This is a genomic window from Ruegeria sp. YTSA064 (genome assembly GCF_059610325.1).
Window position 1 is genome coordinate 1 of sequence record NZ_JBXWNK010000012.1, and the last position, 57,310, is coordinate 57,310.

Genomic DNA, 57,310 nt, shown 5'->3' on the forward strand with positions numbered 1-57,310 from the left:
GAACTCGACCGCATTTCCCCAAAATCACCACAAGATTCTGCTTGCGTTCCCGGAGGCGTCCACACATGCACGCTCGGTCCAGTTGGGCCGTATTGGGTAACCAAAGCCTTTCAGCATCTTGTTTATGGCTTTGATGCCGGCAGTGTTGGCCCCGCTTTTGTCGATGACGATTTTACGCGGCAGCCCGTTGGCTTCGAGCGCGCGGGCAAAAAACTTCGTTGCCGCAGCTTTGTTTCTGCGCTTGGAAAGCATGAAATCAAGCGTTTTGCCGAACTTGTCGATCGCGCGATAGAGATACACCCATTCGCCCTTCACTTTCACATAAGTCTCATCCATGCGCCAAGAATGATCCGCAGCACGCTTTCGATATCGCGCGGCTTCAGCCACAAGCACGGCATATTTACCTACCCAGCGGTTCAGCGTCGCATGGTCTAGGTCAACACCACGTTCGGCCATGATTTCTTCCAGATCCCGGTAAGACACGCCGTAGCGCAAGTAGAAGAAGACCGCGTTTAAGATCACGTCCTTTGGAAAATGCGCGCCTTTGAATGAAATCGTCACGGTTTGCCCCTGTCTTATCCGAGCGCGCGTTATCAAAACCGCAGTCGGAATGACAGTTGGGAGCAAAATTTGCGACAGAACCGGGTGACATTGTATTAGAAGCCATCTCGTAGTCCTTTCCGAGATACTTGCGCTGTCGCAACAAGAGTAACTCTTCACCCGTTCTTCTGGTATCCGGCACAAAATTGTGCTGTTCTGCAAAAATGAAGAACGGGTTCCGAAACTGGTCGGATATTCGTGTGTTCCTCTCGGTCTTCAGAGAAGGATCGACGCTTGCGGCCTCCAGAAAACTGCAGGTCTCCCAACCAACGGTTGCCCGACGCATTGCCATACCGGCTTTATCCCCTTTCGATTGCACACATGATGGCAGGTGATCAGCAACTCGCGCTTGAAGCAATTTCGGACGCGACTGAAATGCGCCCCTACTGTCGACACTTCTGGTTGGTGAAGGCGTGGATACTCAGAAAGTCGCGAATGCACTCCAAAGCGGAGGCTGCTGCAGAACGCGCGGAAACGCTGTCAGAAAAAGCGGATATCCTTGCACAAAACCTTCATCTGCCTGACCCCATCAGAGAGGATATAGCGTTGCCAGGTGATCCGATCCAAGCATAGAGGCCTAGATGGGTTATGAGAGCGTGGGCTGATAGCCGAACGGCAGACATGTAATACGTTCTTGCCTTTCGATATTCTATCAAGACCCAACCTAAAGTGCGTTATCTTCATTCACCGCGGGCGATGGGCAGCGTCATTTTTCATGGTCGATTTGTGCTCACAGCAGACATTCGAAAGTCAACAATAGGGAGCCAACGGCGGCTCTGCGGACAATTCCGCCGTTAGCTACAACAAATTCCGATGACCGCTTTCGGCGTACATTAACACTACCAAGATATGTTCTCTTGTGTTGGCGGTAAAACACACATTACGCAAATGTGCCTGTTTCCAGCCATGGCTCGAAAAGGAATATCTTAAAACCGCCATCCCGCATCTGTTAAGGCTGAAATCACTTCGTCCGATAGATTTGGACTGGAATAAAATGCTGCTAGAACAAGATCTGGCCTGAACTCTGGCCACGACTGTTTCAGTTGATTCAAGGTTGCATGTGCGTCTTTGGCTTCGCCCAACCTTTGATAGGAAGCCGCCAAAAATACCAAAGACAGTGCACTGACGGGGTCACCATTGTCACTCGCAAATTTCAAGGACGCGATTGCTTCCCTAAACTCACCGATGTGAAAACTGGCAACCGCGTGAATGTTCCTGTGGGCAAACCGATGACTTCCCATCTCTCTGGGGTGGCTTGGGTCGCTGACGTCATACGCTTCTTCAAAGCGACCCATAACCAGTAGTATCACGCCGCGAAAGTCCAGAACGTTTCCGTCATTGGGTCGAAGCGACTGGGCGAGTGCTGAATAGTCCAATGCGCTGTCATAGTCGCCAGAAACGTAAGACACCCATGCCATTGCCGATTGGCTCCAGCCGTTTGAGGGCGCAATATCCACAGCTTTCTGTGCCATTTTTCCTGAATTCAGTATCAGCGCGTCACGCTCTTCCTCGCCTCGCGTTAGTAGAGCCTGGGTTCCCAGACTATGGGCCAATCCGGCATATCCACAGTAAAAATCGGGAGCCTCATTTATTGCCATTCTAAAAATGTCGCTGGCCAGGATCTGGTTATCGATAGTTGCGATTGGAAAGAGCAGGCCCCGAGCTTGATCGCAGTAATTTGACGCCTGTACTGCAGCGGGTGATTTAGCGGATAGAGCCTTTCGCTCAAGTGAGCGCGCAGATGTCTTTGGGTTGAGATCAACAACCTGTTCCATGCGCCCGCCCAAGACGTAAGCAAGAGCAATGATCGCTATGGTGACAGCAGGGATGCCAATCCGCCAGGGTAATCCTGGCCTGAATGGCGTATGATCGACATTGCTCTGAATTGTACCAGAGCGGTCCTCGAACCAAGGTGCGTAGCCGCCGCTATCAATGTGAATGCGCAGATCGTCTCCAGCACCTGCCGTTTCATAGTACTGCTGAAGTTTCCGCCGTAACCGCCCCGCATCCACACGAACAACGTTGATGTGGCCGTCATCACTGGCAAAACTCTTGAAGTAAACATCCTGAGCGATTGTTTTGCCAAGAATAGCCTCGGATCTACCCGCAATGGCTTCTTCGACAACGTAGCTCAGAAAATTCCGAAGGCGTTCCGCCTTGCCAAATATGTCACTCGCCAATACCTGGTCCAGCGCGTACTTCACACGGGTCGCGTGACGTTCCGGATCAAGGGTCAATTCTCTGTCGGGCATCTGAAACTTCAAGTTTCTCTGTATTTTCAACTCTATACTGTCAAATGAATATTTGAATGTCACCCTAATTTCACGGTGTAACCCTTCCGCGTCGCGCGATGTGCCCTCAGCCTAGTGCCCAGAGATGGACTAGGCGCCAGGGCAATGACGGACATCAACTTACTAGAGCTCGCTTTTCCGGACCAAATCAGCCGCATCCGCGTCATGCGAAAGAACCATCGTGGATTCGAGGCACTTTGCGGTGACTTCGAGTTGCTCTCAACCGAGTTGGAGAGGGTCCGGAAGGTCAATGAGCAGACGTCACCATGTCTGATCGATCCTGTCACCGAAAGCCTAAACGGGCTGGCCGAGGAAATCGCCGAGCATCTCTCTCGATTCACTAATTCAGAGATTGTCCCGAAAGCCATTTCAGAAGTGGCTCCCATATTCACCCAGGCTCGAACAAAGGACTGAAAATATGCTGCAAGACAGACAGAGGAAGTCAATTAAGTCACTCAGCGCACTCGCCGTCGCAGCGACATTGTTCGCCACAAATGCGTTCGGTCAGGCTCCTCCGGTACAGGAGCCCTCATCCCAAGAAGATATTGAGGCTGCACTGACTGGCGGCGTCCCAATGGGACGTTGGAAAGAGGGTCTGACCTTTGAGGGCATCTCTCCTCAACCGTGGTTGAAAAGTGCGGCGAACTGGTTCCCACGCACAGAAGATGTACAGCCCAACGAGATGAGAATTATCTTCATGGGATCTGCCCCGTTCATTCGCCCTGGGCAAATGAACACAGCGATTCTTGTTGAGCTGGGTAACGGTAAGATTTTCATGTTTGACATTGGTGAGGGCTCACCAGCGAACATCATTGCCAGTGGATATGCACTGAATGAAATTACCGATGTATTCATCACGCACCTGCACGTGGACCACTTTGGTGGGCTGCCGTACCTGTGGATGTTCGGAACCTGGGCAGGTGGATGGCACGAGCAGTTGACGGTCCACGGCCCATCCGGCCGCACCAAGGAGTACGGCACCGCAACGATGGTAGAAGGCATGAAAATGATGACCGGCTGGCACCGGGATGCGTTCAGCGTCTTTCCCGTTGGCAAAGGTTGGGACATCGAAGTCAACGAATTTGATTTCCGTGACAATGGTGGCGTGATCTATGATGAAGACGGGGTCAAAGTCACACACTGGCAAAGAAGCCATGCCAAGGACGGTGCGTCCGGATACCGGATGGACTGGAATGGCATGTGCTTCATCTGGACAGGTGACGGTCGACCCAACATGATCGACATTCCTTTCGCCAAAGGCTGCGATGTCTTCGTAACGGAACAGCAACAGGAAATCATCGAAATCTCATCCGGAGTTCAAGGCGTGCCGCCTTTCCTCGGGCGGTATACCGTCGACACCCATCACACGCCCAGCTATGCGGCCGGCTACATTGCCAATCTGGTGCAACCCAGGCTTCTGATGAACACTCACATGAGCTATGACCCCTATCAGATCGAGGAAACCGTAGCGGAGATCCGAGAGCACTGGAAAGGCCCCTATCACTTTGGAGCGCCTGACGGGATCGTTGTGAACGTCACCAAAGATCAGATATGGGTTCGCGAAGGCATATTGCCCGAGTTTCCAAACTCACGAGCGCCGCAGTTTGACTTTAGCAATGGTCAGTTGATCGTGCCGAAGCCGCCCCACCGGCGCGAAGACATTCAAGAACCCTACGTGCGGGATATGGAGATCGATCCTAAGCTGTACTATCCCGAGGGATATCATCCTGAGCTGCTGACAGAGTGGCCAGTTGATGACGACCTTGTTGTTCCTCTGGAAGCGCTTCCCGAAAATCTGAAAGAGAGTATGGGCGCGGCATGGCGCCATCGTGAAGCCAACCGCAAAGTGTTGGAAGAGCAAGGTGACAACTAAGTCATCATGACAAACAGGGCGATCACTCGTAAGTTTGGGTGGTCGTTCGAACTTTCCGGAAACATCACGAAGGAATGAAGTCTTGTTAATCGTACTTGGCCTCTACTTTGGAATAGTCTGGCTGGTCTTTTCCAAGTTTCACCTTCTCCCCTGGAATGGATTCTGGAAAACTCTGGTTTACTGTGTAGCCGGTGTTATCGCTCTGGTGGTCATCGGTGCGCTGAACCACACAACTCCGACTGGCCCGGTATCCATTCAGGGTGTTTCGACGAATATTGCTCCGAACGTGGCGGGCACGGTTACAGAAGTCGTTGTGGAGCCAAACCAGGAAGTTGCAATTGGCGAGACCCTATTCCGGATAGATAATGAGGTTTTCAAAGCCGAGGTTTCCCGGCTCGAAGCTGTCTTGGAAACTGCAAAGTCATCTGCCGATCAACTGTTATCAGATTTATCAGCTGCCGAGGCCGAGATTGAATCCCTGACTGCTCAGCTGATTTTCGGAATTCAGCGTCGTGATGACATCATCCGTTTGGAAGAACGCGGGGCATCAACCACGTTCCAACTGCAAGAGGCTGTCTCAACCATCGACCAGTTGACCGCGAATATCCGCGCAGCAGAAGCCCGGAAGACAAGCCTTGAGCGGCGTATCGCCGCGAAGATCGACGGGCGTGACGCAGGTGTTGTGGAGGCCGAACAGACACTTGCGCAAGCTCTTTGGGATTTAGAGCAAACAGTTGTAAAAGCGCCGGGAAACGGCGTTGTCACGGCTGTATCACTACGACCAGGTAACCGCGCCACTCCGCTACAAGGGGCAATAACTTTTGTCGAACCCGGAGACTTTGCAGTAATTGCTACTCTGCCCCAATCCAGTCGTGCCAATGTTTCGGTCGGTGACGAAATCCGGCTTGCATTTAGAACGGAACCCGGCGGAGAAATTACCGGCCGTATTTCCGATTTTCCGGTCGGAACTGTCGAAGGTACTGTTGATCTAAGGTCAGGCCTTCCCTCATTGCGCGAACTAACCGGGATATCCAGCTACATCGTATTGGTTGAACTACCTGCAGATGCAGACATAAATTACTTGCAATTTGGAACGTCAGGAACAGCTTTGGTCAAGACAGACGAGGCCGGAGCCATTGGTGTTTTGGCAGAGATCCTTTTCTGGGTCACCAAGAAGCTCAATTATCTTTGAAAAACCAAGCCAAAGCATCTGTGTCATCAATGAAAACTGTAGAGCTCAAATCCTTGGTGTTTCGGTGGCCCGGTCAACCTGACCCGGTTCTCTCAGTCGCTAGCTTCGATCTTGAGGCCGGGGAAAGTGTGTTTATGAAAGGCCCCAGTGGCAGCGGAAAGACCACATTGCTTTCGGCAATTGCTGGCGTGATCGATGTACCGCAAAGCGCGGTTCGCGTTGCAGGCACGGATGTCGGGGCTTTGGCCGGAGGTGATCGTGACCGTTTTCGTGTGGATCATTTGGGGATTGTTTTCCAGGTCTTCAATCTCTTGCCTTGGCTCAGTGCGCTTGAAAACACGTTGCTGCCCTGCCGGTTTTCAGCGCGACGTCGCAATCGGTCGGGGCCAGACCCCAAGGCTACCGCCACACGGTTGCTAAGTGAGCTGGGTCTTGAGGATACTGAGCTCATCAATCGACCTGCCAGCGCACTGAGTGTTGGGCAGCAACAACGCGTTGCGGCGGCGCGTGCTCTGATAGGGGCGCCTGAAGTAGTTTTGGCGGATGAACCCACCTCGGCTTTGGATGAGGAAGCGAAAGACACGTTTGTCCAGTTGTTGTTGAAGGAATGCAAAGCATCAGGGGCAAGTTTGTTATTTGTCAGCCATGATCGCAGCCTGGAAAAACACTTCGATCGGAGCGTTGACTTGCCGATGCTGAACGCGGGCAAAACGTGATGTTCAATCTTTGTTATAAAAGCCTTCTCAATCGCCGCTTTATCGCTGCGTTGACTGTTCTTAGCATTGCCTTGAGCGTGGCTTTGATTGTTGGGGTTGAACGACTGCGAACAGAGGCACGAGCGGGTTTTGCCAATTCTGCATCAGGGATCGACCTGATCATTGCGGCACGCGGAAACGATGTGCAGATCCTGATGGCAACGGTTTTTGGTGTCGGCACAACTGGCGCTGGTATCAGCTGGGACAGCTACGAGATGATCGAAGATCTGCCCCAGATAAGCTGGACAGTGCCAATCATGATGGGTGACAACCACCGAGGATATCCCGTGATAGGAACGTCCGAGCAATATTTTGACCACTTTCGTCATAGTGGCGGCCGGCAACTGATATTTGCTGAAGGTGTTCCGTTTAAATCTCCAGATGGCGCAGTGATTGGAGCAAAAGTTGCTCAGGCTTTCGGGTACACGTCAGGTACTGAAATCGTGAATGCCCATGGCTCAGGGGAAGTCGCCTTTGATGTGCACGACGAAGCGCCATTCACAGTGACCGGCGTGCTGGGGCATACCGGGACGGCCGTCGACAGAATGGTTTTTGTCTCACTCGAGGGTTTTGACGCCTTGCACGAAGAACCTGCATCAGAGGTTGCGGACCCATTCGTTTTGATCGAAGCACCAGAAGTCGCCGGAGAACACGAAGACCATGACCATGTGGAGTTAGACGAGCCTGACGAGCACGAAGAAGGGCATCAGGAACATGACGACCGTCATGCTCACGGAAGCGGCCATGAAGACGAGGGGCAAACTGTCACGACCTCTGACGGGCACGATCACGATGGCCATGATCATGAACCGGGGACCATCAACGCGATTTTTGCCGGGCTGGAGGAAAAAACGGCGGTGCTTTCAGTTCAACGGCAACTGGCAGACCATCGCGACGAGGCACTGACCGCTGTTCTTCCTAATGTTGCGCTGTTGCAGCTTTGGTCGATTACCAGTACGGCCGAGACTGCGCTGCGTCTGATGGCAGGCGCTGTGGCAGTGGCTGGAATGATCGGCATGGTGGTCATGTTGTCTGCTTCACTCGACAACCGGCGGCGTGAATTTGCGATCCTTCGATCCGTGGGCGCAACACCTGCCGGCGTCTTTTCCCTGATCTTGCTTGAAGCCGTTTTATTGTTGTCGGCCGGTATCGTGCTTGGAGTAATCGCGCTCAGCGCTCTCACGCGCGTGATAGATCCGATTCTTGCCGCAAATTTTGGGCTTCGCATCGGTGTTGGCCTGCCGAGTTTTCGCGAGGTTCTTCTCATAGCCATCGTTTTCTGCTCTGGTCTTCTTGCCAGTATTATACCTGCGTTAAGGGTGTACCGTATGACGCTATCAGACGGACTGTTGGTGCGGCTTTGAATAAGAGGATCCGCTGAAATGAAAACCATTGCGCATTTTCTGAATATCTTATTCGCCCTTGCGATTGCGGGGCCTCTTCTAGCAGCGGATCCGCGCAACATAAGTTGGCAGGATCTCCTTCCTGAAGAGCGGCCCTACCACGATCCTTTTGCCACCCTAGAATATTCTCAGGTCAATGCGTTGGCCATGCTTTATCGGATTGAGGTTCTGCATGCGGACACTGCGGATGACGAGAAGCGCGCAGAAGCGTTTCAGATCCGCGAAGGACTCGTATCTCAAGGCCTTGACCCAGATTGGTTGTTTGAACAACGCGAAATTGTGATGAACCAACGGTTGATTGCCGCGCGCGAACCGAACCTTGACCTTTTGGGAGAGAACGTGCGCCTTCCCGGCTATCTCCTTCCCCTGGATATTGTCGACCAGAAGGCGGTCGAATTCCTTCTGGTTCCGACAGTTGGAGCCTGCATTCACACACCAGCACCTCCAGCCAATCAGATGGTTTACGTGCGATACGAACAAGGCTTCGAAATCGATGAGTTATATAAGCCGGTTTGGATAAGCGGGGAAATGCGGGCACTGAGCAGGTCCCAGTCACTCAATTACGTGGACGGCCAGGCAAATATCGAAACCTCATATGCGATGGATGCGCTGTCGGTAGAAATCTATGACTGATCAGTCAGACTAGAGGTCTGTTCTATGGCTTCACCGGGATAAATCTTTGCACCGCACCCCTGTATCAGGATCTTTGGTTCGTGCAGATGTGACGCTGCAAATCTCCTCTGAAGCTCCTTGATGATCAATAGAGCGATTTTTTTTCACGATCCGCCATTTCGTGACCACACCATTCCACGCGTACGGGTTTTACAAGTACACCCGGCAACCCTCGCTGGTTAATCAGCTTATTATAAGTAGCAAGAACTCTTTTTCATTGCTCTTGATCGATCATGTTGTCTCTTTGACCTATTGATCAGTGTTCTTAATCGCATCGCATACCGCGCTTGTAAGCCGCCTTTCGTGCGTGTCGCAGCATCCGTTAGTTTGGGCTCAGTGTTGCCGTTCTCCGTAGTCACCATTATTGGCGGTTCCAGCCCACAGCCGACATTGGTAGTCATCCCGGCGAAGGGCTGGTCCAAAGCCACTACAGACAGAATACCCCAAAGCGTCCGGGACAAACCCCTTGATCTGTGAGAAACTCAGTCGCAGCATGATATTAGAGGTGTTCTAATCTGGAGGGTACAGTTGGAAATACTGAAATTCGTGCTGCTGAACCAATGGTGGGACCAGCCGAGATGATCCTTCCGTCCCCAGAGCTTCTCGCAGTTTCAAGACGCTGGTATCAGGGTATTTTTAACGGAAATACTAAGATTTTGCGGGACTACCTTTCGACCGTAGAAGAGTTGCGGTTCATAGGAACGGGTGAAGGTGAATACTGGAGGGGCTCCGCGGTGCGCGACGGCGTCGGTGATTTTTTTGAAGAAATACCGGTTTTCGACGAAGTCGAGGAATTGGAGGCGGAAGCGTACGAAAACGGAGAAACCGGCTGGTCGTCCTTTGTCCATAGAATACGATTCGTCGGTGTTGCCAGTGAAAGCGTTCATCGCACAACACTGATATTCGCTCTAGATGGCGCCGCGTGGAAAATCGTGCATCGCCATGCCTCGGTTCCGACACCCAACATCGACATCGTGGGCGCAGAACAGATGGCAATCCAAAGACTGGTAGACGCCGCGCGGGACGAAGGACCAGAGTTGAACCAGACCGAGGGGCTAGCCTCGGTGCTGTTTACCGATCTGGAGGGCAGCACGACGTTAGCGGCGACACTGGGCGACAAACGTTGGTCAACATTGATAGATCAACATTTTCAGACTGTTGAAGGGATTGTTACGGCGCACCGTGGACAGTTCGTAAAGTCGCTCGGAGATGGAACGCTATCCAGTTTTCAATCCGCAAACGAGGCGCTTCTCGCAGCGATCAATATGCAGGAAGCCGTAAATTTGACCGATTTGGAACCGCGGTTGGGTTTGCGGGTTGGTATTCACACAGGCGACGTCGTGTTGGCGCGAGGCGACTTCTTCGGAACTGTGGTTAACAAGGCAGCTCGCATCATGTCATCAGCCAATGCGGGTGAAATTCTAGTCTCAGACGAAACACGAGTCATGGTTAGTGGAAACCACGAGTTCAACTTTGTGGACGCTAAATCAGTGACCCTCAAAGGGTTGCCAGAAGATCATACCATTTATCGTTTGGAATGGACGCGATAACTGTTTCGCTGGGCGACACCTTGAAAGTCAACTCTGCAACCGGTGTGTCTGTTCAGCCACTTGGTTTTCTATTCGGTATCCCCTTGCAGAGCGGACATACCCACTCAGCCGTTCCATCAATTGGGCGTCCCTTGCTCTTTAAATCCCGCTGAGAAACAACCTGCTGATCGCGACAAAATGGACATGTTGCAAGCGCAAAGAAATCTGGAATATGCGTAACTTTCTTAGGAACAGGATTGCAAACCATCACTAACTCCGTTTGAGAAAAGATGTGTTATCTAAAATCTTGACGACAAGGTTACGGATGTCTTCACAATCTTAGCATAGATCGACGACTCAAGTATTTCCGTCACAAATGTTCTGCTTTGGGCTCAAAGCAGTCATCTGACGACCTCTAGAAATCACAAGGCGGTTCAGCCGTGCCGAGCGTCCGGTGTGCGGGACAAAACTGCCATTGCCACGTTGGATCAGATTAAAAAGTTTACAGTGCCGATCTCTAATCAGAACAGATGCCCATACGTGCGAATTGCATGCTGCCTGTTCTGCAGTTCAAGTTTGGCGTAGATTTTACTTGTGTGGTTTCGAACGGTTTTTTCACTCATTTGGAGACTGTTAGCAATTTCTTTACTGCTCATTGCCTGACAGATAAGTCTCAGCACGTCCTGCTCGCGCTTTGTCAAATCGTTAAAGTCCGTCGTTTGACCGGAAGATGTAAATTCAAGCAAGCTCTTGGAAAAAGCGCGCCAGGCAGGTTCATCGCGTTGGATAATGTGATTTTTTCCCTCTAAAGCAGACATTGTCGCTCCGGGAATTTTCTGAGCGAGACGTTGTCCTTCTTCAAACGGAATAACCTGATCGTTCCTTGAATGGATCACCAGTGTTGGAACTGAAACCTTTGGCAGAAGGCTCTCAACATTTACGTCAGCGCGCGCCATAAGCAGGTCGGCCCCTGTCTCAGGCAAAACGGTCTTTTGGCAAAGATCTGTGAACCATGAGCGCTGTTCGACTGCCGCGCCAGGAAGAAATCTTGATGTGAATACATCTTGGAATGCTGGGTTGTCATTCTCCCAACCCAAGCGAAATATATCGATTACAGTCTTGTAGTTCTTGGCGGCAACCGGTCCACGGTGGTTACTGCCCCTTGCATAGCCGCCAACAAGTATCATCCCAGCGACCCTGTCGGGATACATGAGCGAATACGCGATAGAAGTCGCCGCACCCTGAGAAACACCCAGAAGATAGAATGGTTCATTTATTTCAGCGGCGTCGATTACAGCTTCGAGATCATCAACCCAGTAATCAATACCTAGATTCTCAACTCGCTTGTCAGATAATCCGCAGCCTCGCTCATCATAGCGAACAAGGGTGAATTGACTTTCTAACATTTCGATCCAGTGAGACCAAATTGGACTGTCGAGATCATAACTGAGATGCGTAAGCCAATTAGCCGCCTTTACCATGGGCAGGCCGTTTCCGGATTTGCTCCACGCCAGCGACGTACCATCGCTTGAGGAAGTGTATCTAACGGTTCGCATGTCCTTTTTTAGTCAATTTGGGGCAAATGTCCCAACAATTTCCCGTCGTTTTGAGTCTAGCCGGGACATGTGTCCGATAGGTTGAAGGACAGATGAGTGACACCATTGTGAAATTCAGATTGGAGGTCATCACATGAATAAACAATTTGACGCATCACTACACGCTTCGCCGTCCCGGTCCCAATTTTCGCCCGCTCCCTGCGTGGGGCTACATTGTTCCGGTGCTGACGGAAGCCAGTGGCGCACTCTGTTTGCCCGGATGAGCGATGAAACCAAAACAATAGCGCCCGACCTAATTGGAACCCTGTCTCGGGGTCATAAAATCCCCGACGGGCCGTTCACATTGGAACACGAAGCTGCTTCGATTATAACTGAGATAGAGAAGTTTGGCAGGCCCGCTCATTTGATTGGACACTCCTATGGAGGAGCGCTGGCTTTGCATATCGCCAGAGCTCGACCCGACCTTGTTCGATCACTTTGTCTCTATGAACCAACTTTGTTCAGCCTACTGAAAGCCGGAGAGTTGACTGATGGTTTATTGTATTCCGAGATTGTTAGCCTCACAAACGCAATACGAACGGGCATAGAAGAGGGATGCGAAGAGTTTAGCGCACAGGTTTTCACTGATTTTTGGGGAGGACTTGGCTCTTGGCAAGCCCTGAGTCGTGAACGCAGGTGCGCTATGATTGATTGGGTTCACAAAGCCCCAAGCGATTTCGATGCGCTTCTGAAAGAACCTGACCCAGAATACATTCTTTCTGAGGGTGTTCCCTCTACGATCATTCGCGGATCGCAGACGCATGTGCACACAAAGCGCATCGCAGAAATTCTGGCAACCCAAGGTAAGCTTGTTGAGCTAAAGGTTCTGAAAGGTGCCGGCCATTTGGGGCCCTTTACCTTCAAGGAAAGTTTCGAGATGGAGGTGCTGTCACATATTGGAACTGTGGACCGTCGCTACATGGCTTCAATGGAAATCTAGCCGATCAGAAGATCGTGAGCCGGGGACACTGGGACTCTAGGACAAACGACCGACCGCTAAGGGCTCGGTGCGGCCGTTCATAACAACATGTCTGTATGTAAGCTTTGCGGATAAAACTGACGCCCTCCAACTGAGGAACACACATTTGCTTACGATCCATCTTATGGTTCGTGTCACACTCAGGATCTACGGTCTAATCCGAATTTGGCTTCTGCTTCAATCAAGCCGACTTGCGGAGAATCCGTTGCCAAGATCGAGCTAAGCGCCGGAATTTGCTTTTTAGTTTCGACATGTGTTTGTCTTTCCACAGGACGCAAACGATCGTAAATCATGTGGAAAAAATATGTGTAAATCGAATAGGTTAACGTCAAGCCCAGATTGAATGCTAATGCGGCTGACAGTGTATGCCCGCCGATCCACATGAGTAGCGGACAAGTTATCAAAATCGCTGTAACTTCATGCAGTGTGGCGTGTAAAACTCTAAGTCTGTGTGGGCGTTTGCAGGCCAGTCGGTTGGTGAAATGTCTATCAATCACGTCAAAGAAGGTATTAAAGATCGGCGACCAGACCATTACTGCTATAGATAATACGGCAATTGTTGCAAACCCATGTACCATTGATGACCCGGCCAGTTGGGCATAAATGGGGGCAACAAAAAAAATACCTACTAACTCAAAACTTGAAGTCTGAATGACGCGTTCTTTAAATGACCTAAGTGTAATTTTTCTGCTCCAATACAGTAGTTCTTGCCACATCAAAAAAGGCATCTGCTCACTCAGGAAAATGACCCATCCGGATGCAGAGTACGTTTCCCGAGCAGCCTGCTTTCGCCGCTTCAATGATTATAATTGGCCAGTGAAGATGATTTAGCTGTGAAGTTAGTCACACTGGACAAGTTTAACGAAAAACTGGACATCTGCTCTCAACAATACGGTTTGCTGTAGTGCGGTTTTGTTTGACCATCAATTCGCGAACTTCCTAAACAAGTTCGCTTTTAACGTCTGCTTTGGGCTGATATTGTTGAAAAACTCACAATTGGTGTAAACTCGAGTCAGAATTTGGCCCGACAAGGCCGACGGGAATTTTCAGCTGAGGGGTCGGCCAAAAACTGACACTGGCCACCAGTGGGCACCGAAACGCCCGTCATCGGTATCAGAAGTGGACTTTTCGGATTGACTGCCAGTTCGCAGACTATCAGGGCCTCCCAGATTTATAAGTTTTTCAACACAATCGGCTCAATATTGCAGTTCTCTGCGGTTTGCATGGTTGGCGGTTCGCAGCCCAAAGCATGCGTAATTGGGCTGACCGTGAACTGAGGTCGAGCTCCCGATAGGCTCACAGGGAAACTGTGAACATGGGAGATTTCGAATGGAGTATTTTGCAGGTTTGGACGTGTCGCTGCGTTCGTGCGCGATTTGTGTCGTTGATGGCAAAGGCGCGGTTCTGCACGAGCGAGACCTGCCTTGCGAAATCGAGGAGATCGCGGGCTATCTGGCCGCGCTTCCTGTTTCGGTCGAGCGCATCGGGTTTGAGTCTGGCACTTTGAGCCAGCACTTGTTCTACGGATTGAAGGCAGAAGGTTTCGACGTCGTTTGCATGGAGGCGCGCTAGGTAAGTGCGGCGTTGTCAGCGATGCGTAACTAGACGGATCGCAACGAAGCACGTGGCATTGCCCAAATCTTGCGGACAGGGCGGTTCAGTCCTGTTCACATGAAGAGCCGGGAGGCACATGGGATCCGGGCCCTCCTGAGCACGCGCAAGGCATTGTTGAGTAAGACCAATGATCTGGCCAACGAAGTGCGGGGATTGCTGAAGATCTTCGGCATCCGTCTGCCCAAGACGGTTTAGCATGGCAGCTTCGACGACGTCGTCCGACCGATGATCGAAATGGACGAGGTGTTGGCTCATGCCATGCTCCCGCTGCTCGACGCCCGGCTGGTGCTGTATCAACACTTCCTTGAATTGGATCGGAGGGTAAAACGCGCCGCCAGTCGGGATGCGGTCTGCATCGTATGATGACGGTTCCTGGTGTCGGCCCCATAGCGGCCTTAACCTTCAAGGCCGCTGTTGACGATCCTACGCGGTTCAAACGGTTTCGTACCGTAGCCGCCCACTTTGGCTTGACGCCTCGAAGATATCAGTCAGGTGAGCAAGACAATCCCGGTCGAATATCCAAAGCCGGGGATCGCGATGTGAGGGCGACACTCTATGCTGCCGCCAACGCTTTGCTGATGCGAACCATGGCAGGATCGCAGATCTAGTCATGGGGGATGAGATTGATGCGCACGAAGGGGCGCCGCCGCGCGGTCGTTGCCGTTGCACGCAAACTGGCCGTTCAAGTTTTCACCCGCCGTCTGTTCTACGGGCAACGCAGCCATTCGCAAATAATTGTCGTCGATGCGGCGCGAGCATGATCCGAGACCAATAAATTCCAATTTGATTATACATAATGTTGAAGTATCCTCCGACGAAGAAACGACATATAGATTGAAGGTGACGGAGCGGATGGTAAAAGGTCTTAAATCAGTAGTTGCAACTGCACTAACTGCAACGTTGATGACATGCCCCAATTTAGGCGCAGCAGACCAAGTCTCGGAACAGATAGAAGCGCTTCTAAGGTCAAATACGAATGCGAGTAGTACACTTTCAAACAGCAAGAGTTTGGACGCAGAAATCCTTGTACCTCGTTTCTATACGGCTAGAGAATTTACGCCAGCTTGGACCAGTATTGAATTGGTTGACGAGCTTTTTGAGGAGTTGGGTGGAGCAATTGATCAGGGCTTTACGCCGAGTGACTTCAAACTAGAGGAGCTTCGATCCGCGTTCAAAGCTTCACAGGGTGGCGATGCCTCCAGTCGAGCATTATTCGATATTCTGGCGACTGACGCGGCCGTGATACTCGTACACCATTTGGTGTTTGGAAAAGTCGATCCAAATGCGCTAGACGACGATTGGAATTTCTCAAAGCCAGTAATTCAACAAGACCCTTCCGTTGTATTGAGCCAATTTCTTCAAGGTGAAGGCTTCAGCGCTTTGATTGAACGCATCGATATCGACAATGCGCAATATACGATGCTCGTTGATGCATTGCGTAAATATAGAGCTATTGCATCAAAGGGAGGCTGGAACAAAGTTCCCGAAGAAACGGTTCTGAAGCCGGAAATGGTGGACCCTGCCGTCGCCGAACTGCGCAAAAGGCTAGCGACAGAAGGCTACGAGGGAACAAATGAATTTCAAGAAATCAGCCAAAACGGCATAAACCCAACTTGGGTTTATGACGATTACTTGGTGCAACTGGTAAAAACCTTTCAAAATCGTCATGGCTTGGAAGCAGATGGCGTCGTTGGTGGTAAGACTTTCGCGTCTCTCAACAAACCTGTCGAAGATCGCATAAATAAGTTGCGCCTCAGCCTGGAGCGAGGCCGCTGGCTCATGCGGGAAATCGACGAAGAATTCGTGCTAGTAAACATTGCAGGAGCCCGTACTTACTTAGTCAAGTCCGATGGGACGGTTTGGACCACCCGGTCGATCACAGGATCAGCCTACCGAAAAACCCCAGTGTTCCGAGATGAAATTGAATACATGGAATTCAATCCGACTTGGACCGTTCCCGCCTCGATTTTTCGGAAAGACAAGCTTTCGCGGATCCGCAAGGATCCAGCCTATCTGGCGCGCAACAATTACGTAGTTCGGAACAAAGACGGGCAGACAATTCCTGCCAACGCTGTCAACTGGGGGGCAAAGAACCCCGCCGTGACTTTGGTTCAGCAGCCGGGCCCAGACAATGCGTTAGGTTTAGTCAAGTTCATGTTTCCCAATAAATATGCAGTGTACTTGCATGATACCAACGACCGCAGTCTTTTCGACCGAAATGAGCGGAACCTAAGTTCCGGCTGCGTTCGTCTTGAGTATCCGTTCGAATTTGCCAGCCTTTTGATGGAGGGAGAGCCCGACTGGAGTCGGCAAAAGATGCAATCCATATTGGATAGCGGGAAGACAACGCGCGTTAACCTACCCGAGCCCATGCCGGTCCTTTTGACCTATTGGACTGCTTGGGTCGAAGATGGGGCCGTTCATTTCCGTGAGGATCCATACGAACGAGATGCTCGAATCCTCGCAGCTTTGGATCGATGAACACGTCATCCTCAAAGAGATGCGCAGTTCCATGTTCAAACTGCAATAGTTGTCGTCACCAAAATGAACCAGCGCAGCTGCGTTCAGGACTCACAAGCGCTCGACGCGCGGTGCAGCGCCGAGTGGCCGCTCTGGGCGGTCTAATAGTCTTTGCAATGTCCGGTTTCTGCGGATTGTGTTGAAAAACTTATAAATCTGGGAGGCCCTGATAGTTTGCGAACTGGCAGTCAATCCGAAAAGTCCACTTCTGATACCGATGACGGGCGTTTCGGTGCCCACTGGTGGCCAGTGTCAGTTTTTGGCCGACCCCTCAGCTGAAAATTCCCGTCGGCCTTGTCGGGCCAAATTCTGACTCGAGTTTACACCAATTGTGAGTTTTTCAACAATATCTGCGCATTGCTGTCATTGGGGAATCGCGCAGCATCGGTCAAAGTGGACTCCGAAGTAGACAGTCGCCGCACTCGGTGTGAGCGACTGCTATACGGGACGAAACAGCCGTTCGCTGCGTTTGCACCAATGTCCGTTCATCATGGCTCAACGGCTCAAAGTAGCATGGACATCTCGTGCCAAGTCATTCCTCCATGATCAGAGGTTGATGGATGAAGATAGCTGTAGCCAAATCTCTGATAAAGCGGGACGTGATGCTCTTTGCACATGAGGTAGATCGCGGATTTGTCCATATTCCTCATGCAGTCGACGAATTCAGTCATCAATGCCCGCGACAGGCCTGTTCCCTGATGCTCAGGATCAACAACGACGGACATAATAACAACATTTGGCGCGTCGGGGTCATGCCCCACAAGCTCCTTGAACTCCTCGTCTGACATTTCGACTTCATGGGCACATCCGCAATTGATAAAGCCAGCGATCTCGCCTCGTTCCTCAAGAATCAGGAAACCATCGGGATAGACCTCGATCCTCTTGGATATCTTTTCGAGGGTTGCTGCTTCGTCGCCTTCATAGGCAGCAGTTTCGATCTCAAAGCAACGCTGTGCGTCGGATTGTCGGGCATTTCGGAACTTGCTCATGCATTTACAATATGCGCGTTGGGTCAAGTTGCATAGCCGCCCTTGGTTGCGCTGACAGCATCCGGCAATTTGGGCTCTCACCGGCCCAATGCTTACGCGGCGATGCCGTTGCGGCGGGCTGACCGAGACCAGTCATCTGTGATTTTCGCCAGCCACATGAATTTTCTATGGCAAAACAGAGTAGCGAACCTTGGACAGCATTGAGCCGACCTTTGTGCGGCTGGCGGCGAATCTTGAAGGTGATCCCAAAGCGGAACTGGAAGTTTTCAGTGTCAACTTGAAGGGAGTGATCCTCCCCCTCTGAAGTGGTCCGCCGTTATGGTTAAGAAAACGGAGGAACCACATGGCGCGCAAGCGACCGAAGCCGGAAGAGATTGTCTCGAAGTTGCGGCAGGTTGAGATATTGATGGGGCAAGGCATGTCCCGTCTGGATGCGATCCGGCAGATTGGTGTTGTTGAACAGACCTATTATCGCTGGAGGAAGAAGTACGGCGGAATGGGTGCGGATCAATTGAAGGAACTTAAGCGCCTTCAAAAAGAGAATGAGCGTCTTCGAAAGGCCGTCTCGGATCTTACCCTGGACAAACTGATCCTGACGGAGGCGGCCAAGGGAAACTACTGAGCCCCGCCCGTCGCCGTGCCTGCATCAACCATGTGCGCCACAAACTGCGTGTCTCAGAACGCCGGGCGTGTCGCGTCCTGAAACAGCACCGATCCACACAGCGAAAGCTGCCGAAAGGTCGAGCTGACGAGAAGCGCCTGGTGGCGGACATGATAGAATTGGCCCGCCAGTATGGCCGCTACGGTTATCGCCGGATCGCGGCTTTGCTGAGAGATGCGGGCTGGCAGGTGAATGACAAGCGCGTCGAGAGGCTTTGGCGTCGGGAGGGGCTGAAAGTGCCAATGAAACAACCAAAGAAGGGGCGGCTCTGGTTAAATGATGGATCGTGTGTTCGGCTGCGGCCGGAGCATCGAAACCACGTCTGGAGCTATGACTTCGTGCATTGTCGAACGGATGACGGAAAGGCATTCCGCACGCTCAACGTCATTGATGAGTACAGCCGGGAGTGCTTGGCGATCCGTGTGGACCGCAAGCTGAACTCCAGCGATGTCATCGACGTGCTGAGTGACCTGTTCATCATGCGCGGTGTGCCAAGCTACATTCGCTCCGACAATGGCCCTGAGTTCATTGCCGTGGCGGTGCAAGACTGGATCAATGCAGTTGGAGCAAAGACCGCATACATCGAGCCAGGCAGCCCATGGGAGAACGGTTACTGTGAGAGTTTCTATGCGCGGTTCAGAGATGAGTTCCTGAATGGAGAAGTCTTCTACAGCCTAAAAGAAGCGCAGATATTGATCGAAGAATGGAGGAAACACTACAACACTAAACGCCCGCACAGTGCTCTGGGATATAAACCACCGGCCCCGGAAACCATCGTTCAGATGGACCAAAGGCCAATCATGCACTAACAATCAAATTGGACCACACAAGTGGGGCTGATCAATCAATTCACCAAGATCTAAGCGATTGTCAGCGTTGCTTTTTTGTGTTCGGCCGATACAAAAAAGCCAAGTTTTTCTCAAAGCAATATGGGGTTATGCCGAAGAAATGTTGCTTTTTCACAATGGCTTGATGATTTGAAGCTACCTTGAAAAACAAAGCCTCTGTGCCGACGGCAACGACAATCCAGACGAAATATCCCTTATCCGGTGTGCTTTCTCCCGCCCTGTACGTCATCTGAATAGAACCATTCGTCGGGATATGGATACCACCAGCCCGCCTCCTTCGCCTTCGGGTCAATCACGACCATCTTGGGCCGTCTGAAAGCCTCGAGGCCTTGAAGGCCTAGCGTGCGCCCAAGTCCGGAATTCTTGACGCCGCCAAAAGGCAAGGCATCGTTGTCCACTAGCGGGTTGTTGACCCAGACCATCCCCACCTGTAGTTCGTTCACCCCCTGAAATGCCTCGTCCAGGTCGCCGGTAAACAGGCATCCGCCAAGACCGAACTGTGACGCGTTGGCCAATTCAAGCGCTTGGTCAAAGTCGCTCACCCGAATGACCGAGGCGACTGGCCCAAAGACCTCTTCCTGAGTTAGCGCCATGTCCGTCGTCACGCCGGTTAGGATCGTTGGTGCGAAGAACCAACCCGGCCCGGCGTCATCCGGAATACCGCCTCCTACCTCGACCACCGCGCCTTTCTCAGTTGCATCGCGCACCAGACGCTCGACCTTGTTGCGCGCCTCCTTGGAGGCCAAAGGTCCGATTTCCGCCACCCCCATGCCGTCGCCGATGCGTAGTTTCCGGGTTCGGGCCACGAATTCATCGACAAAATCGTCGTACACGTCATCCACCACAAAAATCCGTTCAGACGATGTACAAACCTGGCCCGACTGCAAAAAAGCAGCGGTAACTGCCCCGGCAGCAGCGACCGCGATATCGGCATGTTTACTGACGATCAGTGGATCGCTTCCCCCAGCCTCGATCACTGCGGGTTTCAAGTTCTCTGCTGCGGCCACTGCGACTGCACGACCTGTCGGCACGGACCCTGTAAAGGCGACCACATGGGTTTTGGGGCTGGCAATCAGCTGTTTGCCCACGTCTGCCCCACCCGGCAGGCAAGCAATCAGGTCTTGGGGCAACGCCCGAAAAAACTCCATGAACGCCATCGTGCACAAAGTTCCTGCGGGTGAGGCTTTCAACACTACACCGTTACCTGCCGCAAGTGATGCGGCCATCGACCAGCTGCCAAGAATGAGGGGGAAATTGTACGGAACCACATGCACGGACACCCCGTAGGGCTCGTATGTCTGATACTGAAAAGATCCGGTTTGCATCGTGCCGGCGATCTTGCCCGCGTCATTGCGCGCCATCTCGGCATAGTAGCGGAAAACCGGCGGGATGTTCGCAATCTCGCCAATCGATTCAGGGTAAGGTTTGCCCGTTTCCAATGTCATCAAGCGGGCGATCTCAGTCATATCGCCGCTTTCGATGTCGTTGGCGATCTGGTGCAATACCCGCGCGCGAGATTTGCAGTCCATCGCAGACCACCTCCTTTGCGCCGCATTGACCCGGTCCAGAACCTGGTTCACGATCTGCGGCGACGGCTCACCAAAAACCCCGACGGGCTGCAAGGTAGACGGGTTGACCAGAGTGGTCCCACCACCCTCCAATGGCACATGCTTGGGGTTGAGGTAGTAGGTAGATTTGAACGGGTCACGCATTGGGCAGCCCCCTTGTTTGACAGGCATTGCGCCGTTAGCGGATCATGTACACTTTCTTGACCGTCTCGTGGACAGTGCAAACGCCTTTCCAGTCCTGCGGAAAAAAGGCCGCCGTATCGGGCGTAATCTCAATTACCTCGCCGCTTTCATGGACATAGGTACAGCGGCCTTCCAGAAAGTGGCAGAACTCGTCCTTGGTGACGTGACATTCCCACTTACCGGGAGTGCAGACCCAAAGGCCGCATTCGGACTGGCCGTCAGGCCCCTTGTGGATCAGCTTTCCCGAGGTGCGGGATTGCCCTTCAATCATCGTCGGGATTACCCCCCAATCGACAAGATCAGTCTGCTGGAGCGGGTTTTGCATACGTGGCGTGGTCATGATTCAGGTTCGCGATCCGTTAGGTAGTAGGTGTTGCGCAGTGTTTCCTCGACCGTGCATTCCCCTACCCAACCGGCGGGGAATAGTACGGCCGTTCCGGGCGTAACTTCGATGCTTTCGCCTGCATCCGACCGATAGACCGCGCGGCCCTGCACAAAATAGCAGAACTCGTCACGCGGAATCGTTAGGCGCCAGCGCCCTGGAGTACAGACCCATGCGCCGATCTCCGGTCGGTTGTCAGGACCCTTGTGAACCAGCATACCCGATGAATGAGACTGGCCTTCGATCATGTCCGGCTGTAGCCCCCAGTCCGTGAGGTCGGTGCGAGTCGAGATTTCGGAAAGATGCGGGGCGCTGCTCATTCCGCGGCTTTCAGGATGTCGTCGAGAATGCCGGCTGCCTTGGTCGGGCCATGCCGTGACTGCATATGAGCAGAGGTTGCCGCCATCTTCGCCTGCATTCCTGGATCGTTGATACATTTGTCGAGGGCAATAGCCAATTCATCATCGGTCCAGTCGTATCGGTGAAACCCGAACCCGTGGCCAGTTTCCTGAACACGAGTGGCGTTATCGTGGCCGTCCCAGACATAGGGCATAATGATTGCCGCTTTGCCGAAATACAGGCACTCGGTGAACGAGTTGTTACCGCCATGATGTATCACCGCGTCAACCTGCGGAATTACCGAAGGCTGGGGATACCAACTTTGTATGTGCACGTTGTCAGGAATTTCTGTGTATTCATCCATGTAATCCCCGACATTTACGAGCGCCCGGTAGGGCAGCCTGGAAATGGTCGAAATGATCCTTTTTAGCAGGTCGGTGTCGCCTGCACCAAGTGACCCGAAAGATACATAGAGAAGTGGTTTGTCATTGTTGGACTTAAACGTTGGCACCTCAAAGGATTCTTCTTCGCGTACGCAACCTTCAAGATACTGGAACCGGTTTGGGTCCAGCGGGTTCTGTCGTTCGTACTTTGCAGGCTCGGGATAAAGCAGAAGGTTCATTGTGGGCGACGCTTCGAAAAACTCTCCGATCGGATAGGCCTCTTCGTTGCATCTGGCCAGGAACGCATTGTAGTCGTCGTGGATCGGCTTGATCACCTCGTGGAATTTAGCCTCATAGGCCGCCATGCCCTCGCGGTCATCCACCCGGCAGCCTGACAAGTGCGGCGGCACAATCGGGTCAGGGATTTCGTTTTCGGAACATGAGATGATCCGCACCCACGGTACGCCGAACTGCTTGATAGCCGGGAACATAATGACATTATCCACGCAGATCATATCTGGTTTGATTTTTGCCAGTACATCGGGCAGATCTTTTTGCGCCCATTTTGCGCTGTCGACGATCGCCTCCCAGCAATCCTTGACGTAGTTATCGATCTGGTCAATCGGGGCTTTGCGAAAATTTGGGATGTGACCGTTGATGAAATCCTCCCAGAACTTTGCCATCGCCTCGGGTTCCATCGGCTCGGACAGGGCAACAGGATGCGCCTCAAACCCATAACCTTCATATACCTCGACAAAGCCGGGATCGCTTAGAAATACAGCCTTATGGCCCAGTTTCTCGCAGGCCTGCGCGATGCCAACCGAATTCAGCGCAGGGCCAAAGGCAGCTTCGGGGAAGAAGGCGATGGTTTTCTGTGACATTGTAGGTCTCCCGTTAGATATGGCTTAGCAGTTGGGTAGGATGCGGGAATGTTTCGCGTCCCATACGCAGTAGACATCCTGACCCGGCTGGATACTTTCACGGTCGGCTTGGCCGGCTGGAACGCGGGCGGACAGGGTGCTCCTCCCGCCGCGAACACGCACATGCACACCCAGGTCTGACCCGTGATAGGCGACTTCTTCGACAGTGCCGGGAAGGCAGTTGCGCCCATCTTGAGGGGCGGTCTGCATCAGGCTGACCCGTTCCGGGCGCACAGCAATCGTGGCGGCACCGCGCAGCTCGGAAACGCCCCTCAGCATTCCCGCCCCGTCGACATCGACACCGCCATCCACGGCGTTACCATTCAGGAAGTTCATCACGCCGATAAAATCTGCAACAAAGCGCGATCCGGGGTGTTCGTAGAGCTCGTGAGGAGTACCGACCTGCGCCAGCTTACCATCATGCAAGACCGCGATCCGGTCGGCCATGACCAAGGCCTCTTCCTGGTCATGGGTCACAATTAGAAATGTAATCCCCACCTCGTGTTGCAACCGTTTGAGCTCCAGCTGCATCTCTTCTCGTAGTTTCTTGTCAAGAGCTGAAAGGGGCTCATCCAGCAACAGGACTTTTGGCCTTTTGACCAGCGCGCGCGCCAAAGCAACCCGCTGTCGCTGCCCACCAGAAAGCTGATCCGGCTTGCGCCCGGCAAACCCCGAAAGTTTCGCACTTTCCAGAACCTCAGCTACTCTCGTGGCAATTTCGTCCTTAGGCAATTTCTCCATTTCTAACCCATAGGCGATGTTTTTTTCGACGCTCATGTGCGGAAACAAGGCATAGGATTGGAACATCAGATTCAGGGGCCGCCTGCTGGGACGTATGTTTGTCACGTTCTGCCCGGCAACGATAACCTGTCCTTCCTGTGGCGTTTCGAAGCCCGCCAGCGTCCGCAATAGTGTGGTCTTGCCGCAGCCCGATGGGCCCAAAAGTGCAAAGAACTCGTTATCGCGAATATCCAGTGAAACATTGTCGATCGCGGTCACCAAACCGTATCGCTTGGTTATATTCCTGAGTTGAACCCCTTGGTTCATCGGCTGAAAACCTCTTTGTCGGTACGCTGTGCGAAGAAGACCAGCGTGAATGAAACGAACATGACGATGGTAGCCATCGCATTGATTTCCGGCGTGACGCCAAATCGGATCATTGCGTAAATCTGCATCGGCAACGTGGTCGAGGATTGCCCAGCACCGGCGGTAAAGAAGGCAATAATGAATTCGTCCACAGACAGGGTGAAAGACAACAGCGCCCCGGCGATAACCCCCGGCGCGATGGCGGGCAGCAGGATGCGGCGAAAGGTGGTGAATTCGCTGGCCCCAAGGTCGGCACTGGCCTCAAGTATCGAATGGTCGAAATTGCGCATCCGCGTACGCACCACGGCGACAACAAAGGCTATGTTAAATACGACATGGCTGAGGATGATCGAATGAAGCCCCAGCGTCATGTTGAGTAGGGTGAAAAAGGACAAGAGCGCGATGGCCAGAACTATGTCGGGGATGATCATCGGTGCGAACAGAACCGCGTCTAGAACTGAAGAATTATGCCGTGTCTCGACACCGACCGCCAAAAGCGTGCCGAATATTGTCGCCAGAACGGTCGAGATTAAGGCCACGATTAGCGTGTTGCGCGCCGCCGACAGTATTGGATCCGCGGTAAACAACTTGCCGTACCATTCCAACGAAAACCCGGTCCATACAGTTGGAAGTCCGGCCCGGTTAAAGCTTAACGCCATGAGCACAAGGATCGGCACATAGAGAAAGGTGTAAAACAAAACCAGGTGCAGCTTCAGGCCCATGTTGGATCGGTCCCGCATCAGTCCTGCCCTCTCTGTCCCGCTGCGCGATTGGCCAATACCGCCTGTGCGAACAAAAGCCCCATCATAATCGCAATCAGGAACATCGACAGCGTTGCTCCGAACGGCCAGTCGCGGGCGCTCAGGAACTGGTCATAGATCAGGTTTCCAACCATCTGAAGTCGCCCGCCACCAAGCAAATCGGGCGTAATGAAATTGCCGATCGACAATACAAAAACAAAGACACCACCTGCCGCAATGCCGGGAACGGTCTGTGGCAGTATCACCCGGTGGAAAGTGGTCCAAGCGGGAGCTCCAAGATCTTCCGAGGCTTCTATGGTTTCGACATTTATGCGGTTCAGCGACGAATAGATCGCCAGAACCACAAAGGGGGTGTAGTTGTAGACAAGCCCAACGATCACCGCGAAATTGTTATAAAGTAGAGACAGCGGCTCATCGATCAAGCCTGCCCCCTGGAGAGTATTATTGATCAAGCCCTCGCGGTTAAGCATCACGATCCAGGCGTAAGTGCGGATTAGGTAGTTGGACCAGAACGGCAGGATCACCAAGATCAGCAAACCGGTCTGCCAACGGCGCGGCGCCAGCGTGATGGCATAGGCCGCCGGATAGGCGATCAGGATCGCGATTATCGTGGTCAGAAATGCGATCTTGGCTGAGCGTAAGAAGATCCCGAGGTAAAGAGGATCGGTGGCCCGCACAAAATTCTCAAACGTAAAGACGTGGTCGATACCGCCATAGATACCGCGTTCAAAGAACGCATAGGTAAAAATAAGGCCACACGGCACCACCATAAGAAGCGCAAGCCAGCCCAGGCCCGGCCCCAGCAAGATCACCGATTTCAGTCGATTGGTCATATACTTGGCAATCTGTGGAGTGAGGTCGTACAGGCCCGACCCTTTGTTCGGGTCGGGTTTTGCTCAGGGTTTGATCACTTACTGTGCGGCCATGATTTCGGTCACGGTCCGTGCAAAGGGTTTCTGGCCATTGCCGAGATCGCGCAACTGCTCGTACTTGGTAAGGTCTGCAGGCGACATTCCCATATTCGGGAAGGTTTCGATTAAGGACGGGTCCAGCGCCTCCATCGCAGCCTTGTTCGGCGTTTTGTAAAGGATATTGCTGGCAACCCAGACACCGACGTCCGCGCCCAAGACATAGTTCACAAAGGCATGCGCCGCATCTTTGTTTTCAGATGCATCCGCGATGACTAGCGCATCCACCCACAGATCCGATCCTTCTGATGGTATCGTGTACTTGATGTCCGCGTTTTCACCGATGCCGTAGTTGCACCAGCCATCCCAGGCGTGAACCATCGTTGCCTCGCCCGATACCAACTTCAGATAAAAAGTTGCGTCGTCGTAGGCCAGCAGATCCTGCTTCGCCGCAACCAGCAGGTCCTTTGCAGCCGCCAACGTCTCATCCGACGTATCGTTCAGCGACTTTCCGAGGGCTAGCGCAGCAGCCCCCATCAGCCAGCGATCCGTCGAGAGCATTGTCACTTTGCCTTTGAGGTCGTCAGAGGGTTTGAGCAGATCGTTCCACGAAGTTGGCTCTGGCATCAGGTCTGACCGGTAGCATAAGCCCGTCGTGCCCCAAGCGTATGGCATTGAATAGTTGTTGCCCGGATCATGGGCTAGTTCTTTAGCTTCGTCATACAGGTTAGAGGCATTCGGAACCTTGTCGTGGTCGATTGCAGCCACCAGCCCCAGGTTGTTTAACGCCTCGGCAAAAGGCGACGAGACGAAAAGAACGTCGTAGCCCTTTCCTCCACCGGCTACGACCTTGCCCATGATTTCTTCGTTAGTGCCATGCACCGAGAGCTCGGCCTCGATACCGGTTTCCATGGTGAAATTCTCCAGCAGGTCCGGCGGCATGTAGCCGTCCCAGTTCGAGATCACGATTTTTTCTGCTTGGGCCGCTCCGGCGAATGCGCTGAGTGCGCAGGCCGCCCCGGCGGTGAGCCAAGCAAATGGCAAACGGAACGAATTGGTGAACTTGTTGGTCATGTCTTCCTCCCTTGACATCCGCGCTCGCTTCTGGGGCGAGATATATGATGCAATCACGGTATTTTTTGATGAAATAAAACTCAACAATTTTTTGAATCATTTTTGTATGGCCCGGAGAAGCCATTTAAGATACCGTTTTTATTGTATATTAACTGAGTATGACGAAAGCCGTCTTCTTATGTCACCAAGCAAATACTTGAAACTTGCTCAAAAAATACTGGATGTTGCGATGGATCTCGATTTGCATCAGGGCGACAGACTGGTGGAAAAAACCCTTGCTGATTCGTGCAGCGTCTCTCGCACTCCGATTAGATCCGCATTGAGGCTGCTGGAAAAGGAGGGGATGGCACGCAAAGCGGCAGAAGGCGGGTTTGTCCTAGAATGCGAACCCGAAAAGGGGCATTCGATACTCAACCAGCATGCGGTCGGAGCAGGTGTGGATCTCGCTGGTGCCATCCTACGAGATCGCGGCGCCCGACGCCTGGACGGTGCCATCAATGTCACAGACCTGATCCGCAGATATTCGGTTTCCCGCAGCGCTGCACAGCGTGCGCTCGAAGCCCTCCTGGCCCAAGGCGTGATTCAGAAAGCCGAAGGTCAATCCTGGGTTTTTACGCGCATGCCGGGAGACCGCTCCGGACGAATAGAGAGCTACGAATTTCGTCTGATACTGGAACCGCAGGCCATTCTGTCCGACGGTTTCAAGTTGGACACCAAGCGCGCCGATCTGGTCCGCAGCCAGACCGAAGCGCTTCTGGCGCAGTCGGAAAACTCTTTCAATAGCCAGGATTTCCAGGACGCGGATCTTGCCTTTCACAAGCTCATCGCTCGATCGTCCGGAAACCAGTATCTAGCTTCTGTTCTCATGGCCCATCATGGGTTGCGCCACCTGCCAGGCGGATCATTCGGTATGATCGACTTTCGGATGAGGCAGGCGCTCGATGAACATCTGCGTATCCTTGATTTCATCGAACAGGATCATTTCGATCTTGCGGCGGATCAGATGAGGTTGCACTTGCGGCTTTCAATGCACCAAAGGCCCAGCGTCGCCAATCGTGGTGCTCCGGCGCTAGTCCAAGCAACCCGCGGGTCAATCCGGTGATTGAATGATGAACCGCAAGGAAGCACCCGTAATCGCGTTTTTCCCCGAAGCTAGTTTTGGGGCTGCACTGAATTGTGTGGGGATCGCCCAGGAACTGCGCGCAATGGGTGCACACCCCGTTTTCCTCACCCACGGTGGCTTTGGTGGCGTATTCGCAGATTACGGTTTTGACGAGTTCGCCGTCCCTGTTCAGTCAGAGTTGACAGAAGAGGAAACCCAGACCTACTGGCAGGAATTCCTGAGCCATCATCTGCCGCATTTTAACATGCATCCAACTGACCAACTGACCACCTATGTAGAGCCCGTTTGGAACGCAATCGTCGAGACAGCGGAATCGGTCGAACAGGGTTTGGAAACGGCGCTAGAGCGGATCAACCCAGATGTCGTCGTCCTCGACAACGTCATCATGTTCCCGGCCATCGTACGATCCGAGTGCCCATGGGTCAGGGTTATTTCTTGCGCGGAAACCGAGTTGCCAGACAACTGCCTACCGCCGTACCTGTCCGGTCTGCCGGCATCTGACGCTGCCGGGTGTGCGGCATTTCGAGACCAGTACTTGGAGACCCTTGACCCAATTCATGCGCGCTACAACAAATTTCGCCAGGATAAGGGGCTTGAGCTATTGCCTGAAGGTGAGTTCGTAGAAACATCACCGCATCAAAACCTTCTTTTAGCGCCATCTATCATTCGCCATGATCGTGATCAGGTGCTGGACTCTGGACAATTCACCTTTCTCGAAGGCTGCGTTCGCCAGGAAGGTCCTTACCGTGTACCTCAAATGCCCCGTAACAACGGGCCTCTGGTGTACGTGAGTTTTGGCAGCCTCGGTGCAATGGATGTCTCATTCTTTGAAAGCCTGTTCGACGTATTCAAGACATTGGACATGCGTTTTCTGATCAATGTCGGCGCACAGATCGATGCCTATTCCAGAGTGCCGGACAATGTTCATCTGCAGGAATGGTTCCCGCAGCCTTCCGTGGTTGAACAATGCGATCTTTTTATTCACCACGGCGGCAACAACAGCTTTTGCGAAGCGCTGTATTTCGGGGTCCCGTCGCTAATCCTCCCCTATTGCTGGGACGGACATGACAACGCCCAGCGGGCAGTCGAAACCAGTGTCGGACTCAGGCTAAATCGATGGGATTGGACAACGGAGCAGTTGGAGAATGCGATTAACCAACTACTTGGGGATGCGGAGATGAAGTCCCGGCTGGCTGCGAACTCCGAGGTCATGCAGTTGAGAAAGTCGGTTCAGTTAGCTGCTCAGAAAATACTGGATTGTGTAAATCCTAATCGAATCTAGGATATTCCCGTCGGTCATCCGTTTTGTCATGAAGGATGGAAGGGTGCATCGCAATGATCTCTAAATCACTGAACCTAAAGTGTCGGTTTGGGCTCGAGACAGACGCTCGCTGAAATGTCGCGAGCGGCAGCAATGCGGGACGTTGCAGCCATCCGCATTTTTACTCCAAAGAACCGCAGTCAGCCCAAAGTGGGTGTTCAAGGAACCTTTTAAAGTGCCTTTTCAATGAACTTTGAAAAAAGCTCACCCTGCGAATTGATCCTAAGTTTCGCGTAAATGTTGCGTCTGTGGATGCGGACTGTGCCTGGAGAGATGCCGAGAATTGTGCCGACAGCTTCTGCCGAATGACCCTTCAACGTGAACTCAACGACTTCTCTTTCTCGTGGCGTCAGAACGCCATCGCCAAATGCCTGGAAAGCAAGATCGACGCGACGACTAACGCCATTCGCTGCGGCGCCGCGGGTCATCGTTGGAAAGTCACTCCAATGTTTGCAACAGGCTGCCCGAACGAGCGGCCATAGAGCGTGCAAATGACGAATTTCCTTGGCTGAAAAAGGCTTCACTGATCGCATGAGCGAGACCACAACCATCCCAGTGCTTGGGATATCGATAAAGTAGCCAATCTCCTCTGCTAACCCAGTCCTTTTGTAATAGCTGCGATAGTATTCGCCCTGATAGAACCTGTCCGGTGCGATATCGCGCATGCGGTACAGACCCGGTGTTATCGGTTTTGTCGCGGCCAAAAAAAATGGATCAAGTACGTAGGGCCCTGCTTGGTAATCCTGAACAAAAATACGCCGTTTGCTTTTGGGAAAATCGTCGTGAAGGTCTATAGGTGCTTCGGTTCCGACATGGCCAAACACCACTGTAAAATCGAATGGTGCGACCTGCCGCAAGCCATCTGCTAAAGCACATGGAAATTCTGGGGTTCCGATCTTCTCCACGACCCTGCCGGCCTCTTCCATCCAATCGAACACACGCTGCTCCAGATTTTCGAAAAGCGGCTTTATACCCCAATTGTGGTATATACAGCTAATCGGGGTTATTGTTACTTTTTCCCTGTTTGAGTGGTATGCCAGTAAATGCCAAAAAATCAAGCAAAAGGAAAAAGGCAGTATATGAGCTTTGACATGAGCGTCACCATGCAGACGATTGCGGAACTCCGCGGAGTGACTAAGACCTTTGGGAATGTGGTCGCTGCCAAAGACCTGAATCTTTCCATTGGGAAAGGAGAGTTCCTGTCGTTCTTAGGCCCATCTGGTTGCGGCAAAACCACTGCGCTTAGAATGTTGGCAGGTTTCGAGAAGCCAACCGAAGGTCAGGTGTTGCTCGATGGAGAAGTCGTCAACGACTTGGATGCGCACCATCGCCCAGTCAACATGGTGTTTCAGCACTATGCTCTTTTTCCTCACCTAAGCGTGTTCGACAACATCGCGTACGGCCTGCGCCAACAACGACCACATGTAGACAAACAAACAATCGCGACAAAGGTTGAGCAAGCGCTGGAAACTGTCCGTCTTGGTGGGTTTGGCCCACGTCGCATCTGGGAGATGTCTGGTGGTCAGCAGCAACGCGTCGCTTTGGCGCGTGCGATCGTAAACGAGCCCAAGCTTTTGCTGCTTGATGAACCAATGGCTGCTCTGGATCGAAAGCTTCGAAAAGAAATGCAGTTTGAACTGCAGAACCTGCAACGACAACTGGGAATAACTTTTGTCCTCGTCACGCACGACCAAGAAGAAGCGCTTTCAATGTCCGACCGAATTTGTGTGATGGAAGGCGGCAGTATTGTGCAGGTTGGCAGCCCACGCGAACTCTATGACATGCCCCGCAGCCGCTACGTGGCTGGATTTGTAGGCACCTCAAATTTCTTTGATGCAACTGTGACTGACTCAGCAGCCGACCAAATTACTGTGCGTTTAGCGAGTGGCCAAAAGGTGCACGGAACTCCGGAGATTCCAATAGATGCCGGGCAGGAAGTGTGCGTTAGTATCCGTCCTGAACAGATCACGCTGACCCGCGCGCTACCCACAGCTGAAATCGCTCTGCCAGTTACCATTCAAAATCGGATCTTCCTTGGGGAGCACACAGAATACCTTGCGCGCAACGAAGCACTGGGTGATTTCCATGTACTTGTGCCAAGGCAAGCGGAATTGAACGAGGGGACGTTCAATGCAGGAGAGCAGGCCTTTGTTTCATGGGGCGAAGGCGCACTGCTGATCCTGGAAAAATAACAAATCCCGCAATCCAACAACAGAGAGGTTCACAATGACCAAGGATAATGGGACTATTTCCAAGCAAAAGTTCATGGAAGAGCTTCGCCGGTACCAAAAGGGTTCGGTTACACGGCGACATTTCTTAGGCGTGACAGGTCTTGGGATGGCAACGGCCGTTCTGGGCACGGCCATTCCTGGGTTGCGTCCACGCCCGGCATTTGCTGCCGGGGACATTGGCGACCGAGTGATCCTCGCCACATGGCCGAACTACCATGACGAGATGAACTTCGAAGCCTTCACGGAAGCCACTGGCGCCCATGTTCAGGTCAATGTTTTTGGCTCGAACGAAGAGATGTTGGCAAAACTACAGGCTGGAGGGTCTGGCTGGGACGTTTTTGTTCCAACCAACTACACAATCACTACGTATGTGGGTGAAGATCTGATCATCCCGCTCGATACGTCCAAACTGCCAAACTACGACGCAGGTTCATTCGAACAGCGCTTTTCCGATGCCGGTTCTGTCGATGGCCAGCTTTACGCGGTCCCAAAAAACTGGGGCACGACTGGCTTTGCAGTGAACACCAGCAAGCTTGACGGCGCTCCGACTCCAACCACATGGAAAGAGTTCTGGGACCTTACTATGGAAGGTTACTCAGGCCGGACAATGGTGCATGATTACCAACTCACCACCATCGGTAATGCCCTGAAATACTTCGGCTACTCCTTCAACTCGGTCGATGAGAAGGAACTGGCGGATGCCGAGAAATTGTTGCTGGATGCCAAACCGCATCTGTTTGCAATCTCGTCGGATTATCAGCCACCGATGCGTAACGGTGACGCCTGGATGACGATGTGCTGGACAGGTGACGGCAAGCAGATGAATGTCGACATGCCTGAAATCGCCTACGTTCTGGGAGCCGAGGGCGGTGAACTCTGGTCCGACTACTACGCTATTCCTAAGGGCGCACCCCATATGGATGCCGCTTATGCCTTGATCGACTTCCTGCTGAACCCGGAAGTTAATGCGAAAGAAGTCCTCGCTCACGGCTATCCATCGGCTGATGCTCGCACCAATGCGTTGCTGCCGAAGGAACTACTGGAAGATCCGATCCTTTATCCGGCAGCTGACCTTCTGAATGCACTCGAGTTCGGCGCGGCAGCTACACTAACAGATCCAAACCGTGCCGAGTTGCTCGCCCGCTTCAAGTCGGCCTAAGCGCCAAGGTCGCCAATATCGGAAAAGACGAGGACAAAATGACCGAACGAGGCAGAAAAGCACTGTTGCTGGCTCCAGCAGGAATATGGCTTTTGGTAATGCTAGCCCTTCCTCTGCTGGTCGTCTTCGTCTTTTCCTTTGGCGAACGGGGTGCCGCCGGAGGCTACGTTCCAGCGTTCACGTTGGAACAATATGCCAACCTTCCTGCGCGATGGACGGCGTTTAAGAACACTTTGATCCTTGCACCACTGGGGACTATCGCTGCGTTGGTAATTGCCTACCCGCTCGCCTACTTTCTTGCAGTGCGTTGTTCACCAAAGTGGAGAACTTCGCTGTTGATCCTAGTGATCGTGCCGTTCTGGACATCGATCCTGATCCGGTCATACGCTTGGATTTTCATCCTTGGGGGGCGTGGCTTGCCCGCTTTACTGGAGTCGATCGGCATCGATGATATCCGCCTGATAAATACGCCGTTCGCTGTGCTTGTCGGGATTGTCTATGGGTATCTACCTCTGATGGTTTTCCCGATTTTTGTAAGCTTAGACAAACTGGATAAACGCCTTCTGGAAGCATCGGCTGATCTCGGCTCTACCCCATGGCGTACGTTCCGTCAGGTGACACTTCCTTTGTCGGTACCTGGTATCGCAACTGGCTGCATGCTGGTCTTCATCTTGCTGATGGGCGAGTTTCTGATCCCAGCGATCTTGGGCGGCGGAAAGGTCTTTTTCGTCGGAAATGCGCTGGTGGACCTGTTCCTGCAGTCTCGGAACTGGGCGTACGGATCGGCGGTCGCAATGACTTTGGTTGTCGTAATGCTTGTCACTGTCTCAATTTACATGAAATTCATCTCGCGCCTGGGTGGCCAGCGCCAAGATGTCTCGCTGATGTGAGGGTCCGATGCGCTTATACGCGATTTGCGTCTACCTTTTTCTCTATATTCCAATCGGCATCATCGCGCTTTTCAGCTTTAATGCCGGACGACACGCAAGCCAGTTCATGGGGTTCTCGACCCAATGGTATGGTAAAGCGCTGAACAACCCATTTGTAATGGACGCGCTCGAGACCAGTCTGCTTGCGGCATTCATAACTGCTTGCCTCGCATCCACTCTCGGAACCATGGCGGCCATCGCTTTACAAGGGGTTAAGGGATGGCTCCGAACTTTGTTTGATGCGATGATTTATATTGCGATAATGATACCCGGTATCGTCATCGGCATCGCGACACTCATTGCCCTGGTCACTGTATTCGGCTGGCTAAACCCGCTTCTTGCAAGCCTATGGCCCGATGGAGCAAATCCCCCGCAACTTTCCATGGGGATGCCCACGCTTGTCGCCGCACACACCATGTTCACAATGGCGCTGGTCATAATCATCGTACGTGCAAGGCTATCGGGTATGGACCGCGCGCTCATGGAAGCTTCGGCTGACCTCTTTGCGACGCCCTGGGGCACCTTTCGACAGGTGACCCTGCCGTTGATAGCACCGGCAATTTTGGCAGGCTTCCTGCTCAGCTTCACTTTCTCATTTGATGATTTCATCATCGCGTTCTTCGTAGCTGGCTCAGAAACAACCCTGCCAATCTACATATTCTCATCCATCCGGCGCGGCGTAACACCCGAGATCAATGCCATCGGCACTATGGTTATGGGCGCGTCGCTCTTGTTGCTCGTAGCAGCGCAGCTGCTTTTGCGCCGAGGCGCCTCAAAATCGAATAATTAAATAAAGGAGCCAAGTGACATGCGGCTTGCAGGTAAGGTCGCGCTCGTTACGGGCGCGGGATCAGGAATTGGTCGGGCGGGTTCAATGGCAATGGCACAAGAGGGTGCGAATGTTGTGGTAACCGATCGCGATGCAACACTTGCTGAAGCCACTGTGGCCGCGATCGTTGCGCAGGGAAATCAAGCATCTGCCATACAGCTTGATGTGACCGATGACGATGCGCTTACCAAAGCCATAGACGAAGCAGTAAAAAACTTCGGTCGGCTTGACGTGTTGCACTCTCATGCTGGGTTGCAGATCGAAGGAACGCTGGAAGAAGTGGAACCAGATGGAATGGATGCTTCTTGGGCATTGAATGTCCGCGCTCACTTCATTGCCGCGCGCGCAGCCGTCCCCCATATGAAATCACAAGGTGGAGGCAGCGTGATCGTCACGGCCTCCAATTCGGGGGTTCAATACGACCGGGGTATGATCGCCTATGCGACTACAAAGCACGCAGCTGTTGCGATGGTCCGGCAGATGGCAGCCGACTACGCTGTCCATGCAATCCGTTTCAATGCCCTTTGTCCAGGATTTGTAGACACCCCCTTCAATGCAGGCTTCGAAAAGCAGATGGGTGGCCGTGCCAAACTGGAAAGCTACATCGAGCAGGCGATCCCTATGAGTCGGTGGGCGACAGTTGAAGAGATTGGCCATGGGATCGTCTATTTAGCTTCAGATGAATCCGCTTTTATGACGGGGCAAGCCTTGGTTATCGATGGCGGTGAATGCATTTAGTGATGGGTTAGACCGGATCTGTTGCAAACTTTTGACCGTTGACGCTCATAAGTGCTTCGAGTGAATGGATATCGAAATATTGAAGTCGAAAGTCAGTTTTTATGATCTCTTTCAAAGGCGCGCAGTATCCGAAGGATGTGATCCTCTTCGCTGTGTTCTTCTATGTCCGATACGGTGTGTCATATCGCGATCTAGAAGAGATCATGCATGAGCGAGGCGTTGCAGTGGATCACACGACGCTGAATCGCTGGGTGACGCGGTATGCAGGCGCAATCGGTGAAGCGGCGCGTCGTCGAAAGGGACCGTGCGACCGCTCCTGGAGAATGGATGAGACTTACATCAAGGTGAAAGGCAATTGGGTCTATCTCTATCGAGCTGTCGACAAGCACGGCAAGACGCTTGATTTTATGCTTTCCCAGCGTCGAAACAAACTCGCGGCCACCATGTTCTTCGCCCGAATGCTGGAGGTCAACGGCCTTCCGAGAAAGATAGTCATCGACAAAAGTGGAGCTAACACCGCTGGCCTCAAGGCCATCAACAAGATGCTGAAAGGTTTTGGTTGCCCGGTCCCAATTGAAATGGTGAGGCGGAAATACTTGAACAACATCATGGAACAGGACCATCGTTTCATCAAAAGACGAACCCGCCCGATGCTCGGCTTCAAGTCTCTTGCTTCGGCATCAGCGACTCTGGCGGGCATCGAGGTGACGCACATGATCCGTAAAGGCCATTTCACGCCCGGAATCTGCCCGTTTCGTCAATTCTCCGAGTTGGCAACCTGAACTGAAGCGATCGCAGAACTATTTGGCTGACCTAAAACTTTGCAACGAAACCCTTGCGACCTGAGATTTTCACGACAACTTCATCCAGATGCCAGACATTGCCTGGACGCCCTTGTCTCTCCCGCAAGCTTCGCGCAATCACTGGTCCGAACTTGATGACCCAACGCCGGACAGTTTCGTAAGACACGTCGATCCCACGTTGCAGCAACATCTCTTCAACTTCCCGAAAGCTGAGATTGAACCGGCAATACAGCCACACCGCATGCGCGATGATTTGAGGTGGAAAGCGGTGGCGCTTGTAGCTGGCGGGAGGCGATTTCATCGATGCCAACTACGTTCAAATCTGGGCGCGAGCAACCGAACGACGGTTAATGTGACAACACCAGCGCAGCAGCTTCAGAATGTCTTCGTCCGAGTATCGCTTCCGAGCCATCCCTTGTTCCCCTTTCTCGGCCAAAGTAGTGGTCCAATTTCAGGGGGCAAAGACAAGCCTAGAATCTAAGGTAAATAAAATGTTGTGACCTTTTCTGATGACCCAACGTGGACGCTATCCTCATTACCGACCTGTTGATCTTTGGGTTTCGATTCGTTTCCAGAATCGTGGCATGACCGAGTGTCTCTATGGTCGTACATAACCACGCCTTTTTTGAGTCGTTCTTGGCATACTTTATAAATAGATCGGGGCCAACTCAGGATGTTCTGACGCGTACGTTCAAACATAGCTTTTCCAAACTTTGGACTATCATTTTTCTCTACCCAGAGTACTTGGGCAATCTCTTGAGTCAAACAAACTTCCAAATAACATTACCTTTTGACTTGAGATTTTGCGAGCGTTCTTGATCTCAGTAACTAGTTGGCAATTTCGTTGATCAACCTAGTCTCCAGCAACTGACCGTTTCGATACAGGACCGGGTAGGCGATTGAAGCGATGTGGCTGTTAAACTCGCGGAACGCCCGCAAGGTTTCCAGATGAATGTCGCTGGTCTCGAAGCTTTCCGTTGTGCCGTGCTGCAACCGGCGCAGGTGCCGCTTGCGGCTATCTCGTTCCACGCGTTTGATCTCGGTTTTTTCAAGGCTGAGAAGCCGGGCGCTTTCCAGATCGTCCGAAATCAGCACATTCGATGCCAGTTTCATATTGGCCAGAATTCCCTCGTGCATCTGAACCAGTTCCGACCAGCCTTCCTGCGAGAAGCTTGATCCCTTGGCGCGCATTTCGCTGGCCAACACTGTCAAGCGTTTGGCGACAACATCTCCTGCTGTTTCCAGCCGGATCGCAAATTCCATTAAATCGCGCGCGGTTTTTGCATCCCGTTTTTCATATATCTCTGAGGGCATCGCAGCAACAAAGGCTCTAATACCCGAAAGGCATCTGTTTACGTCCTCGTCAATGGCTTGAACCGAGCGGATCTGTTCTTTTTCTCCGCTCCGGTACAGTTCCAGGACAGGACGGAACATGGTTTCGAGAAAGTCACTCATCCGCAGAAGCTCACGCTTGAGGCTCGGCATGGCCTGGCTCGGGTTAGCCACATTTTCCATGTCCAGTGCGCTGGTCGGGCGCGCTGGTCGGGGTTCTTTTTCTTTCTTTTGGTCGGGCAAGAGCCTTTCGAACAAGCCCTCCACGCGTCCGCAAAACGGAAGAGCCAGAACCAGAAGCGACAGGTTAAATGCTAGATGTACGTTGACCAGCATCTGGCCCCCTTGGGGGTCGCCCAACAGCCCGGTCCGCAAGGCGAAGTTAGCCGCGAACAATGTCACTAATGCCCAACTGCCCCGTAGCGCCAGATTGGCAAAGGGTATACGCCGGGCAGTCACGGGCATCCCTCGCGTCAGCCAGATCGGAATGAAGGCAGAGCCGAAATTCGAACCAAAAACCAATGACATGCCAGCGGTAAACGGGATTGCGCCAATCTGCACAAGCGTCACGCACATAAGGATGGCCGCGACCGAAGAATGCATGACAAAGGCCAGCGCACCGCCGACAAGGAAGGCGGTAATATAGTCGCGGGCCAAATAGTCCGCTACCGCGGGTAGAAATGCGCTGTCGCGAATGGGATCCATCGCTTCGCGCAGGAACCTGAGAGAGATCAGGATAAAGGCAACACCCATCAGGATGCGCCCCAGTTGTCGGGCTTTTTTAGCCTCGGTCTTAACGAACAGATAGCCGCCAACGGCCAGCAGCAACGGAACAAGCCAGTCCAGTTTGAACGACAGGATCTGAATGATCAGTGCCGAGCCCAGATCGCCGCCCAGCACAATTGCCAGCCCGGCCGGAAAGCTCAGCAATCCGCTGGCAGCAAAACCCGAGCTCAACAGAGCGACCGCCGCCGAGCTTTGCAGCACCATCGCCATCACCACACCCACTAGCGAAGCTTGCAGGTAACTGCGTTGTTGCGTCATCACCCGCTGGAACGACGCGCCGTAGCTGCGTTCTATCCCGGTACGCACCATGCGGACCGCGTACAGCAACAGCATGGTGGCCCCTGCGAGGCTGATCAGGAAGGTGACAATCGCCATACTTCACTCCGACTTCAATATAGGCTCAGTTCACCGCAGCTCTTGTGCGATAATCTGCAAGTAGCTTTTACTTTTTTGACCACGGCGCCAGAAACGTCGGGTTCAATCAACTTCGCGATGAGCGTCCGCGCCGTGTCATCCGCGTCAGGCTTTGATCGGTTTGGAAGGTGCTCCTCCGCGCTAAAGTTTTGCAGGGCGTACGCGGACCGACCGGTCAGACCTCGTTTTCAATCGCTGCAACTACAATATCGATTGCCCGGTCTAGTTCACCTTTCGAAATGGTCAGTGGCGGCGATAACGTAAGAACGCATCCCTGGCTGATCTTGTAGCTCAGCCCCGCTTCGAGACAGGCATAATAAATCCGTTCCGCGCAGGCATTTCCAGGTGTCTTGGTAACGCGGTCCTCGACGATCTCGATCCCGAACATAAGGCCACGGCCCCGGATGTCGCCAACGATGGGAACGTTTTGCAATGCGTCCATCAGGCGGTTTATTGCATGTTCCCCTAGTTCTGATGCGCGCTCAACCAATCCCTCATCCTCAATGATCTGCAGTGTAGTCAATGCTGTGCGGGCGGTAACGGGGTTCTTTTCGTGCGTGTAGTGTCCGATGGCAAAATCGCCGCAAACATCCAGATTCTTGCGGGCGATACAGGCGGCGATGGGGAGGATACCTCCGCCCAGCGACTTGCCGATGGTGACAATATCGGGAACGATCTCGTCATGTTGGAACGAGAACATTTGTCCGGTCTTGCCCAAGCCGGTCGGAATTTCGTCCAAAATGAGCAATGCGCCATGACGGTCGCAGATCTCGCGCACTCGTTTCCAGAAACCCGGAGGCGGCACGATGGGAACCGCACGCATCGCTTCGGCCACCACGGCACAGATGTCACCTTCACGTTCGAGCACATAGTCGATCATGTTTGCGCAGGCTTCTGCGCTGGCCTCAAGCGTCGTGTGACCATATGGACAACGAGTGGGGTGGAAGGGGGCCACGTGCTCGGTCCCCGGCAAAAGCGGACCGGCGATATGACTGCGGAAAGTGGCCTCGCCGCCAACGCTCGCTGCTCCAAAGCCCGCTCCATGGAAGGCGTCCCAGAAGCTGAGCGTCTTGAAGCGACCCGTAGCCGCGCGAGCGATTTTAAGGGCCACTTCATTGGCGTCCGAGCCGCCGGTGGTAAACAATACCTTGCCCAGATCATCAGGGGTGATGGCGACCAGCTTTTCGGCCAGTTCCACCGCCGGGTCATTGGTGAAACGGCGCGGGGCAAATGGCAGGTCGTCCAGTTGATCCTTGATCGCCTGCACTAACCGAGGATGGCCATAGCCGATGTGATGCACCGAGTTGCCATGGAAATCCATGTAGCGGCGGCCATCCATGTCCTCGATCCAGATCCCTTCCGCTTTGGCAATCGTGCTGACGCAGGGGCTGGACAAGGATTGATGCAGGAACACATCCGCGTCGCGTTTTAGCAGTGGCGACGATTTGGGTCCGATAGACTTCTTCAGCCAAGAACTGCGGGCTTCCGAAGTATTCGATTCCCCTTCGGTATGAACAATCTGTGGCATATCCGTTCCTCGCGGTCGCTTCGTAAAAGACGCGGACCCCGAAAGGTCCGCCAGTAGGGGAGGAATTTTGAAGCCCCGCCCGCTAACGGGAAGGGCAGGATTGTCAGCCGGGCCAGGGCAATGAATAGGTTTTGACGTTGGTAAAGAACTTCATCGCTTCAATGACGCCTTCTTTGACGCCATTGCCGCTGTCCTTGATGCCGCCAAACGGAGACATCTCGATACGATAGCCGGGCTGTTCCCAAATGTTGCAGGTGCCGACGTCCAACCCGTTGATATAAGAAATTGCGCGGTTCAGATCGTTGGTGCAGACGCCCGAAGACAGACCAAACTCGGTCGAGTTTGAAATCGCCATCACCTCTTCATCATTGTCGGGCACACGCACAATGGGGACGATCGGGCCAAAAGTTTCCTCCATGACCAATTCACTGTCATGAGGTACCTTGTCGACCACGATAGGTGGCAGCAGCGCGCCCTGACGACCTGGGTGATAGAGGATTTCGGCACCCTCTTTCTCTGCCTGATAAACGCGGTTTTCAAAGACCTCTGCTGCCTTGTCATGGATCACGCAGCCTAGTTCGGTTTCCGGGTCTTGCGGATCTCCAAACTTGATCTTCTTGGCTTTTTCCAAGACCAGCGGTACGAATTTGTCCGCCACGCATTCCTGCACCAAAATGCGTTTGACCGCCGTGCAGCGCTGGCCGGAGTTGCCGGTCGCGCCCGCAACCGCAATTGTTGCCGCCTTGTCCAGATCCACATCGCTGAGATCATTCAAAACAATTAGGGGGTCGTTGCCGCCGAGTTCCAGCGCTTGTCGCTTATATACACCCTTTTCAGCAATCATCTTGCCGACCGGTACACCACCGGTGAAGGTGATGATATCGATATGATCGTTGGTGATCATTTCATCCCCGATGTCAGCGGGCCAGCCGGTGACGACCTGGAACATCTCATGAGGTAATCCCGCCTCATAGAGAATGTCAGCTAAAGTCAGCGCTGTCAGCGGCGTCAGTTCCGTCGGTTTGCAGACCATGCAGTTGTTGGTCGCGATAGACGGAGCAATTTTGTGGCTGACCATGTTCAGCGGGTGGTTGAACGGCGTGATAGCACTGATCGCGTTTACGGGTTCTCGCGTCGTGAAAATCTTGCGGGCTTTGCCATTGTGGGTCAGATCGCACGAAAATATCTCGCCGTCGTCTTTCAGCGCTTCGGCGGCGGCAAACTGATAGACGTCCTGCGCGCGTTTGGTTTCATAGATTGCGTGCTGATGGCAGATGCCAAGTTCCAGCGTCAGCCATTTGGCCAGATACTCACGCTTTTCTCCGATCAGTTCTCCCGCGCGCTGCAGGATCTGGCTGCGTTCATACCGGGTAAGTTTCGGCTTGTAGTTCGCCGCAATCTCGAAGGCCTTGCGCGCATGTTCAGCGGTTCCGGCCGGGACATAACCCACCACCTCGTTGGTATAGGGATAGAGCACCGGAACGGTTTCGTCAGTGAAGACAACTTCACCACCGATCCGCATCCCCTCGTTTCGTATTTCGATGTTCGACATGGTTTGATCTTTCATGACTTACTGTGCCGCCGCTGTGGTTGCGTAGAAAAAGGCGTCGAAGTTGCGTAAAACCGGCTGGTTCGGCAGGTCGATGACACGGTTCACGATGAACGGAACCTCCTGCTCGGTCAAACCGCCATGGCTGCGCAGCGGTTCCTTCAGGGCCGCGAGATCATGGCGGTGCTCGGATGTGCCAATGCAGATGTTCTCACCAGAAACCATCACGATGTCGCCAATCCGGTCGCCCGGCAGCTCGAATTGCTCAATGGCTTCGGCCTTGGTCAGTACATGGGTTATTCCCTCGGTCGCCCTGAGTTTGGCAATGATGTCGTTCTGATCTGCGCCCTCGGGCAGATAGGCCGTTGCGAACGAGCCCAATGCACCGTGATGCACCACATACGGGTCGGTAATCGGCAAGATGACGCGCGCCGCGTCCCTACCAAGCCATTCGTCCATCAGATCCTGTGCGTAGACAACGGCGGGGGACCCATCAGCCAGGTGCTTTGGCTTCATGCCATGATCGGCGGTCACAACGATGGCCGCACCCAGCTCGTCAAGCTCGCCCAGATAGCGGTCAAACATGGCATAGAAATCAAGTGCACCCTGCTGTTCGGGGGCGAACTTGTGCTGAATATAGTCCGTAGTCGAAAGATACATCACGTCGGGCTTGAACTCTTTCAGCAGCTTGACGCCAGCGGCGAATACAAACTCAGACAATTCGGCTGAATAGACCTCGGGGACGTCCATGCCCAGCCATTTGCTTGCATTGTCGATCCCGTGTTCGGCTAAAGTCGTCTCGCCCGAGCGTTCCGAAGAAAAGGCAACGGCCCGACCTTCGTCAAATTTTAACCCAGCGCCGAGCAAGGCGCGCAGCTTGTCCTTGGCGGTAACCATGGCGACGCGGAAACCAGCATCGTAGAATTGCGAGAAAATGGTCGGCGCGCGCAGGAACCGCACGTCGTTCATCATGACCTCTTCACCGCTGTCAGGGTCGATCAAATAGTTGCCGCAGATACCATGCACGATAGGCGGCCGGCCGGTGGCGATCGACAGGTTGTTGGGGTTGGTGAAGGACGGGATCACGGAATGGGCCAACCGGTCGGTACCGGTCTCGCGCATCCGCTTAAGGTTGGGCATCAGACCCTTGGCTATTGCGACTTCCAGGTATTCCGGCTCGCACCCATCAAGGCAGATGGCGATTGCGGGCACTTTCGGCGTCGGATAGACGCGTTCGTTTGCTTCAACGGGTGTTTGGATGGTCATCTTATTATGTTCCTTGATAGTTAAGCTGCCAGTTTGGCGCGTTCTTCCAATGCCCGGAGGGGGGGTGCAGCACTTGTGACACCCATCTCCTCCAATGATTCTTTTGCTGCGTTTACAACTTTGCACATGACGTGTTCGTCCATTTGACCGATACATCCGACGCGAAAGCTGTCGACCACCGTCAGCTTGCCTGGGTAGATGATGAAACCCTTGGATTTCATAAGGGTGTAGAACTGATCGAATACGAAATTCTCGTCCGCCGGGCAGAAAAAGGTGACGATAATTGGGCTGAGCCAGCGATTGTCCAGCAGTGTTTCAAAGCCCAGCTCGCGCATGCCGGCGACCATGACATCACGGTTGCGTGTATAGCGCTCGCCGCGGCCCGGTACGCCCCCTTCGGCGGAGTGCGCCCTGAGTGCCTCGATGAACGCCGCGACCACATGGGTAGGAGGGGTGAACCGCCACTGACCGGTCTTGTTCATATGCGCCCATTGCGCGTGCACGTCCAGGCTCAGCGAATGGCTGTTGCCCTCCGCGGCCTCAAGCTCGGATTTTCGGGCGACGATAAAACCGAAACCGGGCACGCCCTCGATACATTTGTTGGCCGAGGATACCATGGCCTCGTACCGGATCTCGCTTGGTTTCAACTCGATCGCTCCGAAGGCAGACATCGAGTCGACCAGGAGCTTGCGCCCGGCGGCATAGGTGACCTCGGAAATCTCTTCGACGGGGTTCAAGATGCCTGAACTGGTTTCACAGTGAATCGCAACCACATGCGTGATGTCGGGGTCATCGGCAAGAATGTCGGCAACTTCGTCGCCGCGCGGCGGCAGGTAATCGCCCTTGTCCAGAACTACGTGTGCGCGGCCCAGGTATTCCAGAGTCTTTGCGGAGCGTTGCCCATAGGCACCATTAGCCAATACCAGCGCCTTGCCATTGCGCGGAATGAATGATGCAAGCATCGCTTCGACCGAAAACGAACCACTGCCCTGCATCGGGACGCAGTCGAAATCATCAGCTCCCTCGCCAAGCAACGCCAGCAGGCTGGATCGCACCTCTTGCGTCATGGCGCGAAAATCGTCATCCCAACTGCCCCAATCCTTTAACATGGCCTCTTTCACGGCATACGATGTCGTCAAAGGGCCGGGTGTCAGAAGGTAAGGTTCACCGAGGCGCGGTTGTTCGATTTTGGGATTGGAAGGCGTCATAACCAGGCTCCAGAAAGGTATTTTCAAGAACACAATTGCAGCAATTGTTGCCATATGTGAAATTGCAAATATCAATCTAATTATAAGCACAGCCTATGAGCTGACTTCGGAGGACCGCCATGCGACACAGCCAGCTCAAAGCCTTTCATTTTGTAGCCAAGCATGGGGGATTTTCGCGTGCTGCAGAGGCTCTTTTTCTGACGCAGCCGGCAATTTCGGAGCAGGTGCGAAAGCTGGAACAGGATCACGATTTGTTGTTGTTCCAGCGCGATCGCAAACGTGTGACCTTGACCCCCGACGGCGAGCAGCTTTACCGATATACCAAGCAATACTTCGAGATCGAAAGTCAGATCGAGGACTACCTCTCTGAGACCAAGGCTGTGGTCGATGGAGAGTTACGCATCATCGCCGACTCCGCGCACCACATGACGGCCTTTCTGGGTCCATTTCAGAAAAAAAACCCAAATGTCACGATCACCGTACGCTCGGGGAATAGCGAAGAGATTCTGGAAGAGCTCAGGGCTTATAACGCGGAAATTGGTGTAGTGGGCAGCCTGTCTCCCGGCAAAGATATGGATGTCTTAAGTCTTGGCTCCACCGAAATCGTGGCCTTTGCCGCACAGGGTATTCTTTTGGCGTCGAAGCCGACACTGTCTCTGGAAGAGCTGTCAAATCTACCGTTAATTTTCCGCGAGACGGGATCAAAAACGCGCCAGAAACTTGAAGACGAGGCCAAAAAACAAGGGATAACGTTGAAACCCGCGATAGTAGCTGAGGGGCGCGAAGCGATACGGGAACTTGTGGCTTCGGGCGCAGGTATCGGTTTTGTCTCGCAGGCGGAATATGGTCATGATGACCGTCTCCGGCAAATCAAACTTAAAGGCATCAACCTGCAGATGGGCGAGAGCATTATATCGCTGTCTCAGAGGCGCGAAGTGAAGATTATCCGCGCCTTCACAGAGTTTGCGCAACGTACCATGGAAGAAAACCCCGCCAATGATTGATTGGCGGGGTTTGGTATCAGCAGGAATGGCCGTCAGCGACTGCGCCAGGCCTGCGTGCGTTTTAATATCCCTTTAGACGCAATCAGGTGAATGATCCGGGCCGCAGCATTGGTGTAAAAGATCATCATCCCCATCGCCGCAGCAGGTGCAATATCCCCGGCATCATCCATGTTCAGCACTGCGATGGACGCGAGCGTCGTTTTGGGCGAGTAGAGGAACACGACCGCCGACACAGTCGTCATTGCATTGACGAACAGATAAATGGATATGTCCAAAACCGCTGGCAAGCAGACTGGAACCGTAACACGCGCAAACAGTTTCATCGTCGGTTGTTTGAGCGATGCCGAAACGGACTCGAATTCGCGGTCCATTTGCTTCAAAGCCGTCACCGCCGTCAGATGCGATACAGTGTAAAAGTGCGTCACTGTACAGATCACCAATATCGCCATTGTGCCGTAGATGCCGTTCATTGGGTTTGAAGGGTTGTTGAAGAAGAAAATGTAGGACAACCCTAGCACCATGCCCGGAATGGCCATCGGCAACATCGCAAACATCTGAAAGATCGATCTGCCGGTGCGGAACCCTTTCGACTTTTCAACCAGATATGCCCCGAAGAACACAACGGTGGTTCCGATCACTGCGGTCAACAGGGCCAGCCGGATCGAATTGAAATACGATCCCCATCCGCCGCCATCCATCTTGTCGAACTGATAGTTCTTCAGGCTCAAGCTCAGGTCATAGGGCCAGAACTTGATCAGCGCCGCAAATTGGCACACCGCCAGAAGACCGACAATGAACAGGCCAACAAGGCTGCAATAAATCAGGAACAGCCGATCCGCTTTTGGGTTTGGGGTTGCCTGGTACGGCACCGACCGAGCGGACAGCAGCGCAACCTGTTTGGACTGAACCATACGGTCAATGGCAAAGGCCAGGATTGCCGGGATCACCAGAACCACGGACACAACCGCGCCCATCTCAAAGTTCTGCTGGCCGATCACCTGTTTGTAGATATCCACCGCCAGCACGTTGAACTGTCCGCCGATGACTTTAGGCAACCCAAAATCGGTAATCACCAGATTGAACACCACAAAGGCGGCTGAGATCAGGCCATAGCGCGCACCCGGGACCGTGACCGTCCAGAACGTGCGCCATGGGGTTGACCGCAGACTTGCCGCAGCCTCGTACAGCCGCGCATCCGAGATTGCGAGTGCCGTTGAAATAATCAGGAAGGCGTGCGGGAAAGTAAAAAACACTGATCCGATCACAATGCCGATCGGGCCATAGATACTTGCACCGAACAACAGTTCCTTGATCATGCCCTGATTGCCGAACAGGTACACCAAAGCGATACCTGGCAAGAGCGAGGGGACAAGGATCGGTGCCATCGCGATCAGGCGAAAGACCCCCTTGAACCGCATACAGCTGCGATTGAGCGCATAGGCGAACCAGAAGGCCAGCGTTACTGTAACGATGGTGCTGACAATGGAAATCCAGAGTGAGTTCTTGATCGAATTGAACAGCGCAGGTGTCGAGAAGTAATTTACAAAGTTATCCAGACCTCGCGACTGAACGGGCCGCAACTGAACCCGGCGGAACGTGTTGGAATCAAGCTCGACCCAATCAGTGCCGTCCTGCAGGGTCGATCCGACCAGAAAGCGTCCGGTGTCGCTTGTGTTGCGGATCTGGTACATGATCGGGCTGCGGAAGCTGAAATCCGGGAACAAACCTGTCACAGGCAGGCGCCCGTCGGAACCGGTAACAAGATCGGTATTGGTGAATACCTCGGTCTGCCGGTTCAGCGCATCGCCTGTCAGAAATGTGCCGTCGAAAACGCCCGCCTCGTCGCTAACCTGAAACTCGTATTGCGACAGTTCCACTCGATAAGTGGAAAACGACTTGGAAAGCATTGTGTAAAGCGGCAGCGCCAGGGTCACGATCAGGTAGAGCACGATGACCATCATGCTGCCACGCATCAGTAAATCGTCACGGCTGAGCTTGGGCTTGATATCCGGTCCGGGGGGCAAGGTGCCAGTATTTGTGGAAATCGTGCTCATGCCTCGGTCTCCGGAACATCAAAAGCCATCAGACGGTTCTCAGGAAGCTCAATCACCATGCTGCGCCCCTCGTCCAGTTCAAGACGGCGCACAGCATTGATCGAGAAATCAGCAATCAGTTCTGAAGACCCGAACCGCTCGTTGCTTAGACGGCAGCGCCAGAACGAGCCCAGAAACTCCATCTCATCAAGTGTCACTTCGATGCAGTTGCGGTTTCCGCCGGTATCCAGATATCCAGCTTCATGGGGAATTACGTCTTCCGGCCTGATTGCTGCAACAACCGGTGTTCCATCGTTGAACTGATGACCCAGGCAGGCAAAGGTTTTTTCACCCACGCTCAACCGCCCGCCCTTGGTAACTTGAGACTTAATCTGATTCATTTCGCCAATAAAATCGGCCACAAACAGGTTGGCCGGTTCCCGGTAGATTTCTGTGGGTGAACCCACCTGCTCAATTACTCCGTGATTCATGACCACGATGCGATCAGCCATTGCCAGCGCCTCTTCCTGATCATGGGTCACCATCACGGTGGTTACGCCTAGCTTGCGCTGCAGTTCCTTGATTTCGTGCCGCAAATGGACGCGTACCTTGGCATCCAGTGCCGAAAGGGGTTCATCCAGCAGCAATAGGCCGGGCTTGGACGCGATGGCGCGTGCCAGTGCAATCCTTTGTTGTTGCCCGCCCGACAACTGCGCCGGGTATTTCTTACCCTGATCAGGAAGTCCGACCAGATGCAGCAACTCGTTCACACGGACAGCGATTTCAGACTTGCTGCGGCCCGAGTTTTCCAGACCAAAAGCGATATTCTTCTCAATCGTGAGGTTGGGAAACAGTGCATAGGATTGAAACACAATCCCGAAATCACGCTCGGACGGGGGTAAGTTGGACACGTCCATACCGTCCTGCATGACCGTACCCTTGGTTTGCAGGTCCAAACCTGCAATGGCACGCAGCAGAGTTGTTTTTCCACAGCCTGACGGGCCCAGAAAGCAGACAAACTCGCCTTCGTTGATTTCCAGCGAAATATCCTTGAGTGCAAGAAAGCTGCCAAAGGCTTTCCACAGGTTTTGGATACTGAGATACAGTTCACCGGGTGGCGTTTTCTGAAGCACGGGAGAAGTCCTCATATCTGCACCTCGGGCACGGCCGTACCTGGCCGGTCTGAACCGGGTGAGTAGGTTGTATTGTTGGGAACAAGAGTGTGGTGCGCAGGAGAGGCATGATCGCCCCTCCCGCGAATGGGATTACTTCGCTTCCGACTTTCCGTCATAGCGAGACTGCCATTCCTTCAGGATTGCCGCGCGATTGTTGGCGGCAAACTCAAAATCATTGTCAATCATGGCATCCAAAAGGCCCTCTGGGAAGTGCTCGACCGGCTTTGCGACGCCGGGATAGGCCACAACCGCATAACCGCTGTTGTACATCTCATTGGCTTCTTTGGTGACCGTGAAATCAACCAGTTTCTGAGCAGCTTCCAGATTCCCAGTGCCGGCAACAATTGCGGTTGCTTCCATGTCCCAACCGACGCCCTCAGAAGGCACGATGATTTCAAGCGGGGCGCCGTCCGCCTTGGACTTGGCACCGCGGAAGGCAAACGAGATACCGATTGGGATTTCGCCCGCAGCCGCCAGCTTGCAAGGCTTCGATCCCGAATGGGTATATCGCGCAATGTTTTCGTGCAGCGCATCCATGTATTCCCAGCCGCCGTCTTCACCAAACATCTGCAGCCAGCTTGAAACATCAAGGAAACCAGTACCTGATGAGTTTGGGTTGGGCATGATTACCTGATCCTTGTACATTGGATCGGTAAGGTCCTGCCATGACGTTGGCGGCGTCAGCCCAGCCTTTTCGGCCTCGACTGTATTGTAGCAAACCGACGCAACCCAGGCATCCATGCCAACCCAGGCTGGAGGATTGTCGCCGTCAACAAACTTGACATCAAGTTCTTCAACGCCAACCGGTGCGTAGGGTTCCAGCATGCCTTCGGATTTCAGCAGCAGCAGCGACGTGGCCGCCAGCCCCCAGACGACGTCTGCCTGAGGGTTGTCCCGCTCCGCCAGCAATTTGGCGGTAATGATCCCGGTCGAGTCACGAACCCAGTTAATTTTGATATCAGGGTTGCTTTGGTTAAACGTCTCGGCATATCGGGCCAGGTCTTCGGCCTCGACGGCTGTGTAAACGGTCAGTTCTGTCTCTGATGCCGCTGCCGTTGCAGTTAGTGTGCCGATGGCGAAAGCGGTTAGAAGTGATGTTGTGTGTCTCATTGTCATCCTCTGTTGGTGATTTATTAGACAGGTCGCCATTCTCATGCGGCGTTCTCATTCAGATTAGTACCGACAGTTTGACAGATTAATTCCTCAAGAAAAATCGATTATACCTTCAATGTTATAAGTTTGTCCTATGGATAATATTGCCGTTTGCCGCAGGGCGTTTACGATAGATTTTGGTATCGCAGCGGCAGGTCTTCAACGTTTAAAATCGCGGCTTTGCATGCACTTAGTACGACCCGGTCTTAACGCCTCCAGAGCGTACAATCGTTTGAGCAAAGGTGGGATCGGCATTTTTCATGCGGTGTTCCAGCATCTTGCGGGTCAGGTGAAGCAGCGTTGGTGTGATTTCAGTTTGCGTTGCGATAGACTCTGCTTCCCCACGCTCGTCCATGTCAAAGAGTACTTGCGGCAGCCCTGCGCCAAACTCGACCAAGCGGTGATCTTTTGTGCGCAAAATGCCCAGATTTGCCTGCCGCGAGGTCAGATCTAACTCAGCCATCCATGGAGTCGGCTTTACCGGATTGCCAAAATCGAACTCGGAAAAGCTGTAATCTGCCCCTTCCGTTTCCGTATCGCCCAAAATGCCAAGCAAACTTCGCCCGTTCATCGAAGAGGGGGGTCTCGAGCCGACTCTTTCGAGAATGGTGACGGGTATATCGATGGACTCCGTGAACCCGGAATGCACTCGACCGTGCATATCAGGACGCGCGGGATCACGCACAATCAGGGGCACATGATAGGCAGCATCATGGAAGGCACCTTTTCCCCATAGCCCGTAGTCGCCCAACATCTCACCGTGATCTGCGGTAACGATCAGAACAGTATTGTCCCACTGGCCGGACGTCCTTAGCCAGTCCACCACACGCCCAATATGATGATCGACTTCCGTTGCTAATGCCAGATAAGTTGCCCGCAGTTGGGCGATGGTTTCCAGATCATTCATCAGATCGGGGAGCCAACAACCATGCTTGATATCGGTTGCTTATCCTGTGCAGGGGCAAGAAACGGGTGCCAGTGCCGGTCTCCTAAGGGATTGCGGGTTGAACGTGGCGCAGGCATATCCCTTGGGTCATAAAGCGTATTGTAAGGTGCAGGTGCCACAAGCGGAGGGTGAGGCCGGATATAGGTCAGCGTGGCAAACCATCCCGGCTCAGCATCCTGCATTTTGGATAGAAACTGATCCGACAGAAACGCCGTATCGCTCATATCCGCCGGATACAAAGCCGGATCACCGACGATCGGGCCGTTGGGGCGGTAGGTGTCGGGGTAGGGGGGCAGGTCAATGCCCTGCTGCGACAGATGCGAAAGCCAGGCTCCAACATCTGATTCCATGCGCATTCTCACCGCCTCCTCAAAGCCAGGAAGTAATTCCTCATAGCTTTGAAGCCTTGGGTCATCGGGGGGTAGAACCGTGGGATCGCGGGTCGTGTCGGTATAGCCGAACAAACGTGGATTGTACCCGGCCTGTCGCATCGCCCGCGCCAGGTTCGGGGTATCGTGCTGGAGCGGAGTGCCGTTTCGGACCGACCGGTGGTTGAAAGCATATTGCCCGGTGAACAGGGATGCCCGGCTGGGTCCGCAAGGCACTGTGACGGCAAAGTGATTGGCAAAGCTGACGGCGTTTTCTTGAAGTCGCCGAAGGTTGGGCAATTGCGCTATTCGTCCGAGGCCATCCTGACCCAGAAGATCGAAACGGAACTGATCGATGACGAACAGCAAGACATTCGGGCGTGTTTCTGTGTTTTCTGTCTGCAAGTTTCCCCCCAATCCCTTCAACTTGCCATCGCCAGAGCCACTATCCCAATCACCACGATGGTCGCAGCCAGAAGCCTGTTGGATTTCGGCCCTTCGCCGAACCACATGACACCAATTATCGACGCAAAAATAACGGAACTTTCTCTAAGCGCGGATACCATGCCCAACGGCGCGATTGTCTTTGCATAAAGTACTAATCCATAGGCCATGCCCGAGATGACACCGCCTGCGAGGCCTGCCCAGACATAACGTCGAGGCAGAGTCACCACGCGCTGCCACCGGGTTGTAAAGATGAATCCGGCCACAAAAATCTCGGCCACAAACAATGCCGCGATATACCCCAGCGTGTTCTCGGACAGCCGGACGCCAATACCGTCTACAAGCGAATAGGACGCAATCATCATGCCGGTGCCAAAAGCAGCCGCGATGGCTATCCAGTTCGTGTGTCTGCCCAATCCGGCAAGGGACAGGCACCCAATACCGAGAGAGATACAGGTAATGCCGATCCATGCCGCGGGTGGCAGAACTTCACCCGCGAACAAGATCGCGCCCATGGCAACCAACATCGGCGTCATACCGCGTGAGATTGGATAGACCACCGACAGGTCGCCATGTTTGTAAGCGGTGTTCAGAAACCAATAATACCCCCAATGGATCAGGGTCGAGCCTATGATAAAGGGAAAGGCCGCCCATACCGGCAAGCCAGTGAATGGCAATACAAACATCGCTGGTATCGCATGGCCGAGCGAGACCAACCCCAAAACGACGGCTTTGTCCGGCGCGCCTTTAACTACGGCATTCCATAGCGCGTGCAGAAAGGCTGCGGTCAAAACGATGAGAAACGCGTGGATTGTCATACGAACATGATGTCCCGAGGTAATTTGTTGAACACTAGCAGCGCATCAAGTTTCGAACCTTGAGGCGTTCATCCGGGCGCGTTCGCATGCTGGAGTTTGCCCGAACCTTTGTTTGTACTTCTGCGACAGCGTGGCATTGGACCCAAACCCGCAGGCCAAGGCAACCTCGGTCAGCATCAGATTGCTGAACCTGACGATTGCCTGGGCCTTTTCCAACCGTTCCTCCAGGTAGTAGGCTTTTGGGGTAAGCCCTGTTGCTGCTACAAATTTCCTTTCAAGTTGGCGCACCGAAATCCCTACTTCCTCAGCAATGTTCTTAATCTGGAGGGGCTCTTCCAGATTATTCCGAAACAGTTCTATGGCCTTGTCAACAACGATGTCGCCGGTAAAGCCGTTGTCGACTCGAGCGATGTCGTGTGCACAGGTTGTGCACGTGCCGAAATTCGGTCTGTAGCTCAGGAATTTCCGGTTTAACCGGGGTTGTTCCTGCGGAGTAAGGGTGTCGCTTGTAGTCTTGGACAGCAGGTTGAGCAGAGAGAACCTTGACCCTGCAGACCATATCGCTCCACGGGCGTGGCTATCGTTGGATGCGGGCGAGATATTTGGGAACTGTTCCTCCAACGCGTTCAGTACTGGGGCTGTTGCGGCGACCGTCAGACCACTAAGAAGCCCGGTATGCGCCAGCGGGATCAAGGCCGCTTCAACCGCGCCCAGAACCCGACCTGCCCTGAGTTGTGCGCGTGCCACGCGGCCGAGGATATTCTGCAGATCAGGAGGAAGGACTGGTCCGCCGACCAGAAACAGATAGCCGCATCGCGCCGTGTGGTCATTGATGCGGCTGGTGCTCAAGTTTACTCCGCATTCGCTCTGCACGTCAGTGCCTTCAAGCGACAAGACCGAGACTCTGAATTGTATGTCAGCGGCCAGCTGGTTCGCCGCCTTCAAATAGGCCAGCCCCACCGAGAGCTGATCCAAGGGCAGGCCATCCCAGCACAAAAAGCCAATCTCTGTGGCATGACCCGTGTCGGAACCGATGACCGAACAGTGTTTCATTCCGGGTTACGCCGTCTGAGTTTCATCGGGCCTAGCCGTCCGCTTTGGGCCGTTCGCTTTTTGCATCATAGGGGGTTCGGATATGCGCGGTTGCAGACAGTCGGCTTCCAGCAAGATCGATCTCGAACCGACCCTTAGTAATGTAGTCAGCTGTCACGCGTTCGGGTGCATCCAACTGACACAGGGCAACTGACGCGCCCAGCGTGTGACCATAGGCGGCCGAGCGGACCTCGCCGATTTCGACGCCGTCATACAGCACAGCCTCGCCACCCCACAGCTGTGGGGCATCATCGTCCAATACCAGCTGTACGATACGGGTTTTCAGGTGATCGGGGTTCGCTTTTGCGACCAGCAGCGCCTCTTTCCCGATGAAACCGCCGGGTTTGTCATAGTCCACGGCAAAGTTCAGACCAGCCTGGATCGGCGTAATGTCTGGGGTCAACTCGCGGCTCCAGGCGCGGAAGCCTTTCTCGATCCGCAGACCTTCCAGCGCATAGTAGCCGGCGTCGATCATACCGAACGGGGCCCCTTCGCGCATCAGGTCATCGTAGACGCCTGCCGAAAATTCGACCGGCACGATCAGTTCCCAGCCCAATTCGCCGACATAGGTCATGCGGTTAGCCAGAACGGTGGCATAGCCCAGATCGATTTCCTGAACGGTGGCAAACGGGAAGGCTGCGTTCGAAAGGTCCGCCTTCGTCAGCTTTTTCAGAACATCGCGCGAGTTTGGACCCATCACCGACAGCACTGACCATGCAGCCGTCACATCCGTCAGGAAGACATGGGCGTCTGCGCTGAAATTCTTGCGGACCCAGTCCGCGTCATGAATGGTTTGGGCCGATCCTGTGATCAGCATGAATTCCTGCTCTTTCAGTCGCAGAACCGTCAGGTCGGATTCATATCCCCCGCGTTCGTTCAGCAAGCCGGTGTACACTGTCTGCCCCACGGGCACGTCAACATTTGCGGCGCAGATTCTGTTCAACTCGCGGCAAGCATCGCGCCCTTGCACCAGCAATTTCGAGAACGAGCTTTGGTCAAACAGCGTGACCGCTTCGCGTGTGGCCTTGTGTTCTTTGCCCACATTCTGGTGCCAGTTCTGACGACCAAAGCTGTAGTCGATCTCGGCCTTTTCACCATCCTCAGCAAAATAGTTCGCCCTCTCCCACCCCATTTTCGATCCAAACACGGCGTTCTTGGCCGCCAGCCGATCATAGAGAGCCGAGCGGCGAAACGGCCGCGCCGTGTCCAATTCCCGGTTAGGCCAAGGCATCGCATAGTGCAGGCCGAGCGTTTCCTTGACGCGGTCATGCAGCCATGTGGGGTTGTTGTTAAAATCTGCAAACCGCCGGATATCCACCGCAAACAGATCCGAGGTTGGCGCCCCTTCGACAATCCATTCGGCAAGCGCGCGTCCGGCCCCACCTGCACTGGCAATCCCCATCGAGTTGAAGCCCGCGCCAACAAAGAAATTCTTCAACTCGGGCGCTTCGCCCAGCAGATAGTTATTGTCGGGGGTAAAGCTCTCAGGCCCGTTATAGAACTGACGTACGCCAGTCTCGGCCATGCTGGGCACGCGGATCAGTGCATTTTCCATCAGAATTTCGAACTGATCCCAGTCATCTTCGAGAAGCTGGAAGAAGAAGTTTTCGGGTATGCCATCCATGCCCCATGGCTTGGCGTCCGGTTCAAAGCCGCCCATTACCAGACCGCCTGTCTCTTCCTTGAAATAGATATAGCCATCTGGGTCGCGCAGAACGGGCAAGTCGGGCTTCACACCTTCGATCTGCTCGGTCACGATGTAGTAGTGTTCAGCAGAGTGCAGAGGCACATTGACGCCGCACATCTTGCCCAGTTGTCGTGCCCACTGTCCACCGCAGTTCACCACGATCTCGGCATTGATCGTGCCCTGATCGGTGATCACACCGGTGGCAGTGCCATCTTTGGTTAGAATGTTAGTGACCTTGATCCCTTCGATCACTTTCGCGCCACCCATGCGCGCGCCTTTGGCCAGAGACTGGGTCAGATCAGTCGGGTTGGCCTTACCGTCGCCAGGCATCCACAGCCCGCCTTTGACGTCATCCACCTGCATCACTGGCCATTTGTCCTGCGCCTCCTGCGGGGTGACGACCTGGACCTCGACCCCCTGCGCCCGCGCAGCAGCAGCGGTGCGCATCAGCATGGTCATTCGGTCCTCAGTCCGTGCCACTGTGACCGATCCGCATTCCATCCAGCCGGTGGCAAGCCCGGTCTCGGCCTCAAGCTGTGAATACAGCTCGGTCGAATAGCGGATCAGGTTGGTCATCGCGGGCTGGCTACGCAGCTGACCGACCAAACCCGCGGCGTGCCATGTGGTGCCGCAGCTCAGCTGCCCCTGTTCCAGCAGCACAACATCTCGATGCCCCATCTTCGTCAGGTGATATGCCACCGAGCAGCCAATGATACCGCCCCCCACGATGACATATTGCGCGCTTTGCGGAAGTTGGATGTCGGCCATTGCCTTGCTCCGTACAGAAGGAATCGGGTTTGTGCCCACCTTATCTGTACTTTGCAAAATTTGGCAATATTTTTCTTTTATTGGCGTTAGACGCTGACAACATCAACGGGTTGGTCTCTAATCACTTCCGAAATGTCTTTGGGCAAATCGCCGTCAACCACAAGAGTCACATCCATTGAAAATGGCTTCATCGCAACTTGCCCAACTACGTTGAATTTGCTGCTGTCCGCCAATAGGAATGGGCGCTGCGACCGCTCAATCATCATGTGTCGCAGTTTTGCGCCTTCCAGTGAAAAATCGGTGAATAAGGTCCGCGCACTGATCCCACCAACGCCGATCAGCGCATATTCTGCGTTGTATCGGGAAAGGTGGTCCAGCGTGTCCAAACCCATTGTTGCATTCTCCGAAAAATCTAACCGCCCGCCCAACAACGTGACCTCTTCTGCAGCTGGCGCAAGAACCGAAGCTATGGTTAAGTCATTGGTATAAATTGTTAAATATTGTCGACTGGTCGCCAAAGCTTGCGCTGCCGCGAGTGTTGTCGAGCCGCTGTCAATGATCACACTCGCTCCATCCGGGATAATACTGGCTACGTAATTGCCAATCCGCTCTTTGCCTTCTCGATTTGTTTGAGTGCGATCAACCATGGGAGGTTCGTGCGTACGCACACTGGTCGCTCCGCCGCGTACCTGGTTGAGCTTGTTTTCCTGCGCCAGTTGCTCAATATCCTTGCGAACAGTTTCCCGCGATACGCCGAGCCGTTCGGTCAAGGCTCGGATTGAAACCGCAGGTTGACGCGAAACTTCTTCGAGGATTATTGCATGTCGTTCTGATGGTAGCATCGATTTATCTTCAGGCTCAAGGATACCCAAGTTTGCCAAGTTTCGCAAACAGCGTCCAGCCCGTTTCAATACAGATGAGTGTGTTTCGGTGCCCGTTCCACGAAACAAGCCGTATTGCGGAAGGCTTGGCTGCTCGACAGGGAAGTGGAAACTCTTACTTTACAAATGTGGGACATTTTAACTTTGCTGCTACACACGATGCAGCGGCGTAAGGTAAACTATGTTAAAAGTGGAAGCATGATCTGCTGATCATACCGCATGAAAGGCAGCCGCCCGACGTCGACCGCCATCGCAAGACGCATCTGATTTTGGCGAAATTGACCGTCATCTACGGCTTTCTGGGCGCTTAGCACATCATAGAGCGGGGTCATGCGGAATCCGCCTGGATGCAAAGCAACGCTGAAATTCTTGGCGTGCCTGTCTGTCGCTCCTAAGAGCCAAAACAGCACCAGTGTGCGGAAGAACGCGCGCTGACCTGCCTCAGGGTCATCACTACCCGCTAGCAACCCCACGCCTTCTTTGATCCTCGGCCCACTGTCTAGTTGGTATTTCTGGCTAGGCGGGAATGTGAGCGCTTGGCAAAAGTCTTCCTGCGGGAGGCGGATCAATCGACCATCCTTGGCCCAACGCCGATCAAACC

General features: G+C 53.5%; 54 protein-coding genes and 2 pseudogenes (1 of these 56 cut by a window edge). 24 read left to right on the forward strand and 32 right to left on the reverse strand.

Features of this window, described 5'->3' with window-relative positions:
* Positions 1-90 precede the first annotated feature (90 nt).
* A pseudogene (locus AC2FI7_RS17450) lies at positions 91-561 on the reverse strand (IS6 family transposase); the annotation flags it as partial.
* Between the two features lie 203 nt (positions 562-764).
* On the opposite strand from AC2FI7_RS17450, the gene AC2FI7_RS17455 reads away from it, so the two are divergent.
* Both AC2FI7_RS17455 and AC2FI7_RS17460 read left to right on the forward strand, forming a co-directional pair.
* The gene (locus tag AC2FI7_RS17455; protein ID WP_120981209.1) at positions 765-935 is read left to right on the forward strand and encodes a helix-turn-helix domain-containing protein; all 171 of its coding nucleotides are present in this window, start codon (positions 765-767) and stop codon (positions 933-935) included.
* Positions 925-1,173 (forward strand): hypothetical protein, encoded by a 249-nt coding sequence (locus AC2FI7_RS17460; protein ID WP_139056613.1) that lies wholly within the window; start codon positions 925-927, stop codon positions 1,171-1,173. Before AC2FI7_RS17455 ends, AC2FI7_RS17460 begins: the two co-directional genes overlap by 11 nt.
* Before the next feature lie 353 nt (positions 1,174-1,526).
* Here AC2FI7_RS17460 and AC2FI7_RS17465 read toward each other — a convergent pair whose 3' ends face one another.
* The gene (locus tag AC2FI7_RS17465; protein WP_010442265.1) at positions 1,527-2,852 is read right to left on the reverse strand and encodes a tetratricopeptide repeat protein; all 1,326 of its coding nucleotides are present in this window, start codon (positions 2,850-2,852) and stop codon (positions 1,527-1,529) included.
* Between the two features lie 144 nt (positions 2,853-2,996).
* On the opposite strand from AC2FI7_RS17465, the gene AC2FI7_RS17470 reads away from it, so the two are divergent.
* The 6 genes from AC2FI7_RS17470 (at position 2,997) to AC2FI7_RS17495 (ending at position 8,747) form a co-directional block, all read left to right on the forward strand.
* On the forward strand, positions 2,997-3,305 hold the full coding sequence (locus tag AC2FI7_RS17470; RefSeq protein ID WP_010442264.1) for a hypothetical protein: 309 nt from the start codon (positions 2,997-2,999) through the stop codon (positions 3,303-3,305).
* 4 nt (positions 3,306-3,309) lie between these two features.
* Positions 3,310-4,764, forward strand: a complete 1,455-nt coding sequence (gene gntH, locus AC2FI7_RS17475) for a guanitoxin biosynthesis MBL fold metallo-hydrolase GntH (RefSeq protein WP_109312726.1) — start codon at positions 3,310-3,312, stop codon at positions 4,762-4,764.
* 82 nt (positions 4,765-4,846) lie between these two features.
* Positions 4,847-5,956 (forward strand): HlyD family secretion protein, encoded by a 1,110-nt coding sequence (locus tag AC2FI7_RS17480; protein WP_010442262.1) that lies wholly within the window; start codon positions 4,847-4,849, stop codon positions 5,954-5,956.
* 29 nt (positions 5,957-5,985) lie between these two features.
* Positions 5,986-6,672: an ABC transporter ATP-binding protein gene (locus AC2FI7_RS17485; RefSeq protein ID WP_037321629.1), complete on the forward strand. Its 687-nt coding sequence runs from the start codon at positions 5,986-5,988 to the stop codon at positions 6,670-6,672.
* Positions 6,672-8,075, forward strand: a complete 1,404-nt coding sequence (locus tag AC2FI7_RS17490; RefSeq protein ID WP_260027312.1) for an ABC transporter permease — start codon at positions 6,672-6,674, stop codon at positions 8,073-8,075. Before AC2FI7_RS17485 ends, AC2FI7_RS17490 begins: the two co-directional genes overlap by 1 nt.
* Before the next feature lie 18 nt (positions 8,076-8,093).
* Positions 8,094-8,747, forward strand: a complete 654-nt coding sequence (locus tag AC2FI7_RS17495; RefSeq protein WP_010442259.1) for a DUF3299 domain-containing protein — start codon at positions 8,094-8,096, stop codon at positions 8,745-8,747.
* A 372-nt stretch (positions 8,748-9,119) separates the two neighbouring features.
* Here AC2FI7_RS17495 and AC2FI7_RS17500 read toward each other — a convergent pair whose 3' ends face one another.
* Entirely contained in the window at positions 9,120-9,281 is a 162-nt protein-coding gene (locus AC2FI7_RS17500; RefSeq protein WP_158005274.1) for a hypothetical protein, read from the reverse strand.
* Positions 9,282-9,346: 65 nt separating this feature from the next.
* Here AC2FI7_RS17500 and AC2FI7_RS17505 point away from each other — a divergent pair, with 65 nt between their 5' ends.
* Positions 9,347-10,336, forward strand: a complete 990-nt coding sequence (locus AC2FI7_RS17505) for an adenylate/guanylate cyclase domain-containing protein (RefSeq protein WP_029622059.1) — start codon at positions 9,347-9,349, stop codon at positions 10,334-10,336.
* Between the two features lie 500 nt (positions 10,337-10,836).
* Here AC2FI7_RS17505 and AC2FI7_RS17510 read toward each other — a convergent pair whose 3' ends face one another.
* Positions 10,837-11,871, reverse strand: coding sequence for an alpha/beta fold hydrolase (locus tag AC2FI7_RS17510; RefSeq protein WP_029622057.1), 1,035 nt, complete (start codon positions 11,869-11,871; stop codon positions 10,837-10,839).
* 133 nt (positions 11,872-12,004) lie between these two features.
* Here AC2FI7_RS17510 and AC2FI7_RS17515 point away from each other — a divergent pair, with 133 nt between their 5' ends.
* The gene (locus AC2FI7_RS17515; RefSeq protein ID WP_083829018.1) at positions 12,005-12,850 is read left to right on the forward strand and encodes an alpha/beta fold hydrolase; all 846 of its coding nucleotides are present in this window, start codon (positions 12,005-12,007) and stop codon (positions 12,848-12,850) included.
* 179 nt (positions 12,851-13,029) lie between these two features.
* On the opposite strand, the gene AC2FI7_RS17520 is transcribed toward AC2FI7_RS17515, so the two are convergent.
* Positions 13,030-13,617 carry a PACE efflux transporter gene (locus tag AC2FI7_RS17520; protein ID WP_083829017.1) on the reverse strand — a complete coding sequence of 196 codons (588 nt, stop codon included), beginning with the start codon at positions 13,615-13,617 and terminating at the stop codon, positions 13,030-13,032.
* Between the two features lie 601 nt (positions 13,618-14,218).
* Between AC2FI7_RS17520 and AC2FI7_RS17525 the strand changes: the two genes are divergently transcribed.
* A complete protein-coding gene (locus tag AC2FI7_RS17525; protein WP_029622054.1) occupies positions 14,219-14,461 on the forward strand; it encodes a hypothetical protein in 243 nt (80 codons plus the stop codon).
* A 15-nt stretch (positions 14,462-14,476) separates the two neighbouring features.
* Here AC2FI7_RS17525 and AC2FI7_RS17530 read toward each other — a convergent pair whose 3' ends face one another.
* Positions 14,477-14,758 carry a hypothetical protein gene (locus tag AC2FI7_RS17530; RefSeq protein WP_238528812.1) on the reverse strand — a complete coding sequence of 94 codons (282 nt, stop codon included), beginning with the start codon at positions 14,756-14,758 and terminating at the stop codon, positions 14,477-14,479.
* Positions 14,759-14,865: 107 nt separating this feature from the next.
* Here AC2FI7_RS17530 and AC2FI7_RS17535 point away from each other — a divergent pair, with 107 nt between their 5' ends.
* The 3 genes from AC2FI7_RS17535 (at position 14,866) to AC2FI7_RS17545 (ending at position 16,984) form a co-directional block, all read left to right on the forward strand.
* Positions 14,866-15,111, forward strand: a complete 246-nt coding sequence (locus tag AC2FI7_RS17535; protein WP_238528811.1) for a transposase — start codon at positions 14,866-14,868, stop codon at positions 15,109-15,111.
* An 18-nt stretch (positions 15,112-15,129) separates the two neighbouring features.
* On the forward strand, positions 15,130-15,264 hold the full coding sequence (locus AC2FI7_RS17540) for a hypothetical protein (protein ID WP_010442252.1): 135 nt from the start codon (positions 15,130-15,132) through the stop codon (positions 15,262-15,264).
* Between the two features lie 79 nt (positions 15,265-15,343).
* Positions 15,344-16,984, forward strand: a complete 1,641-nt coding sequence (locus tag AC2FI7_RS17545) for a L,D-transpeptidase family protein (RefSeq protein ID WP_496833548.1) — start codon at positions 15,344-15,346, stop codon at positions 16,982-16,984.
* Positions 16,985-17,526: 542 nt separating this feature from the next.
* On the opposite strand, the gene AC2FI7_RS17550 is transcribed toward AC2FI7_RS17545, so the two are convergent.
* Positions 17,527-18,012, reverse strand: coding sequence for a GNAT family N-acetyltransferase (locus AC2FI7_RS17550; protein ID WP_010442250.1), 486 nt, complete (start codon positions 18,010-18,012; stop codon positions 17,527-17,529).
* Positions 18,013-18,355: 343 nt separating this feature from the next.
* Between AC2FI7_RS17550 and AC2FI7_RS17555 the strand changes: the two genes are divergently transcribed.
* Positions 18,356-19,482 (forward strand): IS3 family transposase gene (locus tag AC2FI7_RS17555; protein WP_085977576.1). Its coding sequence is split into 2 segments (ribosomal slippage): positions 18,356-18,620 and positions 18,620-19,482, totalling 1,128 coding nucleotides; the frame shifts between segments, so codons are not numbered across the junction.
* Positions 19,483-19,715: 233 nt separating this feature from the next.
* Here AC2FI7_RS17555 and AC2FI7_RS17560 read toward each other — a convergent pair.
* From AC2FI7_RS17560 to AC2FI7_RS17595, 8 genes are all read right to left on the reverse strand, one after another.
* Complete coding sequence (locus AC2FI7_RS17560; RefSeq protein WP_010442246.1) at positions 19,716-21,233, reverse strand: aldehyde dehydrogenase family protein; 1,518 nt, start codon at positions 21,231-21,233, stop codon at positions 19,716-19,718.
* A 34-nt stretch (positions 21,234-21,267) separates the two neighbouring features.
* The gene (locus tag AC2FI7_RS17565; protein ID WP_010442245.1) at positions 21,268-21,612 is read right to left on the reverse strand and encodes a cupin domain-containing protein; all 345 of its coding nucleotides are present in this window, start codon (positions 21,610-21,612) and stop codon (positions 21,268-21,270) included.
* The gene (locus AC2FI7_RS17570; RefSeq protein ID WP_010442244.1) at positions 21,609-21,974 is read right to left on the reverse strand and encodes a cupin domain-containing protein; all 366 of its coding nucleotides are present in this window, start codon (positions 21,972-21,974) and stop codon (positions 21,609-21,611) included. The genes AC2FI7_RS17565 and AC2FI7_RS17570 overlap by 4 nt, the downstream gene beginning before the upstream one ends.
* A complete protein-coding gene (locus tag AC2FI7_RS17575; RefSeq protein ID WP_010442243.1) occupies positions 21,971-23,257 on the reverse strand; it encodes a nucleotide disphospho-sugar-binding domain-containing protein in 1,287 nt (428 codons plus the stop codon). Before AC2FI7_RS17575 ends, AC2FI7_RS17570 begins: the two co-directional genes overlap by 4 nt.
* Before the next feature lie 24 nt (positions 23,258-23,281).
* Positions 23,282-24,295, reverse strand: a complete 1,014-nt coding sequence (locus AC2FI7_RS17580) for an ABC transporter ATP-binding protein (RefSeq protein ID WP_259462661.1) — start codon at positions 24,293-24,295, stop codon at positions 23,282-23,284.
* Between the two features lie 44 nt (positions 24,296-24,339).
* On the reverse strand, positions 24,340-25,122 hold the full coding sequence (locus AC2FI7_RS17585) for an ABC transporter permease (protein WP_171126719.1): 783 nt from the start codon (positions 25,120-25,122) through the stop codon (positions 24,340-24,342).
* Positions 25,122-25,976 (reverse strand): ABC transporter permease, encoded by an 855-nt coding sequence (locus AC2FI7_RS17590; protein ID WP_010442240.1) that lies wholly within the window; start codon positions 25,974-25,976, stop codon positions 25,122-25,124. Before AC2FI7_RS17590 ends, AC2FI7_RS17585 begins: the two co-directional genes overlap by 1 nt.
* Positions 25,977-26,054: 78 nt before the next feature.
* Positions 26,055-27,125, reverse strand: coding sequence for a polyamine ABC transporter substrate-binding protein (locus AC2FI7_RS17595; RefSeq protein WP_010442239.1), 1,071 nt, complete (start codon positions 27,123-27,125; stop codon positions 26,055-26,057).
* Here AC2FI7_RS17595 and AC2FI7_RS17600 point away from each other — a divergent pair.
* The gene (locus AC2FI7_RS17600) at positions 27,109-28,227 is read left to right on the forward strand and encodes a GntR family transcriptional regulator (protein ID WP_139056611.1); all 1,119 of its coding nucleotides are present in this window, start codon (positions 27,109-27,111) and stop codon (positions 28,225-28,227) included. The genes AC2FI7_RS17595 and AC2FI7_RS17600 overlap by 17 nt on opposite strands.
* Before the next feature lie 7 nt (positions 28,228-28,234).
* The gene (locus AC2FI7_RS17605; protein ID WP_496833530.1) at positions 28,235-29,530 is read left to right on the forward strand and encodes a nucleotide disphospho-sugar-binding domain-containing protein; all 1,296 of its coding nucleotides are present in this window, start codon (positions 28,235-28,237) and stop codon (positions 29,528-29,530) included.
* 209 nt (positions 29,531-29,739) lie between these two features.
* Here the strand turns inward: AC2FI7_RS17605 and AC2FI7_RS17610 are convergent, their stop codons facing one another.
* Complete coding sequence (locus AC2FI7_RS17610) at positions 29,740-30,507, reverse strand: helix-turn-helix transcriptional regulator (protein ID WP_010442236.1); 768 nt, start codon at positions 30,505-30,507, stop codon at positions 29,740-29,742.
* Positions 30,508-30,660: 153 nt separating this feature from the next.
* Here AC2FI7_RS17610 and AC2FI7_RS17615 point away from each other — a divergent pair, with 153 nt between their 5' ends.
* From AC2FI7_RS17615 to AC2FI7_RS17640, 6 genes are all read left to right on the forward strand, one after another.
* Positions 30,661-31,761: an ABC transporter ATP-binding protein gene (locus AC2FI7_RS17615; protein ID WP_260026517.1), complete on the forward strand. Its 1,101-nt coding sequence runs from the start codon at positions 30,661-30,663 to the stop codon at positions 31,759-31,761.
* 34 nt (positions 31,762-31,795) lie between these two features.
* Positions 31,796-32,959: an ABC transporter substrate-binding protein gene (locus AC2FI7_RS17620; RefSeq protein WP_010442234.1), complete on the forward strand. Its 1,164-nt coding sequence runs from the start codon at positions 31,796-31,798 to the stop codon at positions 32,957-32,959.
* Positions 32,960-32,997: 38 nt separating this feature from the next.
* A complete protein-coding gene (locus AC2FI7_RS17625; protein WP_010442233.1) occupies positions 32,998-33,849 on the forward strand; it encodes an ABC transporter permease in 852 nt (283 codons plus the stop codon).
* Between the two features lie 7 nt (positions 33,850-33,856).
* Positions 33,857-34,678, forward strand: coding sequence for an ABC transporter permease (locus tag AC2FI7_RS17630; RefSeq protein WP_010442232.1), 822 nt, complete (start codon positions 33,857-33,859; stop codon positions 34,676-34,678).
* An 18-nt stretch (positions 34,679-34,696) separates the two neighbouring features.
* The gene (locus AC2FI7_RS17635) at positions 34,697-35,455 is read left to right on the forward strand and encodes an SDR family NAD(P)-dependent oxidoreductase (RefSeq protein ID WP_010442231.1); all 759 of its coding nucleotides are present in this window, start codon (positions 34,697-34,699) and stop codon (positions 35,453-35,455) included.
* 101 nt (positions 35,456-35,556) lie between these two features.
* Positions 35,557-36,237 (forward strand): IS6 family transposase, encoded by a 681-nt coding sequence (locus AC2FI7_RS17640; protein WP_496816371.1) that lies wholly within the window; start codon positions 35,557-35,559, stop codon positions 36,235-36,237.
* A gap of 55 nt (positions 36,238-36,292) precedes the next feature.
* Here the strand turns inward: AC2FI7_RS17640 and AC2FI7_RS17645 are convergent.
* The 6 genes and pseudogenes from AC2FI7_RS17645 to AC2FI7_RS17670 form a co-directional block, all read right to left on the reverse strand.
* Positions 36,293-36,559 (reverse strand): annotated as a pseudogene (locus AC2FI7_RS17645) (IS6 family transposase); the annotation flags it as partial.
* 527 nt (positions 36,560-37,086) lie between these two features.
* Positions 37,087-38,751, reverse strand: coding sequence for a Na/Pi cotransporter family protein (locus tag AC2FI7_RS17650; protein ID WP_496816372.1), 1,665 nt, complete (start codon positions 38,749-38,751; stop codon positions 37,087-37,089).
* Between the two features lie 214 nt (positions 38,752-38,965).
* Entirely contained in the window at positions 38,966-40,318 is a 1,353-nt protein-coding gene (gene pbfA / locus AC2FI7_RS17655; protein WP_496816373.1) for a (R)-1-hydroxy-2-aminoethylphosphonate ammonia-lyase, read from the reverse strand.
* 103 nt (positions 40,319-40,421) lie between these two features.
* Positions 40,422-41,885: a phosphonoacetaldehyde dehydrogenase gene (gene phnY / locus AC2FI7_RS17660; RefSeq protein ID WP_496816375.1), complete on the reverse strand. Its 1,464-nt coding sequence runs from the start codon at positions 41,883-41,885 to the stop codon at positions 40,422-40,424.
* A gap of 3 nt (positions 41,886-41,888) precedes the next feature.
* Complete coding sequence (phnA, locus tag AC2FI7_RS17665; protein ID WP_496816377.1) at positions 41,889-43,133, reverse strand: phosphonoacetate hydrolase; 1,245 nt, start codon at positions 43,131-43,133, stop codon at positions 41,889-41,891.
* 20 nt (positions 43,134-43,153) lie between these two features.
* Entirely contained in the window at positions 43,154-44,341 is a 1,188-nt protein-coding gene (locus AC2FI7_RS17670; RefSeq protein ID WP_496816379.1) for a 2-aminoethylphosphonate--pyruvate transaminase, read from the reverse strand.
* A 119-nt stretch (positions 44,342-44,460) separates the two neighbouring features.
* Here AC2FI7_RS17670 and AC2FI7_RS17675 point away from each other — a divergent pair, with 119 nt between their 5' ends.
* Positions 44,461-45,345, forward strand: coding sequence for a LysR substrate-binding domain-containing protein (locus AC2FI7_RS17675; protein WP_496816381.1), 885 nt, complete (start codon positions 44,461-44,463; stop codon positions 45,343-45,345).
* Between the two features lie 32 nt (positions 45,346-45,377).
* On the opposite strand, the gene AC2FI7_RS17680 is transcribed toward AC2FI7_RS17675, so the two are convergent.
* The 10 genes from AC2FI7_RS17680 to AC2FI7_RS17725 form a co-directional block, all read right to left on the reverse strand.
* Positions 45,378-47,399, reverse strand: a complete 2,022-nt coding sequence (locus AC2FI7_RS17680) for a putative 2-aminoethylphosphonate ABC transporter permease subunit (protein ID WP_496816382.1) — start codon at positions 47,397-47,399, stop codon at positions 45,378-45,380.
* Complete coding sequence (locus AC2FI7_RS17685) at positions 47,396-48,526, reverse strand: putative 2-aminoethylphosphonate ABC transporter ATP-binding protein (RefSeq protein WP_496816384.1); 1,131 nt, start codon at positions 48,524-48,526, stop codon at positions 47,396-47,398. The genes AC2FI7_RS17680 and AC2FI7_RS17685 overlap by 4 nt, the downstream gene beginning before the upstream one ends.
* Before the next feature lie 117 nt (positions 48,527-48,643).
* Positions 48,644-49,663: a putative 2-aminoethylphosphonate ABC transporter substrate-binding protein gene (locus AC2FI7_RS17690; RefSeq protein ID WP_496816385.1), complete on the reverse strand. Its 1,020-nt coding sequence runs from the start codon at positions 49,661-49,663 to the stop codon at positions 48,644-48,646.
* 232 nt (positions 49,664-49,895) lie between these two features.
* The gene (locus tag AC2FI7_RS17695) at positions 49,896-50,612 is read right to left on the reverse strand and encodes a sulfatase-like hydrolase/transferase (protein WP_496816387.1); all 717 of its coding nucleotides are present in this window, start codon (positions 50,610-50,612) and stop codon (positions 49,896-49,898) included.
* A complete protein-coding gene (locus tag AC2FI7_RS17700; protein WP_496816389.1) occupies positions 50,612-51,424 on the reverse strand; it encodes a sulfatase-like hydrolase/transferase in 813 nt (270 codons plus the stop codon). The genes AC2FI7_RS17695 and AC2FI7_RS17700 overlap by 1 nt, the downstream gene beginning before the upstream one ends.
* 17 nt (positions 51,425-51,441) lie before the next feature.
* Positions 51,442-52,281, reverse strand: coding sequence for an EamA family transporter (locus tag AC2FI7_RS17705; protein ID WP_496816391.1), 840 nt, complete (start codon positions 52,279-52,281; stop codon positions 51,442-51,444).
* A gap of 45 nt (positions 52,282-52,326) precedes the next feature.
* On the reverse strand, positions 52,327-53,334 hold the full coding sequence (locus AC2FI7_RS17710; protein ID WP_496816393.1) for a GlxA family transcriptional regulator: 1,008 nt from the start codon (positions 53,332-53,334) through the stop codon (positions 52,327-52,329).
* Positions 53,335-53,365: 31 nt separating this feature from the next.
* Positions 53,366-55,828: a GcvT family protein gene (locus AC2FI7_RS17715; RefSeq protein ID WP_496816394.1), complete on the reverse strand. Its 2,463-nt coding sequence runs from the start codon at positions 55,826-55,828 to the stop codon at positions 53,366-53,368.
* Between the two features lie 86 nt (positions 55,829-55,914).
* A complete protein-coding gene (locus AC2FI7_RS17720) occupies positions 55,915-56,709 on the reverse strand; it encodes a DeoR/GlpR family DNA-binding transcription regulator (RefSeq protein ID WP_496833533.1) in 795 nt (264 codons plus the stop codon).
* A gap of 179 nt (positions 56,710-56,888) precedes the next feature.
* Positions 56,889-57,310, reverse strand: partial view of a HipA domain-containing protein gene (locus AC2FI7_RS17725; RefSeq protein ID WP_496816397.1) — the 3' portion only. Its footprint extends 274 nt past the window's final position; only the last 422 of its 696 coding nucleotides appear in the window; the start codon falls outside the window, past its right edge; the stop codon is at positions 56,889-56,891.

Bases quoted from the DNA above. Each gene is read 5' to 3' on its own strand.
- AC2FI7_RS17470 (WP_010442264.1), top strand. From the start codon at position 2,997: ATGACGGACATCAACTTACTAGAGCTCGCTTTTCCGGACCAAATCAGC.
- AC2FI7_RS17485 (WP_037321629.1), top strand. From the start codon at position 5,986: ATGAAAACTGTAGAGCTCAAATCCTTGGTGTTTCGGTGGCCCGGTCAA.
- AC2FI7_RS17685 (WP_496816384.1), bottom strand. From the start codon at position 48,526: ATGAGGACTTCTCCCGTGCTTCAGAAAACGCCACCCGGTGAACTGTAT.
- AC2FI7_RS17575 (WP_010442243.1), bottom strand. From the start codon at position 23,257: ATGTCACAGAAAACCATCGCCTTCTTCCCCGAAGCTGCCTTTGGCCCT.
- AC2FI7_RS17650 (WP_496816372.1), bottom strand. From the start codon at position 38,751: ATGGCGATTGTCACCTTCCTGATCAGCCTCGCAGGGGCCACCATGCTG.
- AC2FI7_RS17465 (WP_010442265.1), bottom strand. From the start codon at position 2,852: ATGCCCGACAGAGAATTGACCCTTGATCCGGAACGTCACGCGACCCGT.
- AC2FI7_RS17495 (WP_010442259.1), top strand. From the start codon at position 8,094: ATGAAAACCATTGCGCATTTTCTGAATATCTTATTCGCCCTTGCGATT.
- AC2FI7_RS17520 (WP_083829017.1), bottom strand. From the start codon at position 13,617: ATGCCTTTTTTGATGTGGCAAGAACTACTGTATTGGAGCAGAAAAATT.
- AC2FI7_RS17590 (WP_010442240.1), bottom strand. From the start codon at position 25,976: ATGACCAATCGACTGAAATCGGTGATCTTGCTGGGGCCGGGCCTGGGC.
- AC2FI7_RS17620 (WP_010442234.1), top strand. From the start codon at position 31,796: ATGACCAAGGATAATGGGACTATTTCCAAGCAAAAGTTCATGGAAGAG.
- AC2FI7_RS17595 (WP_010442239.1), bottom strand. From the start codon at position 27,125: ATGACCAACAAGTTCACCAATTCGTTCCGTTTGCCATTTGCTTGGCTC.
- AC2FI7_RS17510 (WP_029622057.1), bottom strand. From the start codon at position 11,871: ATGCGAACCGTTAGATACACTTCCTCAAGCGATGGTACGTCGCTGGCG.
- gntH (WP_109312726.1), top strand. From the start codon at position 3,310: ATGCTGCAAGACAGACAGAGGAAGTCAATTAAGTCACTCAGCGCACTC.
- AC2FI7_RS17500 (WP_158005274.1), bottom strand. From the start codon at position 9,281: ATGCTGCGACTGAGTTTCTCACAGATCAAGGGGTTTGTCCCGGACGCT.
- AC2FI7_RS17670 (WP_496816379.1), bottom strand. From the start codon at position 44,341: ATGACGCCTTCCAATCCCAAAATCGAACAACCGCGCCTCGGTGAACCT.
- AC2FI7_RS17460 (WP_139056613.1), top strand. From the start codon at position 925: ATGGCAGGTGATCAGCAACTCGCGCTTGAAGCAATTTCGGACGCGACT.
- AC2FI7_RS17615 (WP_260026517.1), top strand. From the start codon at position 30,661: ATGAGCGTCACCATGCAGACGATTGCGGAACTCCGCGGAGTGACTAAG.
- AC2FI7_RS17490 (WP_260027312.1), top strand. From the start codon at position 6,672: ATGTTCAATCTTTGTTATAAAAGCCTTCTCAATCGCCGCTTTATCGCT.
- AC2FI7_RS17540 (WP_010442252.1), top strand. From the start codon at position 15,130: ATGCGCACGAAGGGGCGCCGCCGCGCGGTCGTTGCCGTTGCACGCAAA.
- AC2FI7_RS17525 (WP_029622054.1), top strand. From the start codon at position 14,219: ATGGAGTATTTTGCAGGTTTGGACGTGTCGCTGCGTTCGTGCGCGATT.
- AC2FI7_RS17635 (WP_010442231.1), top strand. From the start codon at position 34,697: ATGCGGCTTGCAGGTAAGGTCGCGCTCGTTACGGGCGCGGGATCAGGA.
- phnA (WP_496816377.1), bottom strand. From the start codon at position 43,133: ATGACCATCCAAACACCCGTTGAAGCAAACGAACGCGTCTATCCGACG.
- AC2FI7_RS17605 (WP_496833530.1), top strand. From the start codon at position 28,235: ATGAACCGCAAGGAAGCACCCGTAATCGCGTTTTTCCCCGAAGCTAGT.
- pbfA (WP_496816373.1), bottom strand. From the start codon at position 40,318: ATGCCACAGATTGTTCATACCGAAGGGGAATCGAATACTTCGGAAGCC.
- AC2FI7_RS17695 (WP_496816387.1), bottom strand. From the start codon at position 50,612: ATGAATGATCTGGAAACCATCGCCCAACTGCGGGCAACTTATCTGGCA.
- AC2FI7_RS17640 (WP_496816371.1), top strand. From the start codon at position 35,557: ATGATCTCTTTCAAAGGCGCGCAGTATCCGAAGGATGTGATCCTCTTC.
- AC2FI7_RS17570 (WP_010442244.1), bottom strand. From the start codon at position 21,974: ATGAGCAGCGCCCCGCATCTTTCCGAAATCTCGACTCGCACCGACCTC.
- AC2FI7_RS17535 (WP_238528811.1), top strand. From the start codon at position 14,866: ATGACGGTTCCTGGTGTCGGCCCCATAGCGGCCTTAACCTTCAAGGCC.
- AC2FI7_RS17560 (WP_010442246.1), bottom strand. From the start codon at position 21,233: ATGCGTGACCCGTTCAAATCTACCTACTACCTCAACCCCAAGCATGTG.
- AC2FI7_RS17690 (WP_496816385.1), bottom strand. From the start codon at position 49,663: ATGAGACACACAACATCACTTCTAACCGCTTTCGCCATCGGCACACTA.
- AC2FI7_RS17455 (WP_120981209.1), top strand. From the start codon at position 765: ATGAAGAACGGGTTCCGAAACTGGTCGGATATTCGTGTGTTCCTCTCG.
- AC2FI7_RS17680 (WP_496816382.1), bottom strand. From the start codon at position 47,399: ATGAGCACGATTTCCACAAATACTGGCACCTTGCCCCCCGGACCGGAT.
- AC2FI7_RS17565 (WP_010442245.1), bottom strand. From the start codon at position 21,612: ATGACCACGCCACGTATGCAAAACCCGCTCCAGCAGACTGATCTTGTC.
- AC2FI7_RS17505 (WP_029622059.1), top strand. From the start codon at position 9,347: ATGGTGGGACCAGCCGAGATGATCCTTCCGTCCCCAGAGCTTCTCGCA.
- AC2FI7_RS17515 (WP_083829018.1), top strand. From the start codon at position 12,005: ATGAATAAACAATTTGACGCATCACTACACGCTTCGCCGTCCCGGTCC.
- AC2FI7_RS17705 (WP_496816391.1), bottom strand. From the start codon at position 52,281: ATGACAATCCACGCGTTTCTCATCGTTTTGACCGCAGCCTTTCTGCAC.
- AC2FI7_RS17530 (WP_238528812.1), bottom strand. From the start codon at position 14,758: ATGAGCCAACACCTCGTCCATTTCGATCATCGGTCGGACGACGTCGTC.
- AC2FI7_RS17625 (WP_010442233.1), top strand. From the start codon at position 32,998: ATGACCGAACGAGGCAGAAAAGCACTGTTGCTGGCTCCAGCAGGAATA.
- AC2FI7_RS17550 (WP_010442250.1), bottom strand. From the start codon at position 18,012: ATGAGCAAGTTCCGAAATGCCCGACAATCCGACGCACAGCGTTGCTTT.
- phnY (WP_496816375.1), bottom strand. From the start codon at position 41,885: ATGAAAGATCAAACCATGTCGAACATCGAAATACGAAACGAGGGGATG.
- AC2FI7_RS17715 (WP_496816394.1), bottom strand. From the start codon at position 55,828: ATGGCCGACATCCAACTTCCGCAAAGCGCGCAATATGTCATCGTGGGG.
- AC2FI7_RS17585 (WP_171126719.1), bottom strand. From the start codon at position 25,122: ATGCGGGACCGATCCAACATGGGCCTGAAGCTGCACCTGGTTTTGTTT.
- AC2FI7_RS17675 (WP_496816381.1), top strand. From the start codon at position 44,461: ATGCGACACAGCCAGCTCAAAGCCTTTCATTTTGTAGCCAAGCATGGG.
- AC2FI7_RS17630 (WP_010442232.1), top strand. From the start codon at position 33,857: ATGCGCTTATACGCGATTTGCGTCTACCTTTTTCTCTATATTCCAATC.
- AC2FI7_RS17710 (WP_496816393.1), bottom strand. From the start codon at position 53,334: ATGAAACACTGTTCGGTCATCGGTTCCGACACGGGTCATGCCACAGAG.